A 56,805-nucleotide genomic window follows, 5' to 3' on the forward strand; every position below is an offset into this window, starting at 1 on the left:
TGGCGCTGCTCACAGAATACCCATACGCCGGAGAAATCGGCGAGGTTGGTGTTATTAAAATCAGCCATTGTTCTGTTCTCCTTTCAATCAGATAATATGCTTCTTCAGCAGTTCAGCCGCCAGAGTCTCACAGGTAGCCTTGTCAGCGCCCTCGAGCATCTTGCCCTGACCCTTCTGCGGGGGAGTGAAAGACTTGAAGATATTGGTGGGAGAACCCTTCAGACCAATGGTGGTCGGATCGATCAGCGGATCGTCCTTCAGGGTGTTGTAATCATATACGGAAACCGGAGCGGAGTAGCAGTCCATGATGCCGCCGAGGGACATGTAACGGGGCTCGTTCAGCTCCTTGATGCAGGTCAGCAGGCACGGGGTCTGGGTCTCGATGGTCATGTGGCCGTCCTCGAGCATACGCTTAACAACAACCTTGTCGCCATCCTTCTCGATGCCGGCAACATAGGAAACCTGCGGGATGTCCAGCTTCTCAGCGATCTGAGAACCAACCTGAGCGGTATCACCGTCGATAGCCTGACGGCCGCAGAATACGATGTCGTCCTTCTCCAGGCCAACCTTCTTAACAGCAGCAGCCAGGATCTGGGAAGTGGCAAAGGTATCGGAACCGCCGAACTCACGAGCGGAAACCAGAACGCCTTCATCAGCACCGCGAGCGATCAGCTCACGCAGCATGCCCTCTGCCGGGGGAGGACCCATGGTGATAACAACGACCTTGCAGCCGGTAGCGTCCTTCAGCTTCAGAGCAGCCTCTACAGCGTTCAGGTCGTCCGGGTTGGTGATGGTCTGCATGGATGCACGATTCAGGGTGCCATCGGGATTAACAGCAACCTTGCCGGAGGTATCCGGAACCTGCTTTACACAAACAATTGCCTTCATAGTTCAGTTTTCCTCCTTTTCTTAGCGCAGAACCTGACCAGCGATGACCATTCTCTGAACCTGAGAAGTGCCCTCGTAGATCTCGGTGATCTTAGCGTCACGCATCATGCGCTCCATCGGGTACTCACGGATGTAACCGTAGCCGCCGTAAATCTGTACGCACTTGGTGGTAACGTCCATTGCAACCTCAGAAGCGTACAGCTTAGCCATAGCAGCTTCCTTGGTGAACGGCAGACCAACATCGTGGTTGAATGCAGCACGGCGAACCAGCAGACGAGCAGCGTCGATCTGAGTTGCCATGTCGGCTACCATCCACTGCAGGCCCTGGAACTTATCAAGGGTCTTGCCGAACTGTACGCGCTCCTTCATGTACTGGATAGCCTTATCCAGAGCGCCCTGCGCGATACCCAGTGCCTGAGAAGCGATACCGATACGGCCGCCGTCCAGGGTCATCATAGCGATCTTGAAGCCGCCGTTCTCCTTGCCCAGCAGACGGTCTGCCGGCAGATGAACGTCCTCAAAGATCAGCTCAGCGGTCTGAGAACCACGGATGCCCATCTTGTGCTCGATCTTGCCGATAGAGAAGCCCGGGTCGTCCTTGTCAACGATGAACGCAGAAATGCCCTTGTTGCCCTTGGTCTTGTCGGTCATAGCAAATACAACGTAGGTATCTGCACGGCCGCCGCCGGTGATGAACACCTTGGAGCCGTTCATGATATAGGAGCCGTCCTCCTGCTTAACAGCAATGGTCTGCTGTGCAGCGGAGTCGGTACCTGCGTTCGGCTCGGTCAGGCCGAATGCACCGATCTTGGCGCCTTCCTTCGGCTCGATCAGCGGGCGCAGCCACTTTTCCTTCTGCTCCGGGGTGCCGAAAGCGTAAATCGGCCAAGCACCCAGGGTGCCGTGAGCGGACATAATGCCGCCGGTGGTACCGCATACGCGGCTCATCTCTTCGATAGCGATAGAATAGCAGATATAGTTACCGCCGGAGCCGCCGACTTCCTTCGGGAACTGAATGCCCATCAGGCCGTACTTCATCAGCTTCTGAACGGTTTCCTCCGGATAGCGCTCTTCCGCATCGATCTCAGCTGCGATCGGCTCTACTTCGTTCAGAGCGAACTCGCGGCACATCTTCTGGAACAGTGCTTCTTCTTTTGTAAGCCTAAAATCCATGCCATAAACCTCCCAAAAATAAATAATAGCGGACACGCACAAAAACACAGCGCACACGGTCATTGGCCGCAGCGCCGCGCCCAGCGAGGTCCTTGTTTGGAGCATGTCTATCTCTATTATATCGTTCGGAAACCATTTGTCAAGGATTTAACATTCTTTTTACTGATAAAATCCGCACTCCATTTTTTGTGCGTTTCTGCCAAATGTCGGCAGGAACGAACGCACATTGCACGCAATCCTCATCCTGTTCTGTCACCGCTTATATTTTTTAGAAAAATTACGATTTTACTTCATATTTTTCACATTTAATACATATAACAGAAGGAAACCATCAATCAGAGGAGGAATCGCCTATGTGTGGTATCGGCGGTTTTGTCGATTATGAACGCGACGCACGCCGCGGCGGACCGATCCTTCACGGAATGAAGCGAACGCTTACGCCGCGCGGGCCGGATGCCGAAGGCACGTATTTTGACGAGGACACAGCGCTTATCCATCGGAGGCTGATCGTCATTGATCCGGAGGGCGGCAAGCAGCCAATGTGCTCTCCTGACGGGAATATTATCCTTATATATAACGGAGAGTTATATAACACGCCGGAATTGCGTACAGAACTTATGTCACGTGGGCACGAGTTTGTCGGACATTCGGACACCGAAGTGCTGCTGCACGCCTATCTCGAGTGGAAAACCGACGCATTTGCGCGGCTGAACGGCATTTTCGCCTTTGCCATCTGGGAGAAACGCGAACGCCGACTGACGCTCTGCCGCGACCGGCTGGGCGTGAAACCGCTGTTTTTCGCTCCCATTCGCAACGGTCTGACCTTCGGTTCGACCATCGACACCGTGCTGTGCCATCCGGAGATCGAGCCTGCGCTCGACGAGGATGGTCTGCGCACGCTGCTGCTGCTCGGGCCGGCGCGCCCGCCAGAATCCGGTGTTTTTCGGCAGATAAAGTCGCTGCTTCCCGGACATTTTGCCGTTTTGACTCCGGAAAACTTCACCGATCACGTTTACTGGCAGCTCGAGGCGCACGAGCATGAGGACGACCTGCAAACCACCATCGAGCGCACGCACACGCTCATCTGCGATGCCGCCCGCCGTCAGCTGGTCAGCGATGTGCCGCTGGCGTGTTTCCTGTCCGGCGGACTGGATTCGTCCATCCTGTCCATGCTGGCGGCGAAAGATTACGCGGCCCGCGGCGAAACGCTGCATACCTGGTCGGTGGATTATCGGGACAACGATAAATATTTTACAAAGAGTATATTTCAGCCTAATAGTGACGATTCGTATATTGACCAAATGGTGGATTTTCTCGGTACGCACCATCATCGCGTTGTGCTCGAACCGGAGGCACTGTGCGCGGCCCTGCTCCCCGCGACGGATGCGCGTGCGCTGCCCGGCATGGCCGATGTGGACTCCTCCCTGCTGCTGTTCTGTGCAGCCGTCAAGCGCGGCGGAACCACCGTTTGCCTGTCCGGCGAGTGCGCCGACGAGTTATTCGGCGGCTATCCGTGGTACCACCGTGAGGAAATTCTGTTTGAAGATACGTTTCCGTGGTCACGGTCGGTCGGTCTGCGTCTGGGTCTGCTCACACCGGATGCCGTTAGAAACGGCGAGGAATTTGTGCACCAGTACTACCGCGACACCTGCGCCCGCGCACCCAGGCTGCCGTCCGATGACAAAAAAGCAGCCCGGATGCGTGAAATGTTCGTGCTCAATCTCGACTGGTTCATGGCGACCCTGCTCGACCGCAAGGACCGCATGAGCATGTACTCCGGTCTTGAGGTTCGCGTGCCCTTCTGCGACCACCGCATTGTCGAGTATGCCTATAACATGCCGTGGGACTTCAAATCGCTCGAGGGACGCGAAAAGGGCATCGTGCGCCGCGCGTTCGTCGATGAACTGCCCAAAGAGATCGTTTACCGCAAGAAAAGTCCGTATCCGAAAACCTTTCATCCGGTTTATACCCGCTTGTGCGCGGACTATGTCCGCCGTATTTTCGAGGATAACACCTCGGTCACCGCTTCCCTGTTCGACCGGAATGCCGTGCAAAAACTCATGCAGCGGCCGGAAAGCCTTACCGAACCGTGGTTCGGACAGCTGATGCGTACCCCGCAGATTTTCGCGTATATCATCCAGCTTGACCGGTGGTTTCGGCATTATCATGTCAAAATAGTATAAAAATAATGGAGAATGAAAAACGATACGTTCATCTTCCATTCTCCATTTAAAATGCTCAATTATGCGAAATACTCCGCCAAGGTGTTAATGATAAGCTGATGATCATCCACATGATCCGGATAGCCGGAAACGCAGATGGAACCGATCACGCCGGTGCCGCGCAGCCGGATCGGGAAACCGCCGCCTGCGGCGTACTCGTTCGGGTCGAGCTTACGGTCCGCGAAGGTCTCGCCTGCGTCCTCCAGCTCTGCGAAAAACCGCAGCGAGGACGTTTCCATCAGGTCAACCGCGTTGCGCTTGCGTGCGAGCCACAGCTCGCTGTCCGGCTTTGCGCCTTCTGCGAAGTAACGGAACACGACCAGACCGTTCACCGTAATTTCAACCGCAACCGGCTGCTCCTTTGCGTTTTCATGCAGCTTGAGGCCGATTTTCAGCGCATCCTCGCGCGAAAAATGCTCAAACTGAAACTTCTCCTCCTGCTCTGCACACATGGAGATCATTGTTTTGTAATCCTGCATACTGTCCCCGCCTTTCGAGATTTTGCCGCCTTTGCGGCTGTTACCTTTAGTATATCTTTTTTTCCACCTGCTGACAAGGAGGTTTTTTCATGGCTGAACTGACCGACGGCACCGCCGAACTGCGTGTACTCGTCACGACCGCGTTAGGCGCGCTGCCGCTCGAGAATGCCATCGTTTCGGTCTCCACCGCGCTGGATGAGACCGGCATGCGCACGCTGCTTTACTCGGTCACGACCGACTCCGGCGGCATGACGCCGTCCATGATACTGACAACGCCGCCGCGCAGCAACTCGCTGAGCCCGGGCAGCGGTCCGCCGTTTGCGGTCTACACGGTCGAAATCTCCGCCGAGGGCTACACGCCGCTGACCGCGCTGCACATCGCCATGTTCTCCGGCGTGCCGACCATGCTGCCCGTGGCGCTTACACCGCTCGCGGAAAACCAAAGCTTCGCGCAGACCGACCTGACCGCCACCGGTGCGCCGCAGGCACTCGATCCCGAGTTGCCGGAGAATCCGTAAAAGGAGGGATTGCTTTGCCCGAACCCTATGTTTCCATACCGGAAACCATCACGGTGCACCTCGGTGCGCCGTCCTCGAATGCGCAGAATATCACCGTACCGTTTGCCGATTACATCAAAAATGTTGCCTCGTCCGAGATTTATCCGACCTGGCCCGAGCAGGCCATCCGCGCCAACGTGTACGCACAAATGTCCTATGTGCTCAACCGTGTGTTCACCGAATGGTACCGCGCGCAAGGCTACGATTTTGATATCACCAATTCCACGCGGTATGACCAGTCCTTTGTGCCCGGACGGGATATTTTCGAGAATATTTCCACCATTGTAGATGATATGATCGGCACTTACCTCACCCGCGGCGACTCGGTCGAGCCGCTGTTCGCGCAGTACTGCAACGGCACGACCGTCACCTGTCCGGGCGGGCTTAGCCAGTGGGGAACCGTGCCGCTGGCCGAGCAGGGACTTTCCGCCGAGCAGATCTTGCAGTCGTTTTACGGCAGCGACATCAATTTCGTCACCGGTGCACCGCTCTCGCCCAACCTCGGCGGGTCGTTCCCCGGCGTGACACTGCGGCTGGGCGACTTTTCCGAGGATGTCCGCACGATTCAAACGCGCCTTAACCGCATTTCGACCAATTTCCCGAACATTCCGAAAATCTATCCCACAGACGGCGTGTTCAACGCAGATACCGAACGCGCCGTGCGGGCGTTCCAGCGGCAATTCAACCTCACCGAGGACGGCCTTGTCGGCCCGGCAACATGGTACCGCATCGCGTTCATTTATAATAATGTCAAGCGCCTGAGCGAGCTCAACAGCGAGGGACTGACCCTCAGTGAGATCTCCCGCCAGTATCCCGAACGGCTGACCGAGGGCATGAGCGGCCCGGGCGTACAGCTTTTGCAGTATTTTCTTGCCATTGTCGGCGAATTTTACGATGCGCTGCCGCGCTGGCAGGCGGGACAGATCGACGGTATTTTCGGTCCGCAGACCCGCGAAGCCGTGGCTGCGTATCAGCGGCTTGTCGGCCTGCCCATCACCGGTGTGGTGGATCGAGAGACGTGGTATGCCCTGCTTTCCACCTACCGGTCCGTGCTGCTCGCCCAGCCTGAGCAGGAGTGGCTCGAGGAATTTATCGGCCTGCCGGAGACCTTTCTTGTCAAGGGGATGCGCGGCGAAGCCGTGCGGAAGGCGCAGCAGCTCATCAACATCATCGCGCGCGGCTATGCCGAGGTGCCCGCTGTCACGGTAGACGGCATTTTCGGAGACGCGACCGAGTCCTCGGTGTCAGTCATCCAGTCGCTGCTCGGTCTGCCCGCCACGGGCGCTATCGGTCCGCTGACATGGGAAGGCATGGCCGATCTCGCCGAAAACGTGCTGGTCGGCAGCCAGAGTGCCAGAGGACAGTACCCCGGCTATCCCGTTGGAGAGGAGGCAACGTGATTGTACACCGATGCACAAAAACGCAGCCATATTTTCGATTTGCAGACCTTTCTGCGACGCATCCAGCAGTCTGAGGGCAGTGCTGCACCGCTCGTGCCGGACGGCATCTGGGATGCAAAGACTGCCGCTGCCGTGCGCGAATACCAGCAGCAGAACTGCCTTCCGGTGACGAGCATCGCCGACCAGCGCACATGGAACGCCATCTACGCTACATATGCCGCGCTTATCGCCGCCGATGCACTTCCCATGCAGACGGCATTCTTCCCGCCGGAGAGCGATGCCGTGCTGAAGCCGGGCGCGAAAAGTCCCACGGTGTATGTGCTCCAGCTCATGCTGGGCGCAACTGCGCCGCATTATAACCGGATTGCCGCCGTGCCGCTCACCGGCGAGTACGATGCGGATACACAGTCCGCTGTCAGACATGCACAGAAAATTTTTCAGCTGCCCGAGACCGGCATTACCGATCGAGCCACATGGCAGGCACTGACAGGGCTGCACAATGCTTTGTTCCAGCGGACACCGCTCGGTTGGCAAATCAATGGAGAATTGAGATTGGAAAATGAAAAATGAACATAAAAAGACCCCGAAACCATGTTTCGGGGTCTTTCTATTCGCCTTATTCGCTGAGCAGCATACGGTCGCTCTCGATATTGAACTTCTCGAGCAGATCGCGGACGGTAAGGTTCTTCTTCTCCTCACCGCGGATATCAACGACAACGCGACCGGCATCCATCATAATCAGACGGTTGCCGTACTGGATGGCGTTCTTCATGTTATGCGTTACCATCAATGTGGTGAGGTTGTCGCGTGCAACGATCTCCTCGGTGATCTGCAGCACCTTATCTGCGGTTTTCGGATCGAGCGCTGCGGTATGCTCGTCGAGCAGCAGCAGATCCGGCTTGCGCAGGGTGGCCATCAGCAGGGTCAGCGCCTGACGCTGACCGCCGGACAGCAGACCGACCTTACTGGTCATGCGGTTCTCCAATCCCAGACCGAGCGTTGCCAGCTTTTCGCGGTACAGCTCGCGTTCCTCGTTCGTAATGCCGGAGCCGAGGCCGCGCTTCTGACCGCGGCGGTATGCCAGCGCCAGATTCTCCTCAATGCCCATGGTAGCGGCAGTACCCATCATCGGATCCTGAAATACGCGGCCGAGGAAACGCGCGCGCTTATGCTCGGGCAGATTGGTCAGGTCGTAGCCGTTCAGATGAATCATGCCCGCATCCACCGGATACACGCCTGCGATCAGGTTCAGCGTGGTGGACTTGCCGGCGCCGTTGCCGCCGATGATGGTGACGAAATCACCGTCCTCAAGGGTCAGGTTCAGGTTGTCAATGGCACGCTTTTCGTTTACCGTGCCCGCGTTGAAGGTCTTGTAAATCCCTTTGAGCTGCAGCATGTTACTTGACCTCCTTTGCGTCAGTCTTTGCGGCACTCTTGGCTGCACCGCGGAAATACTTGCCCTTCCAGTACGGAACAGCAAGGAAGATTGCAACAACAAAAGCCGAGATCAGCTTCAGGTCGTTGGTGTTCAGGCCGAGGTTGAGGACCACCTGAATAACCAGATAGTACACAACCGCACCAAGCGATACGCCGAGCAGACGCAACGCAAAGTTGCGGAAAATACGGCTGAACAGCACCTCGCCGATGATGACAGCGGCAAGGCCGATAACGATAGCGCCACGGCCGGCGTTGACATCCGCGAAGCCCTGATACTGGCAGTACAGCGCACTTGCCAGCGCAACCAGACCGTTGGACAGCATCAGGCCGAGCACCTTGACAAAATCCACGTTGATGCCCTGCGCGCGGCTCATATTCGGGTTTGCGCCGGTCGCACGGATGGAGCAGCCGAGCGCCGTACCGAAGAACCAGTACAGCAGTGCGATAACCACAATCGTAAAGACAGCCGCAACGAAAATCGGATTTTCGATAGTCAGCTTCTTGACGTTGCGCAGCGATACAAGCAGCTTGTAGTTGTCCGGATTGATCGCTACATTTGCTTTTTTGTCCATAATGCGCAGGTTAATGGAGAACAGCGCCAGCTGTGTCAAAATACCGGCCAGAATCGCCGGAATACCCATACAGGTATGCAGAATACCGGTAATAAGTCCGGCCAGCATGCCGGCAAGGAAAGCGCACAGCATTGCCACCCATACATTCGCGCCGTGCGTCATCATAACGATGCACACCGCACCGCCGGTCGCCATCGTACCATCGACGGTCAGGTCGGCCAGATCGAGCACCTTAAAGGTGATGAATACGCCGATCGCCATCAGTCCCCAGATCAAACCCTGCGCCACTGCACCGGGAAGTGCGGAAAGCAGGCCCGAGAAAAAGCTCACTTAAATTCCCCCAAACAATAATGTTATCTGATAAAGCGTAAAAACGCTATCTTCATTATAGCAAATTTTCGGGTTATTGCAATGATAACTTGCCGTTTTCGCGGATTATTTTGTTCCCTACCGTTTTGCTATGCTATTTTTGGCAGAAAAAGGAGATGCGAAAGCACCTCCTTTTTCTGCTTATTATTTTCTTATCACATCTGATGATCGAGCGTTACAACCGGATTATAGCGCGAGTCAATCGCTTTCAGGCTGTCATAGATCTTCATCAGCAGGTCGCGTTTGGCATCCTCATCATAGGAAAACGGCACAACAACGTCGAAAATCAGGTTGATCTGGCGTTTGCCGTCCACTACGCGGAAGTCGTGCATGGTAAGCTGTCCGTCGATCTCACGGAGCACGCCGTCGGTCTGCTCACGCAGCGCGTTGACATACGCATTATTGATATCGATCGGATCCATGTGAATGACTAGATACACACCGGTCTGCTGCCAGACACGCTTTTCGGCCTCGTCGATTTCCTCGTGCACAGCCACAAAGTCCGAGTCACTCGGCACCTCAGCATGCAGCGACGCAATCGAGCGTCCTGCGCCGTAGTTGTGGATGATCATATCGTGTACGCCGACAATATGGTCGGATTCCATTACAATCCGCCGGATATTGCGGGCAACCACCGGATCGGCGGCTTCGCCGAGCAGCGGCGCAACCGTATCCTTCGCAATGCCGATGCCCGACCAGAGAATGAACGCGGCAACGGCAACGCCCACATAGCCGTCCACCGGCAGCGTGGTAAACCGGCCGGCTACCATGCCGAGTACGACAACAGCCGTGGTAATAACATCATTACGGCTGTCCTGACCGGCAGCCATCAGCACCGGAGAATCGATTCTGCGGCCGATATTGACGTTGAATGCGCCCATCCACAGCTTAACCAGCATGGATACGGCAAGAATTCCCATCAGCACCGCCGAGAACGCTACGGCAGCCGGATGCAGAATGCGGTCGAGCGAGGTTTTGAAAAACTCGAAGCCGACCAGAATGATGATGAACGAGACGATCAGTCCCGCGATGTACTCGGTACGTCCGTAGCCGAACGGGTGCTTCGCATCCGGCTCCTTGCCGGAAACCTTGAAGCCGACAATGGAAATCAGGCAGGACAGACCGTCCGACAGGTTGTTGAATGCGTCCGCCGCGATGGAAATCGACCCTGTAAGCAGACCAATGATCAGCTTGAGTGCAAACAGGAACAGGTTGCATGCCAGTCCGACCGCGCCGGACAGCACGCCGAATTTTTCACGCACCTGCGAATCGCCGGTGTTTTCCGCATCGCGGATGAAAATATGGATAAGTGCGTTTGTCATAGCAGTCCCTTCATATACAGAATGTTATAAACACCAACAATAATTGCTCCCTGTAGAACCATAATTGCCGGTATGCCGAGCATGAAAATATGGTGCAGGGTCTTGTGACGGATGATGAGCATGGTGGCGTACACGCCCGGCCCGCCGCCAATCAGCGCCCAGAAAAACAGCGTGCGCTCGGGCACACGCCTCCAGCCGCGAGCCGCGGCGAGCTTATCGTAAATACAGACAATCGCGCCGATGACGCTGACTGCAATAAAATAGTACAGCACATACTGCACGGTCGCTGCACCTCCTTTCGGATTTCCTACAATTTTACCACAGGCATTGCCGTATTGCAAAGAAATCAGGTCAAAAATAGCCGTGACTAACACAAAAGTAGCGGTGTCTAACAGAAAAGACGCCTTTTCAGGCGTCTTTTGTCAGTTTGTCAAAAAAGTATTATTTTAATTTTTACGCTTCGTGCGGCAGCACGCATAAAATAGAATTTGCGAAGCAAATTCATAAAAAGTCGGGGCGTGTACCTGACTTTTTATACAAGGGAAGAAAAAATGTGCCCGTTAGGGCGCGGTTTTTCTTCAGTATTCGCTCGAAAGCGTGGTTTCGAACGAGAGGCTGCTCGGAAAACGATAGTTTTTCGACAGCCTCACAAAAGACGCCTTTTCAGGCGCCTTTTGTCTTTTACAGTCTTTTTCCCTTGCAATCGCAATGACAAATGAAAAATGCACTCACATTTTATTTTTCATTATCATTTTTTCGGGTTGCCGCTGTCGAACGGCTCATCAAAGTGATAGTGCATCAGCCAGCCTGCGTCAAACTGCGCGGCGTATTGTCCGGCGAGCGAGGCGGCACGAATACGCGCCAGACCGAACAGCTCCGGAACGGAATCCGTGCGGGTTTCGTCCGGTTTCCACAGGTTATGCCACGGCTGATGAGCCAGATTGAGCGCATCCCACGCCGGACGCTCGAGCTTCATGTGACCGGTGAGCAGGGCGCCTCGACCGAGCAAGGCTTCCGCCTTTTTCGCTCCGCGATAGACGGCGCGGCTCTCCGAATAGAGAAAACTCTCCCACGAGGTCATTTCCACGAATGAACGACGCAGATCATGCGTGGAAACATCGGCTCCGTACACGGTTTTGAGCACCGCGTGCAGCACAACCGACAGCACCGCCTGCTCGACCGGCGAAAGCCGGTAGCGTTCCTCCGGATCGAACTCGGTGATGGGGCGATGGCATGCGCGTTCATAGAGCAGATAGTCAATGTCACTTTCAATGCGGCTGTGCACCGCCGATGCGGACAGCTTTGAATTTTCAGCACAGAACCGCACCTGTTGGCAGTAAACATAGGGATGAATCTCGCTGTCGAGCGCATAATGGCAAACGAAGCCGTAGAAATACGCCGCTGCGATTTCCTGCGCGTCACCGCTCAGGTCGCGCACCGCACGCGAGAGCGCCGCAAACAGCTCATCCGTTTTCTCCGAGTGCATGCGGTTGCCCAGCTTGTGCAGCGGACTGCCAAACAGGATTTTCCGGTAAAACAGCGGGTCCGGTCCCTGACACCCCCAGAAAAAGCACGCCGGACGGCATGCCGCTGCCCGCTGCGCCGGTGCGGGAAACACCGTCAGTGCCTGCCTGCCGAATAGATGATGCGATACAAAATCCGCCATACTGTTTTCCTCCTCGCTGTGCTTTTCTTTAGATGATTACAGTATACCATGAAATCCGACTTTCTGCAAAGCATGGGAAACGCGCCTGCCGATAACCGACAGGCGCGTTTCTCAACGGATTTGCTTACTTTTCTGCCATATGGTGACCGAACGAGGTCGAATTCATCGCCTTCTGCAGCGCCGGCAGAAGCGCCATTGCAACAACTACCGCGATAATGATATTCGGAGGCGAGGTCATCAGCTTCGGAATATTGGCCACAAAAGCCGGAACCAGAGCACTGCCGCCGATCATCAGCTCAATAATGCCCTTGAGCATGTACAGCAGCGACGAGAACACCGCACCTGCAAGGCACGCCACAAGGTTGCGCGCAAATTTCTTTGCGGCAGCAGCACCGGCGTAAGCGATCACGCCGCACAGCCATGCCATCAGGAAGAAACGCAGGAAGGTGATCCACGCCTCCGGTGCGTACTCCGGCGTCATCAGGTCGAAGATCATCGAGCCGATACCGGCTGCAAGACCGCCGCGAACCGGTCCGAGCAGCAGGCCGCACAGCAGCACGAACGCGTTTGCGAGCTTGATCATGGTGGTGCCTGTCGGCGTCGGAATGCGGATGGACAGGAACATGGTAACAACGAATACCACTGCCGCCATCAGACCGATCATCACGATGTCGTACAGCGAAAACGCTTTTTTCTTGGATTCCATCATAAATCCCCCTGATCTGATATGTTTTATTTATCATACCGCGAATATGGTCTGTCGAAAATGGTCAGTTCGCATTTATTTTACAGGGTCAGATGGATAATCCCGGAACGGCTGGGCAAACTACGCGTACAGAAAGGGGAACCTTGCATGAAACTGGATAAACAAACCTATCAACAGCTGCTCGAACGCAAAAGCCCGAATTCGCCGCTGTGGCGCGACTGCCTGCTGGCGTTTCTCATCGGCGGTGCGATCTGCACGGCCGGCGAGGGTGTACGGCAGCTGTGGCTCTCCCGCGGACTGGATACCGAGGACACAGCCGCCGCGACCGCCATCACGATGGTGTTTCTCGGTGCCCTGCTCACCTGCCTGCATTTGTATGAAAAGCTTGCAAAATATGCGGGAGCAGGCACGATTGTGCCGATCACCGGCTTTGCAAATGCCATTGTTTCTCCGGCGATGGAGTTCAAAAGCGAGGGGCTTATCCTCGGTCTGGGTGCAAAGCTGTTTGTTATCGCGGGACCGGTGCTGGTATACGGCATTTCGGCAAGCGTCATTTACGGTCTCATTCTGTTTTTGGCGGGAGGCGGTTCGGTATGATAAAGCGCATCGGCAAGCGCACGCTTGCGCTCGAAAACCGGCCGTATCTGCTCGGACACGCGGCGGCAGTCGGCAAAAAAGAGGGCGAAGGCCCGCTCGGTGAGCGGTTTGACTATGTGGCGAAGAATGACCGGATGGGCCAGCGCTCGTGGGAGCTGGCAGAAAGCGAGCTGCAAAAAACCGCCATCCGGCTTGCGCTGCGCAAGGCCACCCTGCCCGAGCGTTCGCTCGACCTGATCCTTGCAGGCGACCTGCTCAACCAGTGCATCGGCTCGTTTTTAGCGTCCATGCACGCGAATGTGCCCTATCTCGGGCAGTACGGTGCATGCTCGACTATGGCACAGGGTCTTGCGCTCGGCGGCTGTCTGGTCGAGAGCGGCGCGGCAGACCACCTGCTTGCGGCAGCATCCTCGCATTTCTGCTCGGCAGAGCGGCAGTACCGTTTTCCGCTTGCCTACGGCGGTCAGCGCACACCGACGGCCCAGTGGACAGCCACTGCGGCAGGCGCGACAGTGCTCGGCAGTAAACCGGTGCCGAACGGCGCGGAGCCGTGCGATGTGCGCGTGACGCATGTCCTGTTCGGCAAAATGGTTGAAATGGGCGTCAAGGACGCGGCCAACATGGGTGCGGCGATGGCGCCCGAAGATGTGAATTTAGACCCATACATTTTTCGGTGCGCTGAGCGCTGTGTTTTGCATAAAATCTGCTGTTATCAGAACCATTCACTGGTATTCCCGTCCAAACGAACAAATACAGACAATCCCCCTGATACCGGGCCGGCATCAAGGGGGATTTTATCTGCGCAAATGCTTTTCTTATCCAAACACCGCAGAGGCGAGCGGATAGACCACAACAAGACAGGCCGCAAGGGACAGCACAAGGAACACGAGGTTCGCCTTGAGCACACCGCGAACCGTCACATGCCCCGGTCCGAAGATGAGCAGTGCCGGCGTGCACGCGGACGGCGTCAGAGATGCCATAGATGCTGCGACACCGATGACAGCGGCGAACGCTCCCAGATGCATGTTGGAACCGGAGAGCAGCGCCAAACCGATATTGAAGAACAGCACCATCGTCACCACATTAGAGCAAAAATTACTTGTTCTTATTCTTAATGTACTCGTCCATCGCAGCCGCGGCGCGCTTGCCTGCGCCCATTGCGAGGATAACGGTAGCTGCGCCGGTAACAGCGTCGCCGCCGGCGAATACGCCGTCCTTGGAGGTGATGCCGTGCTCGTCATCAGCCACGATGCAGCCCTTGCGGTTGGTATCCAGACCCGGAGTCGTGTGACGGATCAGCGGGTTCGGGCTGGTGCCGATTGCCGCGATAACGCAGTCCAGATCGAGCACAAACTCGCTGCCCTCGACCAGAATCGGACGGCGGCGGCCGGATGCGTCAGGCTCGCCCAGCTCCATCTGCTGGCACTTGAGGCCGGTGACGTTGAAGTTCTCGTCAGACAGCACCTCGAGCGGCGCGGTCAGGAACTTGAACACAACGCCCTCTTCCTTCGCGTGGTGAATCTCCTCGAGACGAGCCGGAAGCTCCTTCTCGGAACGGCGGTACACGATGTAAACTTCCTCGGCACCCATGCGCTTTGCACAGCGGGCGGCGTCCATTGCTACGTTGCCGCCGCCGACTACTGCGACCTTCTTCGCGTGGTAGATCGGGGTGTCGGCGTTTTCCTTGTACGCCTTCATCAGATTGATGCGGGTCAGGTATTCGTTCGCGGAGTAAACGCCGTTTGCGTTCTCGCCCGGAACACCGATAAAGGTCGGCAGACCGGCACCGGAGCCAACGAAAATTGCTTCAAAACCGTCACCGAACAGCTCGTCGATGGTCTCAGAACGGCCTACAACGAAGTTCAGAACAAACTCAACACCGAGGTCCTTCAGCGTGTCGATTTCCTTCTGCACGATAGCCTTCGGCAGACGGAACTCCGGAATGCCGTACATGAGTACGCCGCCTGCGGTGTGCAGCGCCTCGAAAACGGTAACCTCGTAACCCATACGAGCCAGATCGCCTGCACAGGTCAGACCGGCCGGGCCTGCACCAACGATGGCAACCTTGTGACCATTGGACTCCGGCTTGACTGCCTTTTCGGTGCTGTTTTCGCGCGCATAGTCGGCTACAAAGCGCTCCAGACGGCCGATTGCTACAGCCTCACCCTTGATGCCGCGGACGCAGTGGCACTCGCACTGGCTCTCCTGCGGGCAGACACGACCGCAGACAGCGGGCAGTGCGGAGGTCTCCTTGATCTTGGCAGCCGCTTCGAGGAACTTACCCTCTGCAACCAGAGCGATGAACTCCGGAATCTTGACCTGTACCGGACAGCCGGTCATGCAGGGCTTGTTCTTGCAGTTCAGGCAGCGCTGTGCTTCCTCGATCGCCATTTCAGCGGTATAGCCGAGCGTTACCTCTTCAAAGTTCTTATTGCGGACGTCCGGCGCCTGCTCGGGCATCGGGCACTTCTTCGGATTCATATTCGGCATGATTACTTGACCTCCTTCTTGAACAGATTGCAATGCTCCTCGCGGCGCTCTACCGCTGCGCGCTCCTGTGCCTTGTACATGGCACCGCGGCGCATTGCACTGTCAAAATCAACGAGGTGACCGTCGAAATCCGGGCCGTCAACGCAGGCGAACTTGGTCTCGCCGCCAACGGTCAGACGGCAGCCGCCGCACATACCGGTACCGTCTACCATGATGGTGTTCATGGAAACGATGGTCTTGATGCCGTACGGGCGGGTGGTTTCGCAGACAAACTTCATCATAATCATCGGGCCGATGGCGATAACGGCATCGTACTGGTTGCCCGCGTCGATCAGCTCCTTGAGCACCTGCGTAACCAGTGCCTTGCGGCCGTTCGAGCCGTCATCGGTCACGATGTGCAGGTTGGTGCAGGCGTTCTTCATCTCGTCCTCGAGGATGATGATGTCCTTGCTGCGGAAACCGGCGATCAGGTCAACCTCAGCGCCCATTTCGTGCAGCTTCTTTGCCTGCGGATATGCGATCGCGCAGCCCAGACCGCCGCCGACAACAGCGACCTTCTTGAGACCCTCAAGCTCGCTCGCCTTGCCGAGCGGACCGACGAAATCATGCAGGCAGTCGCCCTCGTTCAGCGCGCCGAGCGCCATCGTCGTTGCGCCGACCTCCTGGAAAATGATCGTGACGGAACCCTTTTCGCGGTCAAAATCTGCGATCGTGAGCGGAATACGCTCGCCTTCTGCGCTGACACGCAGGATGATGAACTGACCCGGCTCTGCCTTGCGGGCAACGTGCGGTGCCTCGATCACCATCAGCTTGGTGTTTGCGTTCAGCGTTTGCTTTTTCAAAATCTGATACATTGGTCAAATATCCTTTCGCCAAACCGAATCGGGGTATAGGAAAAGCCGCATAAGCGGCTTTTCCAGCAATATGAGAAGAAAACTTATGGGTTAGTTAAAAGAGAGAGAATAAAAATATTAGAGAGTATGTCTTAATGACATGAAGAATGGGAGGAACATTGGAGCGTTTTCCCAAGCGCGAGAGTGAGAGTAAGGGATCAGAAAATGATGCTTATACCAGGCTCTTCAGCTTGTCCAGATACTCCTGTGCATTGTCCGGAGTAATGACCTTACAGCCGGTATCGATGAAGTCATCCAGCTTTTCGCCTTCTACAACGTCGAGCAGACTCTTAACACACTGGTAGCCCATGTTGTACGGGTCCTGTGCAACGGTGCAGGAGATTTCGCCGTCAACAACTGCCTGTACGCCGGAGGAGATGCCGTCGAAGCCGCATACAATGATGCCGTCGCCGTCACGGCCTGCCTGCTTGATGGCACGGGATGCGCCGAGCGCAACATCGTCTGCGCAGCATACGATCGCATCGATGTCCGCGAAGGACTGGAGAACACCATCGGTTACGGTAACAGCCTTGTCGCCTACGCCGTCGGTGTACTGCGTGGAGATAATCTCGCAGCCGCCTTCTTCCAGTGCCTTCTTGTAACCGGCTACACGAGCCTCAGAGGTGGACTCGCCCTGGATATTCGCCAGAATAACAACCTTGCCGCCCTTACCGATCTTCTCGGCTACATACTTGCCGCCCTGATATGCAGCGTCCTCGTGCGCCGTGCCGATAAAGGTTTCCGCCTGATCAAAATTGGTGTCGATCGCCAGCACCGGGATCTTGACGCCGGTCAGTGCATTTGCGATCTGGTCTGCCTGCAGCGGTGCGATTGCAATCGCCTCGCACATATCTGCGTTTACAATGGTCTCTACCATGTTCAGCTGACCGTCGAAGTCGGTATCGCTGTTTGCACCGCGTACGTCAACTTCTACGTTGCCGAGATCCTTTTCCGCCTGCTCGATGCCTGCGATAACGTAGCTCCAGTATTCGGAAGAGGTGGTCTTGAGCACTACGCTCAGCTTATGGGTGTCGCCGCTGCTGCTTGCCTGGGAATCGCCGGAGTCATTGCCGGATGCGCTGCTGCCGCCGCATGCACTCATGGAAACTGCCATCAGTCCTGCCAACAGCATCGCTGCGGAACGCTTAAAAAGGTTGCTTCTCTTCATCTTTCTTTCCTCCTGTTAGACAAGTTGTCTATTGGAATCATATTACCGGGTAATATGACCTTCTTTATATCAACAGGAGCGGTTTCACACCTATTCCCGCCCCTGCTGTATACCATTCGCGGGGGGATTATGCCTCTACCTTTTCCCACTGACCGGTGGTCTGTGCCTTGATCAGTGCGTCGGAGATCTTGCATGCCTCGTAGCCGTCCTCAGCACCCGGGCCCGGAACGTCGGTCTTGCCCTGCAGGTAATCTACCCAGTGCTGCAGTTCTTCCTGATAAGCAACTACGAAACGGTTGGTCCAGTCCTCCGGGATGGCCTGACCGCACTGCAGGTAAGAACGGACGATCGGCTCTGCCGCTACCGGCAGGCGGATGGTGCCCTTCTCGCAAACCAGCTCGCACAGGATCTCATAGCCGTAGTAGCTGTTGCCGGAAACCTCAACGTCGATCAGTACGCCGGAGTCAGACTGCATAAGTACCAGCTGCGGGTCCTGGCAGGTGCCTTCTGCGAAGCAAGTAGCGCGGGGGAAGCGAACAGCAACTTCGTTCAGGTTCTCACCCAGCAGCCAGCGGCAGATGTCGATCTCGTGGATGGCAATGTTGGTAATGTGCTGCTCGGTGGTGTGGTTCTTCGGATGGCTGCGGGTACGGCTGATGCAGTGCGCCATCAGCGGAGCACCCAGCTCACCGGAGTCGAGGATCTTCTTCATCTTGATGTAGTCCGGGTCAAAGCGGCGCATGAAGCCGATCTGCAGCAGACGCTTGCCGGAAGCCTTCTCCGCCTCTACGACCTTCTTCGCGTCCTCAAGGGTGGTAGCCAGCGGCTTCTCGCAGAATACCGGCTTGCCGGCCTGGATGCACTTTACCGCCAGATCAGCGTGGGTGCCGTCCCAGGATGCGATAACAACAGCGTCGATTTCGGGAGAAGCGATCAGCTCCTCTGCGCTTGCCATTACCTTTGCGCCGTAGGTCTTAGCGACCTCCTCGGCACGCTCGGTGTTCAGATCGTAAACAGCAGCCAAACGAGCGCCGTCTACATAGGTTGCAATGTTCTGAGAATGGGTGTGGCCAATGTTGCCGCCTGCGCCCAGTACGCCAATAGCGAGTTCCTTCTTGCTCATGATGTGAATCTCCTTTTTTCCTTTATCTAAAAAGCGGTTGTAGTTATTTTTTCTTGCCGTCCAGATATGCCTGATGCAGCTGCAGGCAGAACTTCAGACTCATCGTACCATCGTGTGCGGTGGTCTCCGGCTTGCGGCCGGTGCGTACACAGTCAACGAAGTCGTCGATCTCCGCCTGGAACGCTTCGCCCCAGCGGGCAAGGAAGCTCTCCTGGCACTCTTCCACAAAGCCGTTCTCGGTGAACTGCGAGAGGTAATTCTTGCGCGGTACCGAGTTGACACGCAGTGTGCCCTTGGTGCCGACGATTTCGCTCTCAACATGGCTGCAGGTTGCGGTGCGGCCTACCTGAATGTAAGCGGTGGTGTTGTTATCGAACTTGGTCAACGAGAAACCGTTGTCGTAGTCGTTGTAGTCTGCCAGACCGGTGCAGACATAAGCATCGCCGGTTGCAAAGGAATCGACCGGATCACCCTCGAGGAACCAACGGGCAAGGTCGGTGTCGTGGCTTCCCATCTCGATGAACCACGGAACGTAAATGCCCTTCTTAACGCCCTCCAGATGTGCCTCAAGCACGCTGGACGGGTCGAGCGATACGCCTTTGAACAGGATCGGCTTGCCGATCGCACCGGCGCGGATCTTCTCCTTGGCCTCTGCGTAGGACGGGTCAAAGCGGCGCATGAAGCCAACTGTGAAGCACTTGCTGCCGTTCTCGGCAACTGCCTTCTCGATCTCCTCGCAGTCCTCGATGGTCTTAGCCAGCGGCTTCTCACAGAAGATGTGCTTCTTTGCCTTGCAGGCCGCCAGACACGGCGCCTTGTGGGCATCCGCGCCGGTTGCAACAACGATTGCGTCAACCTCAGGATTGTTTACCAGCTCGTCTACATTGGTGTAGCCGTACGGTACGCCGAACTCCTCTTGGAATGCCTTAACCTTGCTCTCGGTGCGGGCGCAAACCGCTACAACCTCTGCGTGAGGATTACGCTGCAGGCTGGTGGCGTGCATTCTGCCCATCATACCGATGCCAACGATACCGAAACGAATCTTCTCCATTTGTAATCCTCCTTATCAGATACCTGCGGTTTTCTTGATATACTCGCGTGCCATCTTGGCATACTCGAGCGGATTTGCCTTTGCCGGGTCCTGCTCGGCCTCTACGATGAACCAGCCCTCGTAGTGTGCATCGTGCAGAGCCTTGAATACGCCCGGATAGTCTACGCAGCCGTCACCCGGAATGGTGAAGCAGCCTTCCAGAACCGCCTTGCGGAACTTGAAGCCCTCGGCGTAAGCCTTTTCCATCATGTCGGGACGGATGTCCTTGAGGTGAACGTGACCGATGCGAGGACCGAATTCCTTCGCCGCCTTTACGGCATCCTCCTTGGAGAAGGTGAAGTGACCGGTATCAAAGCAGAGGTAAACGTAACGCGGATCGGTGTTGTCCATCAGGCGCTTGGTTTCCTCGAAGGTCTGAACCACGGTCGCCATATGGTGATGAAAGCACAGCTTGAAGCCGCGGTCAGCAGCAATCTTGCCCAGCTTGTTCAGACCGTCGCACAGCTTATCCCACTCTTCGTCGGTGGCGATCGGCTTGTTGTCACCGAACATCGAGCACTCCTCTGCGAACAGGCAGCGGGTCAGCTCGCATACGTTGATGCGGCTTGCACCGACAGCCTCGAGGAAGTCCAGCTGCTCGATAAATGCCTTTTCGTTCTCCTCGTAGGGGGTCGAGCACAGGAAGCTCGAGAACCACTGGGATGCAATCTTGATGCCGCGCAGGTCGAGTGCCTTGTTGAGCACTGCCGGGTCGGTCGGGAACTTGCCGCCGACCTCAGTACCCTGAAAGCCTGCCAGAGCCGCTTCGGAAACCATCTGCTCGAAGGTCAGCTCGCCGCCGAGCTGCGGCATATCGTCATTGGTCCAGCCGATCGGCGCGATGCCGAGTTTTACATTGTTAAACATGATTTGCTACCTCCCTCAGCACTTTTCCCATGTGCCGGACTTAACGGACTTGAGCACTGCGTTGATAATGCCGTCAACCTTAGCGCCCATCTCGAAGTCGCAGATGTACTCACCGCCGTGCATTGCCTGCATGAGTGCGTGAGCCTGCAGTGTTTTCATATCGTCGAATGCGATTGCGATGCCGCCTGCCGGCTGGAAGTACTTGAAGCCCTTGTGCTGCGGGTTGAGCAGTACGGTGCGGAAGCCGCAGTCACGGCCGTTGTCCTTGTCTGCATCAGCCTTGAAGTAGACCTGAACCTCGCACATACGCTCCAGATCGTAAACCACAGAGCCTTCCGTGCCCTGAATCTCGTAATAGAAGTAGTTCTTGCGGCCGGTTGCAACACGAGAGGACGAGAAGTCGCCGATGGCGCCGTTTTCGTACTTGACGAGGAAGGTGATGAGGTCGTCATTCTCAACCTTGCCCATCTCAGTGCTGCCTGCCTTGACCGGACGCTCCGGAATAACGATGGACTGTACGCCCAGAACCTCGCTCATGTCGCCCATGATCATCTGGGAAACGCTCAGCAGGTGGCTGCACAGGTCGCCGAGTGCGCCCGAGCCTGCCAGCTTGTTGATGTGACGCCATGCAATCGGAATGGACGGATCGAGCAGCATGTCCTGATCGTAGGTAGCGTGTACGCGCATGATCTTGCCCAGCTTGCCGGACTTGACGAGTTCCGCAACATACTGGTTTGCCGGGTTCATGATGTTGGAGAAACCGCAGTAGTTGACTACGCCCTTTTCCTTGGCCAGATCAGCCAGCTCGCGGGACTGCTCAGCAGACAGAGACAGCGGCTTCTCGCAGAAAACATGCTTGCCGTGCTCGAGAGCAGCCTTTGCCATCTCGTAGTGCATGCAGTTCGGGGTTGCAACGTCAACCAGGTCGATTTCGGGATCGGTAACAACGTCCATCCAGTTGGTGGTGTAGCGGTTGTAGCCCATGTTCTTCGCGAACTTTGCTACTGCGTCCTCGCTGACGTCGCTTACCAGCTCAAATACCGGCATATCATCGCCGAAGATCATGCGTGCATTGTGGAATGCAGTGGTGTGGGCCTTGCCCATCCAGCCGGCGCCGATCAGACCGATTTTAATTTCCTTGCTCATAAGTTTTTCCTCCTCAAAAAATCTCAATACCTTTGTTGGATTTTATCGAAAACGCCTTGTGCGTTTCTTACAATGTGAATAGATGAATGGTTTCCGGGGTCCGGCTCATCATCGAGCCAGACCGATCGGAGAGAACAGCGCGTAGACGCAAAGCATCAGGATGAAGCAGGTCAGCGCGGCGGGTTTTACATACTTCCACGGGGTCAGGTCAACAGCCTTGGAATCCTCGAGGATGAAGTCGGTAGCACGGGGCTTGAACTTGCCGATGAGCAGCATCAGTGCCAGGTCTACCGGGAACAGTACCGAAAGAACATACAGGTAATGCACATTCAGCGGCAGGAACTTGGAGATCGAGTACAGGATAACGTGTACGACCAGCGTGATCTTCGGTGCGCAGGCCGGAACGCGCTTGGTGTAGAAGCCTACCAGCACGATCGCGAGGATCGGCATGGAGTAGAAGCCGAAGCACTCCTGCAGGAAGTCATACAGACCGGACGGTGCATTGCTGACGAACGGCGCTACGCAGATGGATACGATCGCAAGACCGGTACCAACGCGCTTGCCTACTCTTACCAGATGCGAGTCGCTTGCGGTCTGGTTGAACAGCGGACGGTGGAAGTCCAGCGTGTAAAGCGTTACACAGCTGTTCAGTGCCGAGTTAAAGGACGACAGGATCGCACCGAACAGAACCGCTGCGATGATGCCGAGCAGCCAGTTCGGAACAACTGTGGTGATCAGAGACGGATATGCCAGGTCGCTGTTTGCCAGGCCGTCTCCGAAGAAGCGGTAAGCCAGCAGACCGCAGATGGTGATGAAGAACGGATCCAGCAGCTTGAGGAAGGCGGTGAACACTGCGCCGCGCTGTGCCTGCGCCAGATTCTTTGCTGCCAGCGTGCGCTGGATGATGGACTGGTTGGTGCACCAGTAGAACAGGTTGTTGAACAGCATGCCGAGGAACAGGACCGGCCACGGAATCATCGGAGGCAGGGCGTTCGCCGGATTGACCGCGTTGAACTTTTCTGCCGGAACATTGGTGATGAAGTCCTGAATACCAGCAAAGAAGCTGCCGTTGCCGAGGATGCAGATGGACAGGATCGGAATCAGCAGACCGCCGATCAGCAGGCCCACGCCGTTTACGGTATCAGATACCGCAACTGCCTTCAGGCCGCCGAAGATTGCGTAGATGGAACCGATAACGCCGATTGCAACACACAGGATCGCAATACTCTGATAAGTGGTGATGCCGAACAGCTGATCCAGATGGAAAATCTGGTTGAAGGCCAGCGCACCGGAGTACAGTACGGTCGGCAGGTAAGTAAGCATGTAGCCGAGCAGGAACAGGAACGAGATGATCTGCTTGGTGGTGCGGTCAAATCGAACCTCCAGAAATTCCGGAATGGTGGTGATGCCGGCTTTCAGATACTTCGGCAGGAAGATCAGTGCCAGCGCCAGCAGCGCGATACTTGCGTTTACCGACCAGCTCATGGCGCCCATGTTGGTCGAATAGCTTTGTCCGGCCTGTCCGACCAGCTGTTCGGTGGACAGGTTGGTCATTTCCAGTGAACCGGCGATGACCAGACCGGACAGTCCGCGTCCTGCAAGGAAGTAGCCTTCCTTGGTGGACAGGTTCTCCTCCTTGGTCTTGTACCATGAGATCAAGGCCACCAGACCGGTGAAGGCGATGAATGTTAAAATGATAATCAAATGTTTCAACCCCTCTTCTGAACAAGAAAATCCTATTATATTGTAGAATTTCCTATTCTTGTTTTTCTTTTCCCTTCGTCTTTTCAACTCAAAAGAAACTATTTTTTGTGTTTTTGTTCGTTTCCCTTTCGTTGTACCTATCATATATCAAATTCTCACATTCATCACTACACAGGATAATAATAAAATATCAAAATTTTATACTTTTTATCTGTATCATTTTTTGATATAATTGTATAAGAAAAGCGAATGACAGCATTTCCATACCATGATATGGTACAAAAAAGGAGTTGACACCAATTATGCTTAACGATATGGGTATTCTGGCAGATTCTGTCCGCTATTACCACGATGCAGATGCCTTCACCGCGACTAACCTATACCATGTTCCGCACGCAGGCAGCTACCATTGCGACGAAACATACGGTATGCAGCGTAATTATCTGGATATCTGCCAGATGCTTATTGTAGATGAAGGCGAACTGTCGGTCACCTACCGCGGTGAAACACGCACCGCCGGTCCCGGCAGCCTGATCCTGCTTGACTGCAGAGAACCGCACAGCTATCACGCCCTCACACCGATCCGCATGCGCTGGTTCCACTTTGCAGGCAACGGCAGCACGGCCTATACACATCTTATCCTCAATACGCACGGGTTCATCCTGCCCACCGGAAGCAATGCCGAGATTGAGGAATGTGTCCGCCGCATCATGGTCTCGGTGCACCAGAACCAGCCCAATCCTCATATTATTTCCCTGACGATCAACAAGCTGCTCGTTCTGCTCGTGCTCGTGCTCGGGGAAAAGAAAAAAAGCGATCTCGAGATCGCCATTCAGGACTCAGCCGACTATATGACGTACAATTTTGCGGACAAATCGCTCTCCATCGAACACCTGTCCCAGCGTGCTGCGCTCAGCACCTGCTACTATATGCGTAAGTTTAAGGAATACCAGTCGGCAACACCGCATCAGTTTTTGCAGACTGTGCGTCTGAGCGCCGCAAAGCAGCAGCTGCTCACCACCTCGCAGAGTATTGAGACCATCGCAGATAACTGCGGTTTCTCCAGTGCTTCGCACTTTATTATGGCCTTCCGTAAGAGCACCGGCATTACCCCGCATCAGTACCGCACCCAGTGGAAATAAAAAGCACACTCTCCGTACTGCGTCCACCGGATTGAACGGTCGCGTGTACAGACAGGCAAGCGCAGCTGTGCTATCCGAACGGTGATATTCATCAGATTGCTGCACGAAATGTCGTTTTTATGACACGAATTGTATAGCAGACCAATCGCGTGCTTATACAGATTATGGTATAATAATCGAAAATCAGGTACATATACGGTGCCTGAGAGATAGGCAAACCCACCAAAAGATGGGGGACGCAAAGCCGGAAGGGTCTAAGGCGGCGAACGCCGCAATGACAGCCGGTTGTAAGCATCAACGAAGACGCTGTTAACCTCTTCTGCGCTTTATTAGGCAGAAGGAGGTGTACGCCATGGAAAAGAATCTGGCAAGCCGATTCGCGGTGCAATACACTGCTCGCAGAGCAGGTAAAACCCTGCCCTTTTGTGCTGTTCCAACAAAGATATAAAAACGCTTTCAAGTCATGAGTAGCCATGTCTTGAAAGCGTTTTTTTATTTAAATTTGAAGCCGTTAAGACAGATAAAATACGGAGGGAAAGTTATGAAAAACGATTGTTATCGGCAATAGTATCATTGTGTTTGTTGCGACAATGTTGAAATTCACTTGGGGCAATCCATCTCGCATCCCTGCTGGCTGATACTGATTGTCAACCCGTCTTCTCCGCTCGCCAGTACCTATGAACCGACCGCATTATTTCAGGCTGACAAAGAGTCTGTTCAGCAGATAAAGCACCGTCTGCGAAATATCCTTGATAAAATCGGCATTGACCGGCGGCTCAAGGAGTTTAAGCTGTCGAGGTGTGATTTGACCTACAATCTGTATTACGACCGCAAGGCGGATGTTCAAGATCGTTTGGATATTTTCAAGAAATCCTTTCCCATCCTCCACTACAGTGCGGTTAAGTTCGGCCAATATTCAAATTCCAATGAAAGATTCAAAGGCGCCAATAAGCATTCATCGAGTTAACGTACTGGAAATGGTTCGGATAAAGGCTTGTTTCAGGGTGTTTGAGTCTGCTTAGACAGCATGATTTGACGTTTGATCGCCAACATTAGAATAAGCATACATGAATTAAAGTGAAATGCGTTTTTCACCTATGTTAATGGAGGTTTTGCTATGCCGAACGATGAAATCCTGACCGTCAAAGAGACGGCTGCCCTGCTCAAGACAACGCGCCAACAGGTGCGCAAGATGATCCTGAACGAAGAACTCCCTGCCGTAAAGGTTGGCAGGGAGTGGAGGGTGCTGAAGGCGGGGATTATGGAGTTTTTTTTGAGGTGAATTTGTAAACATACCTATTGGGTCATGTAGCCGTATATTTTCCGCATCAACACATCCAGATAAGGTTTTCTTTCGTGCTGCAGAATATAATTTGATCCTGTGGAAGATGAAGAGTTTGGCTGATATATTTTCGCTGATGTTCCAGATTGGCAATCTGAGCTGCCGTCAGAGATGTGCTATGTCGCGAGATTGGCACTGCTTTATCGGCGCAGTTAATCGCAATAATCAAACGGGAACATGATACAAGGACAGCATTGACTGAAACAATGCTAGATCGTTAGCATAATCTCTTTGATCCGAGCGCAGCACATATACGATACAGATGCAATGATACAATATATCTTTCAAGCATCAAATTCCACACACAGGATCAAAAATGATCAATCAATGCGAAATGGCAGGAGCACTTCATTCATGCGTTCAATATTCTGTACGACGCTGTCCTTGCGGCGGATAGCGAGGCTGACATAAAGCGTGTCGATGAGGGAGAACTGCGCCACGCGCGGCGACACGAAAAGCTGCTCGGGCGAATACAGCTCAAGGCAGATGTCGCTGACCTCTTTGAGCGGCGTATCCGGGTATCCGGTGATGCCGATGGTCGGCGCGCCGCACTCCTTCGCGGTACGCACGGCCGACACGATTTCGCGCGTCTTGCCGGTATGCGAGATGGCGATGACCGCCGTATCCGGGCCGCATTGGCTCGCCTGAATCTGCATCAGGTGCGAATCGGTCAGCGAAACCGCGCGAATGCCGATGCGCATGAGGCGGATGTAGAAGTCCTCCGCGATGGTGCCGGACGCGCCGACGCCGAGGATGAGGATATTCTCCGCCCGGTTGAGCACCCCCACCGCCTGCTCGATTTTCTCGAAATCAAGCAGCTGGAGCGCCCGCTCGAGCGTGTCGATATTCCGGCTGAACACATTCTCCGAAATGGTCGAAATGCTATCGGTTTCGGACAGATCTTCAAAAATCGTGCGCACCGACTTAGGAGAATATTTCGCCAGCAGCAGCTTTACCTCGCTGAAGCCCGCGCAGCCGACGATTTTGCAGAATCGAATAATACTCGACTCCGCGATGTCAAGCTCGGCCGCCATCTGCTGAATGCTGATCGAGGTAATATGTACCGGATCGGCTAAGATATAGTCCGCAATCCGCTTTCCAACCTTGGATAAAGTCGAATACTGCGACTGAATTGCGGCATAAACGTTCTTGTCCATGCAATCACCCTGCACTTCCGCATCATATAGTAATTTCATTGTATCACAAAACATCGACCTTGTGAAGAATGCACAAAATTGAATATTATTCTTTTTGCAATATGATTTATTGAATTTTATTCCGCTCAGTGCTATACTTGTAGATGTTCGGTGGAACGGACTTCCACTGAAAGGGTATAGCGAGAGACGAGTCCGGACAACGTCTCAAAGGCAGACCCACTCCCGATGCGTCCGGCGCACCGGACGGTCTGTATCGCTGCAACTGAAAAGAAAAGAAAAACAAAAAAGGACTGAGCAAAACCATGGGCAAATCCAGCAACCCGACCTTCGCGGGTGATAAGGAATTTGAGAAGATCCATCTCAAGGAAAAGTTCTCCTACGGCCTCGGCGACGTTGCCTGCAACGTTGTCTACGCCCTGACAACCTCGCTGCTGATTTACTTCTACACTAACGTAGTCGGTATCTCGGCGGCTATGATCGGTACCATCATGCTGTTCTCCCGTTTCTTCGATGGTATTTCCGACGTACTTATCGGTCATCTGGTTGACCGCACGCATTCCAAGCACGGCAAATCCCGTGCATGGATTCTCTGGATGATGATTCCGTACGGCATCGCAGCCATCCTGCTGTTCACCGTTCCGCCCGCAACCCCGATCGTCAAGGGCATCTACGTTTTCATCACCTATAACTTCTGCACCACCGTTGTCTACACCGCACTCAACCTTCCGTATGCAACGCTGGCTACCCTGATGACCCGCGACACCGACCAGCGCGCCGTTGTCAACCTGTTCCGTACCGGTATGTCCGCCCTCGGCAACATGGTCATCACCGCCATTACCTTCCCGCTCGTCACCCGTCTGGGTGACACCCAGCAGGCATGGATCGAGGTTTCCATCCTCTACGCCATCGTTTCCATCATCATGCTGTTCATCTGCTTCAAGAACTGTCACGAGCGCGTCAAGGAAGAGACCAAGACCAAGGACGGCAAGAACGTTCCGCTCTGGATGGGCATCAAGCTCTGCGTCACCAACAAGTACTTCATCATGTTCTTCATGCTCGCTGTGTTCCTGTCCTTCTATGAGGCAGTTACCGGCACCTGCAACGCATACTACGCACAGTACATTCTCGGCAACCGCGACCTGCTCGGCGCACTCGCGTCCTTCGAATCCATTCCGCAGATCGTCACCGTTCTTGTCCTCTCCCCGTTCATCGCCAAGTTCGGCAAGCGCAATGTCGCTCTCATCGGCGCAATCGTCGCCGTTATCGGCACGGTTTCCCTGTTCATCAACCCGAGCGCCCTCAATCTTGCACTGTTTGCCTGCGTCATGCGCGGCATCGGCAAGGGCTGCTTCCGCGGCGTCAAGTACTCCATGCTCGCTGACGTTATCGAGTACGGCGCATGGAAGAGCGGCATCCGTGTACAGGGCCTGATGGTATCTGCTACCACTGCCGGCCAGAAGTTCGGCTCCGGCATGACCAGCGCGATCTTCGGCGCCCTGATGAGCCTTGTAGGCTTCGCCGGCACCGCAACCATCAATGCCGCACAGTCTCAGATGCTCATCGCCATCTACATCATCGGCAACATCATCGCCTGGGGCGGCATCGGCGTACTGCTGATCTTCTACAAGCTCGATAAGATCTATCCGCGCATTATCACCGAGATGAAGCAGCGCGAAGCTGCCGAGGCAGCAAAGGCGACCGCAAACGCCTGATTTTCCCCCGCACTCCCTCATTTTTACGCATCATCTTTTTCTTCCCTTATATGGATCAGCCGGCGGAGTCAAGCATTCCTGCCGGCTGCCCCCATATTCTACCGCAAATAAAATTCTGTAAATATCCACCATTTATATGAAAGGCGTGTAACAAATGGAAACCCTGTCCTACGAAAAACGCATCGAACTCGGTAATCTCGTCCCGGCGCTCGGCCAGTTCAAGGTCATGGAAAAAATCCCGCAGTATCAGCAGTGCGAGGTGCACAACCTCGTGGATGCGCCCGCCGAGGTGCCCGAAACGCTGCGTCACGTTGTATTCAACATCGAGCGCGGCCAGACGCTTCACGAAACCATCGACTTTCTCAATATGTGTCCCGACCTCAAAAACATGGACATCATCTACGCCAACGAGCTGGATGACGGCGCGGTCCGCTCGGGCAACTGCAACGTTGCCTACGAAATCGCGAAATCCATCGGCATGAATTACGCCTACGGTCTGGAGTTTATCGAGCTGGTAAATCCCGAGGACAACAAGGGCTTCCACGGCAACGCCCTGTTCTCCCGCTGGCCCATCCGCTGGGCGAAGGTCGTCCATATGCCCGAGCAGTACAACTGGTACTATGACCGTCAGAAGCGTATCGGCGCACGTGTCGCCATCCTCTGCTCGCTCGACATCGGCGGACGTGAGGTCGGCGCGGTCAGCGTTCATCTGGAGAACCGTGCGGACAGCGAGGGCCGCGAAGCCCAGATGGCAGTCGTATATGATGAGATCAAGCGTTCGTTCGCGCTGGACACACCGGTCATGATCGGCGGCGATCTGAACACCAATACGTTCGACGGCAACGACATTCCGGGATTTACCAAGCTGTTCAACGACCCGGAGCGTCTCTCCAAGCACATGGAGCACGTTGAGCAGTACGAGCGCGTTCTGCCGCAGGCAGAGGAAAACGGCTTCTCCTACCGCGAGTTCAGCAGCATCGAGGGCACGCGCCGCAAGCCGATGCCGGGCGGCAAGAGCATGCTGCTCAAGCTGGACTGGCTGATGGCGCGCGGCATGGAATGCGTCGATCACGGCACGATTTCGACTGAAACGAAGGACTGCACCTGGGCCGAGCCGGGCAGCGCGCTGGCGAAGTTCACAGGTCCTGAGCTGTCCGACCACAATGCCTGCTGGGCTGACTGTCGATTCGCAAAGTAAATACTGAAATCTATTGTAGAAAGCTGCACACGCTGCATACATATTGGCAGCGTGTGCACTTTTTATCGAGTGAGGAGAACCTACATCAAATGAGTGGAATGATACAATACCTGCGCGAACTTCATTTCGCCTCGGTCGTAGTGCGGCTCGCCCTTGCGATGCTGCTCGGCGGCTGCATCGGTCTGGAGCGCGGACGCAAGCGCCGTCCGGCCGGTTTCCGCACCTATATGCTCGTCTGTCTTGGCGCGGCGCTGACCGTGCTGCTCAGCCTGTACGAATTTACCATGGTGACAGGGCCGTGGTCGGATATTTGCGCAGAGATCGGCATAAAAACCGACGTTTCGCGTTTCGGCGCACAGGTCATCAATGGCATCGGCTTTCTCGGCGCAGGCACGATTCTGGTCACCGGCCGTCAGCAGGTCAAGGGACTGACTACCGCCGCCGGCTTGTGGGCTTCGGCGTGTACCGGCCTCGCGGTCGGAGCGGGATTTTACGAATGCGTACTGATCGCGTTTGCTATGATCTTTCTGAGCATCCGCCTGTTCCCAATTGTGGATGCGTACATACAGGAGAACGCGCGTGACATCAATCTGTACATGGAGTTCCATTCGCTCGGGGACATCAGTACCATCATCAATCAGCTGAAAGCGCAGAACGTGCAGATCTACGACATCGATATCGAGCGGAACAAAAGTGGCGAGGCGCTGCACCCAAGTGCGATCTTCTCGATCCGCCTCAATGAAAAAATACCGCACACGCAGCTTCTCTCCGATCTGGCGGAGCTGGACTGCCTTTGCGTGATCGAAGAGCTGTAAGGAGTGGACTGCTATGTTATCTGTTTTTGACGGCCTGCGCGACGTGACGACGCTTTCCGTGTTCGTGCGTCTGGCCTGCGCGCTCATCTGCGGCGGCATTATCGGTATCGAGCGCTCGTACAAGCGCCGCCCGGCCGGCTTCCGCACGCACATCCTCATCTGCATCGGCGCGGCCATCACCACGCTGACGAGTCAGTATCTGTATCTGAATATGCACTATTTTACAGATATGGCGCGCCTCGGTGCACAAGTTGTTGCGGGTATTGGCTTCATCGGTGCGGGCACCATCATCGTTACCAAGCGGCAGCGCGTCAAGGGTCTGACCACGGCGGCTGGTCTCTGGACCTCGGCCATCATCGGCCTCACCTTTGGCGGCGGCTTCTACGAGGGCGGCATTCTCGCGACCGTGTTCATCATGCTCGCCGAGCTTGTGTTCTCGCGGCTGGAGTACCGTGTGTTGGAGCACGTTCCCGAGATCAATGTGTATATGGAATATGAGGATAAAACGTGTCTGGACGATGTGCTGCAGCTGTACCGCAGATGTGATGTCAAGGTGCTGAATATCCAGATCACCCGTGCGGCGGAAAACGGTGAGCACAATGCCTGTGCGATCTTCACACTGCGCCTGCCGCGCAGCTGCACGGTAAACCGTCTGATGACACTGGTCGGCGAGCGTAAAGGCATCGTGTCGGTCGAGGAACTGTAAAACGGCAGAACGCAGAAAGATGCTGACAAATCTGCGCTTTCAATCGAATGGAATTCGCGTCTTATGTCACAATTTTTCGTCTCTTTTGTAAAAAACGAAGTGTACATCCCCACTTTTACGAAAATTACACAAAAATGAATTTCTCTATTGAATACGCGTTGCAGTGCGAGAACTTTTTTCTGTTTTTCCTTCATTTTTAACTATATATTATAGATGTAGAAGCTCCTGAGATATTCTCAGGAGCTTACTTTTTGTCAAAAAGGAGGAAGCAAAGATGTTCGACGATCAAAAATTTCTGACGTGCGGCGTGGAGAATGAAATCCCATCGTGGCTGACCAACCTCATGTGGCACATGGTTTTGACGATGGAGGTTGAGTCTAAGGATTACCTACAGGTGTTCAGGCTGACAAAAACGCCGGTCGGTCAGCACATCGTCCACGAGCAGGAACAGCCGCCGTACCGTTACGAGCTCGATGTATCGTGTGACGATGCTGTAGATACGAAGGTGTTCGTCATCGACAATTTGACGCATTCTACTATGCTGCTCGCCGAAGAATATTGATATTTACCAGACGAAATGGAGGAATTACCAATGAGTGAAATCAGAATTTGTGCGAACTGCGGTGCAGAACATCCAATTGACCAGATGTTTGAAGTGGAAGGCGATTGGCTCTGCGAGGACTGCGCCGACCGTTTAACCGTCATCTGTGACCACTGCGACGAACGGATTTATGCGGAAAACGCCATCGAAGACGAGCATTATTCGCTGTGCCACGACTGCGACTGCATCATCCGCACCTATAGCGCCTACTACGATGACGACGGTCGCACCTACTGCGAAAGCTGTTAGGACGATCACGAGGGCGCGATTCACGAGTATAACTATATGCCCGACCTCGTTTTCCACGGCAAGGGTCTGCGGCATTTCGGCGTAGAACTGAAAATCGACAACGGCGGCACCGACCGTTACAATGCCGAAAAGTTATTGAACATCGCCAATGCAGACGCGGAGAATTTATTCATTAAGACGGACGGCAGTCTGGACGATGGCTTGGAACTCGTAACACATCCCATGACACTGGAATACCATCTGAACGAAATGCCGTGGGCGGAAGTCCTCCACAAGGCACAGGAAATGGACTACCTCAGCCATGCCGCCGGGACTTGCGGTCTGCACGTGCATATCTCCCGCTTAGCATTCGGCTGCACCTATGAACAGCAGGAGTCCTCGATTGCGCGACTGCTCTATTTCGTCGAAAAGTTCTGGGCAGAACTTCTGAGGTTCAGCCGCCGTACACAATCCCAGATGAACCGTTGGGCGGCACGGTACGGCATTCGCCTTACGCCGTCCGAACAAATGAACCACGCAAAGAATTCCTGCGCCGGGCGCTACACGGCGGTCAATCTCACGAACGCAGATACCGTTGAAATCCGCATGTTCCGCGGTACGCTCAAACTGAATACCCTCAAAGCCACCTTGGAGATGGTCAACCATCTGGTCGAGGTGGCCGTTTCTTTGTCTGACAGCGAGGTGCAGGATATGAGCTGGTTTGACTTCTTAGACACGGTGCACGAGCCGGAGCTGATTCAGTATCTTAAAGAGCGCCGTCTGTACGTTAATGAACCTGTATCTGAAAGCGAGGAGGAATAATATGTGCAGTTTATTTGGCTTGATCGACTTTAAAGAGTGTCTCAGCACCCATACGAAAAACAAAATCTTGAATACGCTGGCTCGCGAGTGTCAAGTCCGCGGTACGGATGCAACCGGCATTGCGTATAATTTCAACGGTCGTATGAGGATTTATAAGCGCTCGCTGCCCGCTCGAAAAATGAAAATCCACATTCCGCACGGTGTAAACGTGGTCATGGGGCATACCCACATGACAACACAAGGCAATGCGCAGTTTAACCAGAATAATCACCCGTTCCTTGGTCACGTTGACGGCAACAGCTTTGCTCTCGCGCATAACGGCGTGCTCTGGAATGACAAAGACCTGCGGATGGACGAAAACCTTCCTCAGACGAGCGTCGAATCTGGACAAGGACAACTCCATCTGGTTTGTCGTCGGAAATAACCCGTTGTGCGTGATGTTCTATGATGGCTTTCTGATTTACGCCTCCACACAAGAAATTCTCTGCAAGGCCATCAAAAAGCTACATCTGAAAGCGCCCACCGACATTCCGGAACCAAAGGAGGGCGAGATCATGAAAATTGCTCACACCGGCCGTATCACTACAGGCACCTTCACACCGCACACGACGTTCGAGCACTGGTGGCGCAAATATCCCTTCTATCGCAGCTATTATGAGGACACGCCGACAGGCTATGATGACCTGTTTAGCGTGGCGAAGGTATTCGGCGTAACCGCCGATGAGGTGCAATCACTTCTCGATTACGGCTGCTCGGAGGAGGAAATCGAGGAAATGCTCTACAATCCTACTCTGTTGCATGAGATGACCGGTGAACTGCTTTATGCGTACTAACAGAAAGAAGATGTTGCTTATGATTCCATTAGGCCCAATTTTCCAGGCTGTAGGCGCGGTGGTCGATTTGATGATCGAGGCCGTCGAAAATTTCTCTGACAGCTGAAATGGGATAAAAAGATGAACGCAGGAAAAGTCATTCTCAGTACGCTGACTATTATGGGTCTGCTTGCCGATCTTATCGACGATGACTAAACACAAAAATACCGACTCATCAAGAGCCGGTATTTTTTGAGCGTTTCGATAGGGTGTACCCTATCGAAACAAGGAAAATCTTTGTCAATAAGATTGGTTTTGCTCTTTTGCAATATGGCAGAACAAAGGGCGACCCTATTGCAATCAACCACGTTTCAACTGCTCAATAAGATTATCAAACAGAGATACAAACTCGCTCTCAATCTGCGAGTAAATTTCCTGCGCGGTTGCATCATCATAAAGGTGCGAGGTCTGGTTGCGAGCATTCAGCAGTGCAATCCACGCCTGTTCATCGTCAATCAGGCCATACGAGAACGCCTTACGCATCGTTGCTTTCGGACTGTTCAGTTCAGTAAATCCTTGGTCGAGCAAAAACTCGCGTGTGGTTTTCCACGCCAGCTCGCAGGTGAACTCAAAGCGCTGGATTACACCGTCGCGAATGATTTTAGCCGGATTCTCTTGATACGCTTGCACACCCTCGCGTAAGCGTTCAACAGCATTGGTGAGATTTTCGAATTTCGTATTGTAACGGTCCAGCAAGCAAATCCCGTCCTTCTCTATATTTTGAAGCAATGCGGCATCGGTGTGTTCGCTGACAAACACCAAATCAACCGAATACAGCGAGTCCAGATCATTTTCCACTGCATCGCTGAATAGTGTACGCTGCTGCGGCGTGCAGCCCCATACCGCGAAATCATAATCACTGCGGGCGTGATGATCGCCGCGGGCACGCGAACCGAATAATATCAGTTTCGGCACTCCATAACGGTGCGCTAACTGTTTTACCTGTTCGATTGTCTTATCCATCAGCGTCACCGTCCTTATATTTCTCATTATACCATACTTAAAGGAGAGATACACCATGAAAATCGGCTATATCCGCGTCAGCACCGGGGACCAGAATACTGCACGTCAGGAAGTCCTGCCGCACGACCTCGGCGTTGATGAACTGTTTATCGACAAGGCCAGCGGCAAAAACGCTGACCGTCCAGAGCTGAACCGCATGATGGAATACATCCGGCACGGCGATACGGTTATTGTCGAGTCCATCAGCCGCTTTGCCCGCAACACACGCGACCTGCTTGATCTTGTGGAACGACTGACTGAGCAAGAAGTCGAGTTTGTCAGCCGCAAAGAGGCTATCGACACCACCACACCTACCGGCAAGTTTATGCTGACGGTGTTTGCGGCAGTCGCAGAACTAGAGCGCGAGTACATCCTCCAGCGTCAGCGCGAGGGAATTGCTATCGCGAAAGAACAGGGCAAATACACCGGCCGCAAGCCACTGTCGTTTCCGGACAATTTCGAGCGGGTGGTCGCACGCTGGCGTACCGGCGAAATCACCGCGACCGAGGCCATGCGGCAGACCGGATTGATCATGGGCGCGAATATCAGGACTCGATTGCAAAAGTCATTGCCGCACGGGTCGGCGCTCTGCTGCACATCGAAATCGTCCCGTACACGCTGTGCCGTATCCGTCTGGACGATGGAAAGTCTATTCTTGGCACGATTTCACCGAATTTCTGCTGAGAGAACGAAACTTACCTGTCCTTCGAAACCATCGTGGAAAGTATGGATGAGCCTGTACAATGGGCTGCATCCGCAAAAGAAAATTATGAGCTGGTGCTTCACCTGTATGCAAAGCTGATCGGTCTTACGCTCGGCGCTATCTGGATACCATGCTGCTGTTCGACTATCTACTCTGCAACGAGGACCGCCACTTGAACAACTTCGGCATTCTGCGAGGCGATGAAACCGGCGCATTCCGCTTTCCGCCGCTGTCTGCGCAGATGTGCGACTATTGCAGCACGATTCTCAATCCTTCCCATCTGTCGGTGCTTCTGTTCGGCATGAACGGCAAGGCGACGTCGACAGCCACGCGACTCGACAAGTTCTTCGCCAATCGGTGTTTCCCATCAACGCGGCAGAATGCCAAAAAGTTGCTCGCTATTGCCGGATTGTCGCTCTATCAGCCCAAGCTGATCTGCCGCAAAACGCACGGCATTGTGGCACACGACCATTTCTGGCTGAAGTATGCAGACGACCCGCCGGAGCGCTGCTATGCCGACCTGCTCCATGAAATGAGCAAGGCGATTCGAATCACGCCGGGCGACAAGCCGACGTCGAACGAGTAAAATTAAAGACCAAAACGCAACCCGCTGAACCTCTAGAAGTACGAGGCTCGGCGGGTTTGTCGTTTTTTCCTGGGTTCAGTCTGCGTTTACGTCAACAATGCGGCAAAGCCCTGTCATGCCAGAATCGCTCTTCTCTGTTGCTCCACAATTTCAGACAGCCGGTTCAGCCGTTCCTCCGGCAGTTCGATGTCCGAATGCGGCATGAAGCGGAAGCCGTCCAGATTTTTCAGCTCCTGCCGAATTTCATCTGTCAGCACACCGTGTGCTGTCTTGATAAAATCCACGCCGATACGCGGACGGCACTTGCCGATGTACCAGTCCGGATTGGCCAGCTGATCTTCGTCCAGATCGAACAGTAGACTGCGGTTGTGGTCAAAGACCGGCGCAGGCTTTTGAATTTCCATCGTCTGATTGTCGAACAGGAAGCCGAAATTGCCGAGATGACGGTCGGTGTTGAGAATAAGCGCGTCAAGTACGAACATACGGCGGAGCGCGTCCTCCGCGCCAAACCCGGCATACAGCCGCAGCAGCTCAGAAACCGTTGTCGGACGATCGGGAAAGTCGCTGATTTTGATGAGTCCGGCCTGCTCATCGGTAAACAGACGGCACTTGGATATTAGTCGATGATGGTAGAAATCCAGGTCGTAATCCACAGCCTGTGGACAAATCTGTGCCGCAATCTGGCACGCAAGGAATTCGGACAGCGGCTCGATTTCATAGGTGTCGCTGCCGCCCTTGTAGAGATAAATTCCGTCCGGTTCGCGCACCCAGCATTTTGCGTAATAGCCGTCCGTACCGAACTCCGGCGAGGTGGAGGACAGGGACTCTACGCTGATCACGCCGCTGAAAGCCGCCTGCGCGATGAGGGCATCAAACTCGTTTCGATATAGGGAAACCTTGTCCCAGCCAAGCGTTTCCGACTCTTCTTTCACCCAAAACGTATCGTTGAGCGACAGCGCATGCGTCACACGAAGAAAGCCCTCCAGATCGATGCAGCCGTACTGCTCCAGAAGCTGCTCGATATGCTTGCGGTGCTTGGGTGCTTTACGCTTCTCAAGCCACGCCGTCAGCGATTGCAGACCGAGCGGGCGCAATTCGGTGTACCACTCCTGCAGAACCGCGCTTTCCTCTCCAAATTCGTCCTGTATACAGGAGAACAATGCCCACGGCTCGTCTTTATTCATTAAGATGTATCGCATAAGGCGCCCTCCTTTCGCACTTTGGTGAGGTAATTATAGCATATTGAACACAGAATGGCAAAAGTAGCATAGCATCCGCCAGAACTACAATGTAATTGATAAATTGTGCCATTCCGCAAAAACCTGTTTTCCTCATCAACCTATGCACAGCGCAAAGGGTATTGCTTCCCCTCTGAAACCTTTCAAGCGTGGTATATTTGCTCAGATACATGTTAATCTGCTGCAGTAAATCTGATTCATCGTTGGGTTTTCGATTAAGATCAGCAGGCAGATAATCTATAGCACTCCGAGGCGTAAAAGAACGCAGAATATCGTTTTTTAGGCATGGACGCATTTCCTTAACAGTTTCCCATTTGATATCCTCGAACATTTCTTCTCTATCTTCGTCTTCATCTTTTCGGCAATTATTTGTAAACTTATGAACCAGCTTTTTGTAATGTTCAGGCAGCACCCGTTCCTTCCCATACAGTGGGTGATACGGTGCTGAACGAAAGAGTAACAATCTTTTCGAGTGGGAAATACAGTTCTTTTATACAGAACCAGATGTTTTACCAGTACATCCTCTACTCTCTCCAGCAAGTGCTCTGACGCTTCACTTATGACAAAAGTTTCATACACATTATCTATTAAAGAGCAGGAGGTATTGTACTTCAGCAGTTCCGCTTTATCGTGCTTATTCCCGTCTCCCTTAACTTTATATATGGCATTTAATACGAACAGCAATGGCAGTACAGGGTAAATATATGGTGTCTAAAAAACTGCGTTACACCTTGTCTTACTGCAAACTGTTCTCTTCTTTACAGGCACACCTTTATACAGTAGTTCGTTATCAAATCGCCGATAGCAATTATTGATATCCTCCGTAATTTTCTTTATTAGTTTTTTCCCATTATCCTCATAATCATGCTATTTATCGCTCGTCTCTGAACGGCTCAGCAGATGCACCATATTACTGATCGCCTGAAACAAGTAATCATTTTCATCACGAATTTTAAACAGCAGTTTGTAAGACTTCATGTCAGCTTCATCATCACAGCTACGCATGTTAATTTTTGTAATATCTTCTTCAGTCCCAAAAACAAGTCTCGTATAGAGAAACGGAAGCTCATCCGAGCTCAAGTCTTCTCTTTTTCCGGACTCAGTCAGAAAATCTGTAAGAATACGGAAATTCCTATCTTTGTACCCAAGAATATTGCTGTTTTCAACGAATTCCGCAAATTCAGTCATCTGCTGTTCAATCTTATGCCGAAGTTTTTTCTTTGACAAATTAGCATTTTCAAAATCAAATGCGCTATTACAGAACTTCTCAAACACTATAACCACTGGGCCACTCCACCGCCCGACGACAAGAAGGCCGCACGCCGCCGCACTATTGGCAACGTCAACCTGTTCCTTGTCTCTTCCCTGCGTCCGAAGTTGACCAACTTTCCGATGTTGGACATCCCGGCGAGTGTCAGCGCGGTCTCTACCAAGAAGGGTAAAACCGGCAAGACCGATCATCGCGACTGCACCGCCGGAATTACCTTCCAGCAATGAGCATGCTCTCTACGAAAAGTTTTGGGAGGCCATTCACTGCTCTGTCCGCAAGCAGGTGGAGGAATTCGCCAAAATTCAGTCGCAGTTCAAGGAGGGAAATATTGCTTTCCTCCTTTGCGAGGCAATCGACCACGACGAGTTTGAACTGTGCCGCAAAAAGTCGAACCGCTTCAAACGGAACGGGATCATCCGGAAGGAGGATAAGCACCGAAGACCTGTCGAAGTTGGCATCAAACCGACCGCATTTGTTCAGTTTATCCGTAATCAAAACGACTATCAGGACTTCTCCAGCCGAAAAAATCACCGACTATCTAAAGGATATCGGGGTGTTAACGCTGCAGGAGGAAAAGAGCAACACCTGTCACCTGGGAACAGATAAAAAGGGCCGCATTCTGCCGCGAGTATTGCGGATCGACGTACAAACGCTGCGTGACAACGCCGAGAAGTATGACCTTTTCGAGCAGTAGGCATACGAATAAGCCTATTTTTAGTATAGCCCCTGCGGCATCGAGCCGCAATACAGGCGCGGTTCCGCAGGTGTCTGATACGGCGAAATCCGGTTATCCCGAACTGTCGTATATGTATATATAGTATAACAATGGAAAGAATATACAATGCACCCACCATCTACACAAACCAAAGGAGGTCAACCCTTATGTTCAAGCCCACACCCACCTGTCCCCTGCCCGACATCCGCGAGGCGCGCATTGACCCGACCCTGCCGGTGAACGAGCGGCTGCGCCTGTTCGCCGCCGCCATCGGCGATCCGCACCGCTTCCGCGTCGGCGACACTGAGGTCGAGGTGCTGTTCGACGACAGCGCGCCCAGCCTGCAAGCCTGCCTGACCGGCATGTGCAGACAGCTGCAATAGTGTCAAAAACCGGATAATATATCTTGAAACTTGCGGTACGCCGTGTGCTGTGATACACTATACGTGCAAAACACAGCCTGCGGCGTGCCGTCCGTTTTTTAGGAGGCACTCAATGGCACGAAAAAGTAAATACGAACCCCAAAAGTTATCCACAGTCCTGTGGAAACCCGCGCTTTATATCCGTCTTTCCCGCGAGGACGGCGACAGCGAGGAGAGCAACAGCATCATCAGTCAGCGCGAACTGCTGACCGAGTTTGCAGATACGCAAACCGACATGACCGCGTCCCGGCTGTACGTTGATGACGGCTATACCGGCACCGACTTCGACCGGCCGGATTTCCGACGCATGATGCACGACCTGCGCGCCGGCATCGTCAACTGCGTGATCGTCAAGGATCTGTCCCGACTGGGACGCAACTACGTCAAGGTCGGCGAGTACCTTGAGCACACGTTTCCGCTGCTGAACGTGCGGTTCATCGCGCTGAGCGAGCGCATCGACAGCGTTGCCGACCCGCGCTCGGCGGACAGCCTGATCGTGCCGTTCCGCAACATCCTCAATGACGAGTACGCGCACGATATCTCCAATAAAGTCCGCGCTTCGCTCGATCTCAAGCGCCGACAGGGCAAATTTATCGGCTCATTTGCGTCCTACGGCTACCGCAAAGACCCGAACGACCACAGCCGGCTGCTGATTGACGAGCCGGCTGCCGCCGTTGTCCGCGATATTTTCAACTGGTTTCTCGCCGGAACAAGCGTACTCGGTATTGCCAAAAAGCTGAATGCTAAGAGCATTCCGAATCCATCTGCCTACAAACGGCAGCAGGGCATGAACTACCGCCATCCGGCCTCGGGCAAGCTGGACGATCTGTGGCCGGACAGTTCGGTTCGCCGTATCCTGCGCAATCCTCTCTATACCGGCACTATGGTGCAGGGCAAAAACCGCATGAAAAGCTACAAGCTGCATGTCAGCGAGGCCGTGCCCGAGGAGGACTGGATCACTGTCGAGCAGACACACGAGGCTATCATCTCAAGCGAGCTGTTCGCCAAAGCGCAATCCCTGTTCGCCCGTGATACGCGCACCTCACCAACACAGCCCAAAGTCTACCTGTTCTCCGGTTTTCTTCGCTGCGCGGACTGCGGCAAGGCAATGAACCGAAAGCTGATTTCCCAGCCGCATCGCGACTATTACTACTATATCTGCTCGACGTTTAAGAAGCAGCACAGCGGCGCCTGCACGAAGCATACCATCCGCAGCGACCGGCTGGAGCAGGCTGTATTGGAAACGCTCCGTCACCAGATTGCTCTGGCGGTCGAGATGGATGAGCTGATTGCCGAGATAAACCGCAGCGGCACGCGAAACCGTTCCGTTAAGCCTCTGCTTGACGAGCGGGCACAGCTTGAAACCGAGCGCGAACGCATCGAGCAGATGAAGCTGTCCCTGTATCCGGACTGGAAAGCCGGAGATATTTCGCGTGAGGAATACCATCGGCTGAAAGAGCAGTTTGAGCAGCAGCAGGCCAAACTGGACACACGTCTTGCGTCCCTGCAAGCGCGCATTGACGAGGTGCAGAGCGGCGTGGACGAAACCAATTCGTTTGTATCACAATTCGTAAAATATCGCAATCTGCCCAGTCTGACGCGCGAAGTCGTAGTCGAACTGATTGACATGATTTATGTGCATGAGGGCGGAAAAATCACGATAAAGTTTAAGTTTTCGGACGCCTATGCAGTCGCGCAGGAGTATATCCGCAAGCATGGTCAGACCGCATAAGGCACATAGTCCTAAAATAACATCTTCCCCCGCTGCTGCCGACACCCTTTCCGTGCTGCTGGAGGATTTGGGTGCCGAGCCGCGGGACTTTGACTGCATCGTTACCGGCGACCTCGGTCACATCGGTGCGGACCTGCTGCTGACGCTGCTGCGCGGTGACAGCATCGACCTGTCCCCGGTCTACTCGGACTGCGGCAGCCTGATTTTCGGCGACGAGCAGGACGCGCATGCAGGTGGCTCGGGCTGCGGCTGCTCAGCGGCAGTTCTCTGCGGACCGCTGCTGCGCGATATGCATCGCGGCAAAATCCACCGGCTGGTGTTTGCGGGCACAGGTGCGATGATGAGTCCGACCTCGGTGCAGCAGGGACAGCCGATTGCAGGTATCTGCCACGCCGTTGTACTGGAAAGGAGCGAAGCATGAACTACCTGAACGCTTTCTGGGTCGGCGGACTGATCTGTGCGCTGTGTCAGGTGATGATTGACAAAACCAAGCTGACACCGGCGCGTGTTCTCGTTTCGCTGGTGGTGCTCGGCGTTATCCTGCAGGGGCTCGGCTGGTATCAGGCAGTCGTGGACTACGCAGGTGCAGGCGCGACTGTACCGCTGCTCGGCTTCGGATACTCGCTGGCGAAAGGCGTTGCCAAAGCAGTTGCGGAAAGCGGCCTGCTCGGCGTGTTCACCGGCGGCGTGACCGGTGCGGCAGGCGGCATTGCCGCCGCGATCGTGTTCGGCTGTCTGTTCGCGCTGCTGTCCAGACCGCAATCAAAGTCGTAAAAAATAACACTCCCGCTCGGAATCCACCTTCCAAGCGGGAGCATTTTTGCAGCCAATTCTTTCTTTATCCGATTACGCAGATCACGGTCATTATCATGGCGCATACCACCGCAGCCGCGCTGACAGTGCGTACCTTGCTTACCGCGCCATCGGCCTGCTGCCGGTCTTCACCCAACAGCCATGCCGGTCGGAAATAGAACAAGATACCGAGAACGAACAATACGCCTATGCTGACCCAGTCATAGATTTGCATTTTCAATGCCCCATTTCTTCATTTCCGTAACCCAATACTCTCTCTTCATTTCTCTCTCCTGCTTCCGTCTGCCGAAAGCTGCGGCACTAACCGACCGGCTGCAATCCGTCGGTATCTGCCGCTCGCGCACCTGCGTCTGTATACGCGGTGCAAACCTGCTCATCGCCTGTCTCTGCAGGTGATTCTTTTTTATCAGGTTGATATTATTTTATCACACCCTGCTGTAAATCTCAATGTTTCTGCGGCTTTACAAAACACTTTCTCCGATTTAACCAATTTCTTTTTTGTGTTTTTGGCAGGAACCCTTTATTTTTTGTGCACTTTATCTGTATCTATCTCCTTGCTTTATTGCATATTTTCGAGTATACTAAGAAAGACGAACTTTATCCCGCAATTGGGAAGGAGGAACTTTTTCAAATGCTGCACTCCAAAAACAAAAAACGCGGCTTCACGCTCGTGGAGCTGATCGTTGTGCTGGTCATTCTGGCGATCCTCGCGGCGCTGCTCATTCCGGCACTGACAGGATATATTGATAAGGCGAAAAAAGATCAGGTCATCGCGGAAACGCGAATGCTGCATGAGGCGGTGCAGACGGAGATGTCCGAACTATATGGTTCTTCAAATTGGAAACTTAATTCCTACACCACACTTGCAAACAGTACAGGTACAGTAATTGGTAACAATTCTAATGGTAATCCTAATAGTTATGATTTGAAAGCCAACTACGATAAAATTGCAAAACTTTCCGAAGTACCTTGTCTGCAGGAAGGCGGTTCTGGACAATTTCTCGTTCTTATCAATAGTAAGGCACAAATCCACGCGATTATTTATCACTCCGACCGTGGCTATCTCGGTCTTTACTTTAGTGATACCAACCAATATAGTGCCTATAAAATTGGCGAAACCGCTGAAGGCGGTAAAATAAGTGATAACATGTTCCGTTCTTATTATAGTTCGGTTTATTATAATGCCGCCGTTGATGCAGTGCCCGACTCCAACGGCAATTACAACGACAAGAACTATTATTGGTGGTCTTGCACCGGCATCCGCGGTATGCTGAACATCAGCGAACTTGTTTTCCCATCATAACAAAATCCCCGCCACTCGGCGGGGATTTCCTTTACCATATGATATTATGCCTCAAACCCATCAGGAAACACAACGGTCAGCATCCACTTGAACGCCTCTTCGCCGTAAACGGCGTGCGGCACCTTTGCGGGCATGACGAGCGTTTCACCTGCCTTGACGATATGCGGCACACCGCCGACCGTAAAGCGTCCGGTGCCCTCGAGCACGGTCACCATTGCGTCGCCGGTGGAGTCGTGCGTGCCGATCTCCTCGCCTTTGTCAAACGCGAACAGCGTAATGCTGACCGCCTTGTTCTGCGCCAGTGTCTTGCTGACCACCTGTCCCGACTGAACGGAAACCAGCTCAGCGAGCCTTACAACGCTCTCGTGGTCGATATTGCGGATGAACTTGTCCATAGCTTCTCCTCTTTCCTGTCGTTTGCTTTATGCGAACAGTATACCACGCCAAGCCGCCGATTTCTGTTGTCCGCACAACATTTACAGGAAAATCGAATTTTCCTTGCGCGCTTCGGTGCGGAATTGCTCGAGCATAGCGGTGTGCGACAGGAAATCCGGATCATCAAATTTCTTTGCACCGCTCGGGCAGTAAGTCGTGCAGGCACAGCATTTAATACAGGTGCCCGGAATATTAGACGGGTCGTTCGGGTCAATCGCACCCATCGGGCAGATTTTCGCGCACAGACCGCAGTGCTCACACAGCATCATCATCGTGCTCGGCTTGGCCTTGAGGAACTTTGCGGGCGTTTTGTCGGTCTTGAGCGGCGTGTAGTAGGCTGCCTGCGCGTCACCCGGCACCTTCGGCGGCTTGATCTCTCCCTCGCTTCTCAGCTTGAGCGCCGCACCCTGAGCCAGCATACGCAGCTCACTGAGGTCAGCCGCGTCCGGACGGTCTGCCGCCAGTTTGTCCGAGAATACATGCCGGCACAAAAAAGCGCCGCCTGCCGCCGGTTTGAAGTTGTTTTTTGTCAGCAGCTCGCACATTTCGGCAAGCGCGTTGTCATACGCTCTGCCGCCGTAGGTGACAAGTGCCACCGCCGGTGTACCCTCACCGTGCAGGCAGCGAGCAAAGTCCGGCGAAATCTTGTTCGGCAGCCGACCGGCATACACCGGACAGCCGAATACGACCAGCTCATCCGGGGCAAACTGATACTCCTGCGCACGGTCAGACGGCGTGTTGAGCGATATGTACCGGCACTCAGCCTTGAACAGACGCGCCAGTTCATCCGCCGTTGTTTCAACAACAGTCTTTGTGCTTCCTGCCGGACTGAAATACACACCCGTAACTTTCTTGATATCCATATCCTTTTCGTCCTCCGCTTTACGCTTATTCTACAATTTCAATACGGAATACGTTGATCGTGTCCACATCGGGGCAGCAAAACACCGCCGTGCCGTCCTCCTGCCCGGGAAGATGGCCGCCGTAGCGCAGAATGTCGATGTATGGGAACGCAACGTGCATCGCCATCGGGCAAAGCTGCCCGCGCTCAGTGTCAAAGTCGAAGCTGTCGCCGATTTTGTGCCCGCGGTGACAGCCGTGCTTGCCTTTTCGGTCGATCAGCGTAATTTTGATCTTGGGTCTGCTCATTTGCGCCACGGCTCCTCACCCTGATGCAGAATTTCCATCTGGCACAGACGCATCGCATTCAGCGCAGTATCGTGTGACTCCGGCGTGACGCACGCGCACAGTGCCGCGTCAATCACGATGTTTGCCTCCGGAAATGCCGCCTTGCACAGCATGGCGTTGGAAATCACGCAAATGCCGGTGCATACGCCGACAAATTCAATTTCCGTCGGCGGTTCCGGCAGCGCGCGGAGCATGTCCGGCAGGGCCACCGAGCCGAACGTCGGCTTGCGGATGATGCGGGACGCCGGAATGCCGTCCACAGCGGCAGCAATGGCATTGTCCAGTGCATGACCTTCCGTTCCTTCGATGCAGTGCGGCACCGGCAGATGACGCCCTTCGTTTGTCTCCATGTAGTTCGGCTGATGGGTGTCCAGCGTGACAAACAGATTCTCACGCGGTGTATTTTTTGCCTTCTCTGCCACATAGGGCACGATAGCGCGCGCTTCCGCCGTACCGAGAGGGCCGCTGATAAAATCCTTCTGCATATCCACTACGATAAGAATTTTCATAAATTACGGTTCTCCTTTGTGTAGTGGTTATAGTATAGCATTGTTTGATGGGTTTTCCAATGAAGTTTGTGTGGCTTGTGCGTTAGCGAGTGCTAATAGTTGATTATTCGCTTGAGAAGCGAGCGGAACTGCGCTAACGCCGTGCGGGCGCATAAGAGGGTAGACAACCTGCGGTTTTCCACCCTCTTATGAATCTCCCCTTTTCCCTTGGATAGTCTGGCGCAGACCGGAGACCGGCGACCGCTGCGAAACATGGGAACGGCAGAGGATTTTTTCTTCCGCAGAGACGCACTGCGTGCGCTCATGTATCTGCGTATTCGCAGTGTCAGATACCGTTCTGCTACACAGGCGGTTTATTCTACGCAGAGCGCGGCACAAGGTGAATTGCCCGAAGGGCAAGAGAAGGTCCCCTGGGGGATAGCAGTGCCGCGCAACTTGTTTGCGCGTTGTGCCGGAAGGCACCTGCGAATCTATCTGATTTATACCATTTATCCTCACAGGTGCTGTCTGTAATCTCCAGACTTACGAATCGTGCGGCACTGTCATGCCGCACCTGCTTAGATGAAATCACATGTGTAGCAGAACACTATCTGACACTGCGAATCGGTTGCGAAAGACACTGTAGTAAAAATCCTCTGCCGTTCACCTTTTTCGAAGCGGTCACATGTCGGCGATCTGCGCCAGACTAACTAATAAGGGAAAGGTAGGAGTTCAAAGAGGAAGGGAAACCGCAGGTGTCCCTTCCTCTTTGTCCCCGCCGCGGACGCGGCAGTCTCCCGCGCTCCGCGGAGCGCAATTTCTCTCTGAATGTCAGCGAAAACCTCCCCGCCCGTCAGGGTGAACCGCCTGCGCGGTTCAAATACCCCGCTCAGCCGGTGCAGCAAAAGGTGCTGCCCAGAAAAGGCGAACACGCTTACGCAGTTCGTGTACCCTGCAAAACCTGTGCAGAAAACAGCCGTTACCCGATGAAATCCTCCACCCGGTCTGCCGCCCTGTGCATCGCATGCTCCGCCTTATGCGCCGCGTGCTTGGCATTCCGCCGCATCGACGGATTGAGCATCGCGCCGGCCGCTACCATCGAAACCACCGCGCCTGCCATCGCTCCGGTTGCAATGCCGGAAACAAAAGGTGAAATTCGCATAAAAGATCTACCGCCTTTCATAAAGTTTATAGAATCAGTATGCCCGCTCGTCCCTCAAATTTTACACAGCAAAAAAATGCTTGTTTGGCACAATCGACTATTTACAATCGCATGTTCATATTATATAATATATCTAACAATCCGCCTTTAAGGTGCGGCCCGTGAGCCGCGCAAGGCAGAAAACAGTGCATACGCCGTCAGCCGTAAGACAAGGGGACAGGTGTAGTGTTTCGTGCGGCTTTCTGCTAATTGTTGTGGCGGAGAGTCATTTTTTTGCATTTTTGAAGGGAGGCGGCAGATTGACCGAACCGAAGATCATACTCGATCAGGATGGCATTCGCCGTGCACTGACCCGCATCGCGTTCGAAATCGTGGAAAAAAACAAGGGCGCGGAGCACCTGCTGCTCGCCGGTGTGAAAACACGCGGTATCTATCTGGCACAGCGCATTGCTGCCAAGCTGGGCGAGGTTGAAGGCACGGCACCTCCTGTGCTCGAGCTGGACGTTACGCCGTGGCGCGATGACGTGCCGCGCATGGACGCTCCTCTGCCCGATCTCGATCCGCGCATTGCAGGCGCGACCGTCATCATCGTGGACGATGTGCTGTACACCGGACGCACCGTGCGTGCCGCCATCGAAGCCATCTCTCACCGAGGACGCGCCGAGCGCATACAGCTGGCTGTGCTGGTCGACCGCGGTCACCGCGAACTGCCGCTGCGGCCGGATTATATCGGCAAAAACCTGCCTACCGCGCGTGATGAACGCGTTTTTGTCCGCCTGACCGAAGTGGACGGCGAAGACAGTGTAAACATACAAGCTCGCAATCCGTAAAACAACATCGCACCTGAGAAAGGAAGAACCGAATGTCTATCCAAACCTTAGTAGAAAAGATCAAGGAAAAAGGCAACCCGACCGTAGCCGGCCTGGACGCTCGACTGGAGTACATCCCCCAGCATATTTCGGGACGCAACATGATGCTGCACGGCGAAACGCTGCGTGCTGCCGCTGAGAGCGTCGTAGCCTTCAACTGCGGCCTGATCGACGCACTGTGCGACATTGTTCCGGCCGTAAAGCCGCAGGCTGCGTATTACGAGCTGCTCGGCTCCTACGGTGCGATGGCGCTCAAGGAGACCATCGACTACGCACACGCCAAGGGCATGTACGTTATCGGCGATATCAAGCGCAACGACATCGGCGCTACCGCAACCGCTTACGCAGAGGCTTACCTCGGCAAGACCCGCGTCGGCGATACCGAGATCGCACCGTACGGCTGCGATTCGGTTACCGTAAACGGCTACCTCGGCACCGACGGCGTAGAGCCGTTCCTCAAGGAGTGCCGCAGCCGCGAGAAGAGCCTGTTTATGCTGGTCAAGACCTCCAACCCGTCCTCCGGCGAACTGCAGAACCGCGACATGGAGGGCAAGCCGCTCTACGCCCGCATGGCCGAGATGGTAGCAAAGTGGGGCGAGGGTCTGGATACGCCGTGCGGCTACAACCAGATCGGTGCCGTAGTCGGCGCAACCTACCCGGAGGAACAGAAGATCATCCGTGAGCTGCTGCCGAAGTCCTACTTCCTCGTACCGGGCTACGGCGCGCAGGGCGCAACCGCAAAGGACATCGCCAATGCATTCAACGACGACGGTCTCGGTGCTATCGTAAACTCCTCTCGCGGCATCATGTGCGCATGGAAGAAAACCGGTAACAACGGCGAGGACTATAAGGAAGCCGCCCGCGCAGAAGCCATCCGTATGCGCGACGACATCGTAGCGGCGATTAAATAATATAAACCGCGCCATCGGCGCGCATTAAAATAGAATTTGCCTTGCAAATTCATAAAAACCTGGAGCACGTATCAGCGCAGCGCGAATGAAATCGCGCAAGGCGAGCGCCGGTTTTTATACAAGTACGGAGCAAAGTTTCGCTCGTCGGAACTTTGTGCAGTTCTGGACATATCCGCGCTTTCAGCGCGGTATATCCCCTCGATTGAAACCGTGGTTTCAATCGAAGAATTAAGGAGCGTGTGGATATAGTGAAAAAAGCATACTTACTGCTGGCGGACGGCACTCTGTTCGAGGGTACCGCAGTCGGCTACGAAGGACAGAGCATCGGTGAGGTCGTATTCAACACCGGCATGGCAGGCTATCAGGAGGTTCTGACCGACCCGTCCTACTACGGTCAGGTCGTTACCATGACCTACCCGCTCGTCGGCAACTACGGCATCAACTTTGAGGATTATGAGTCCCGCAAAAGCTGGGTTTCCGGCTTTATTATGCGCGAGATGTGCGAATACCCGTCCAACTGGCGCTGCAAGGTAACGCTCGACGAGTACCTCAAGGCACAGAAGGTCGTTGGCCTTGCTGGCATCGATACCCGCCGACTGACCCGCAAGCTGCGCGGCGAAGGCGTTATGAACGGTGTTATTTACACCGAGGGCTTCGAGCCGGATGAGCAGACCATTGCGGAAATGAAGGCTTACGTTGTAAAGGATGCGGTTAAGACCGTAACCTGCGACGAAAATATCGTTTATCCCGCTGACGGTGAGACCAAATACCGCATTGCCCTGTTCGATTACGGCGTAAAGTACAACATTGAGCGCGAGCTGTGCAAGCGCGGCTGCGAAGTCACCGTTGTTCCGGCATACACCAAGCCGGAGGACGTAGTCGGCAAGTACGACGGCGTGATGCTGTCCAACGGCCCCGGCGACCCGGCGGAGAATGTCGAGATCGTGGCAAACCTCAAGGAGCTGCTGAAGTCCGACATGCCGATCTTCGGCATCTGCCTCGGCCACCAGCTGCTGGCACTGGCTATCGACGCAAAGACCACCAAGCTGAAGTACGGCCACCGCGGTGTCAACCATCCGGTAAAGGACATCGACGCGGACCGCACCTACATCACCTCGCAGAACCACGGCTATGCCGTTGTAGGCGAGTCGGTTGACCCGCAGATTGCCCGCGTGCGCTATGTCAACCTGAACGACGGCACCGTTGAGGGCCTCGAGCACATCGGCCGTCCGGTATTCACCGTTCAGTACCACCCGGAGGTATGCCCGGGCCCGATGGATACCTCGTATCTGTTTGATAAGTTCATCGAAAATATTGAAAAGTCGAAAGGAGGCGCTCAGTAATGCCGCTGCGCAAAGATATTCATAAGGTAATGGTACTGGGCTCCGGCCCGATCGTTATCGGTCAGGCTGCCGAGTTCGACTATGCAGGCACGCAGGCCTGCCGCGCACTGCGCGAGGAGGGTCTGGAGGTTGTTCTGGTAAACTCCAACCCGGCAACCATCATGACTGACAAGGCTATGGCGGACAAGGTTTACATCGAGCCGATGACCGTCGAAGCCGTTCAGGAGATCATCAAAAAGGAGCGTCCGGACTCTCTGCTGCCCAACCTCGGCGGTCAGACCGGTCTGAACCTCGCCATGGAGCTGTGTGAGAACGGTTTCCTTGATAAAATGGGCGTAAAGCTGCTCGGCGCTAATCCGACCACCATCGCAAAGGCAGAGGACCGCCAGATGTTCAAGGACACCATGGAGAAGATCGGTGAGCCGATCATTGCCTCCAAGGTTGTTCACTCGGTCGAGGATGCGGTTGATTTCACCCGTGAGATCGGTCTGCCGGTCATCATCCGTCCGGCGTACACGCTCGGCGGCACCGGCGGCGGCATTGCCTACACCTGGGAGCAGCTGCGCGAAATTGCGGCCTCCGGCATCATGTACTCCCGCGTGGACGAGATTCTGGTCGAGAAGTGCATCGCAGGCTGGAAGGAAATCGAGTACGAGGTAATGCGCGACCACAAGGGCAACGCCATCACCATCTGTAACATGGAGAACATCGACCCGGTCGGCGTACACACCGGCGACTCTGTTGTAGTTGCGCCGTCGCAGACCCTGTGCGACAAGGAGTATCAGATGCTCCGTACCTCCGCACTCAACATCATCACCGAGCTGGGCATCGAGGGCGGCTGCAACGTGCAGTACGCACTCAATCCGGAATCCTTCGAGTACGCCGTTATCGAGGTAAACCCGCGTGTTTCCCGTTCCTCTGCGCTGGCTTCCAAGGCAACCGGCTACCCGATTGCAAAGGTAACCGCAAAGATTGCAGTCGGCTATGGTCTGGATGAGATCTCCAACGCCGTTACCGGCAAGACCAAGGCATGCTTCGAGCCGACGCTCGACTACTGCGTTGTCAAGTTCCCGCGCTGGCCGTTTGACAAGTTCGTTTACGCGGACAACACCCTCGGCACCCAGATGAAGGCCACCGGCGAGGTTATGGCCATCGACAACAGCTTTGAGGGCGCACTGATGAAGGCCGTCCGCGGCTGTGAGATCAAGCTGGACAGCATGATCGCCCCGCATATCCAGAAGCAGTCTGACGCCGAGATTAAGAAGGGCGTGTCCCGCACGGACGACCAGCGTCTGTTCCACATCTGCGAGGCTCTGCGCCGCGGCATCATGACCATTGAGGAGATTCACGACATCACCACGATGGACGTGTTCTTCCTGCACAAGTTCCAGAACATCATCGACATGGAGAAGGAACTGGCTGCAGCTGACAAGATCGACTCCGATCTGTACATCCGCGCCAAGAAGATGGGCTTCCTCGACAAGACCATCGAGCAGCTGTCCGGCAAGGACATTTCGGATGTTAAGCGTCTGCCGGTATACAAGATGGTTGATACCTGCGCCGCCGAGTTCGAGGCAGAGACCCCGTATTACTACTCCACCTATGATGAGGAGACCGAGGTTGCACCTCCGTCCGGCAAGAAGAAGGTTCTGGTACTTGGTTCCGGCCCGATCCGAATCGGTCAGGGCATCGAGTTCGACTACTGCTCGGTTCACGCTGTCTGGGCACTGCAGAAGCTCGGCTGCGAGACCGTTATCATCAACAACAACCCGGAGACTGTTTCCACTGACTTTGATACCGCTGACCGTCTGTACTTCGAGCCGCTGACGCCCGAGGACGTTACCGGTGTTGTTGAAGCAGAGAAGCCGGATTACGCTATCGTACAGTTCGGCGGCCAGACCGCCATCAACCTTGCGGCGCACCTTGAGAAGCTGGGCGTTCCGATCCTCGGCACGCCGGCATGGTCGATTGACGCCGCTGAGGACCGTGAAAAGTTCGACGTTATCCTCGAAAAGTGCGGTATCCCGCGTCCGGCAGGCCACACGGTTATGACCGAGGAGGAGGCTGTCAAGGCGGCTGACGAGCTTGGCTATCCGGTTCTCGTTCGTCCGTCCTACGTTCTGGGCGGTCAGGGCATGGAGATTGCCTACAAGGAGGCCGATGTCCGTGAGTTCATGCAGGTTATCACCCGCAACAAGGTTGAAAACCCGGTTCTGGTCGATAAGTACATGATGGGCCGCGAGATCGAGGTCGATGCCATCTGTGACGGCGACGACATCCTCATCCCGGGTATCATGGAGCACTTCGAGCGCGCAGGCGTTCACTCCGGCGACTCTATCTCCATCTATCCGTCCATCAACATCGAGCAGAAGCACAAGGACACCCTCGTTAAGTACACCGAGGCTCTGGCAAAGAACCTCGCTGTTCTCGGTCTGGTCAACATCCAGTTCGTTCTGTACAACGATCAGATCTATGTTATCGAGGTAAACCCGCGTTCGTCCCGTACCGTGCCATACATCTCCAAGGTTACCGGCGTGCCGATGGTCGATCTGGCTACCCGCTGCATGTTCGGTGAAAAGCTGAAGGACATGGGCTGCGGCACCGGTCTGCATCCGGAAAGCGACCACTATGCGGTCAAGGTTCCGGTATTCTCGTTCCAGAAGCTGCGTGATCTGGATACCCAGCTTGGCCCTGAGATGAAGTCTACCGGCGAGGTGCTCGGCGTTGCCAAGACCTTCCGCGAGGCACTGCTCAAGGGTCTGACCGGCGCAGGCTTCCAGATGAAGAAAAAGGGCGCTGTCCTGATCTCGGTCCGTGATTCGGACAAGCAGGAGGCAATCCGCATCGGTGAGCGCTTCGAGGCTCTCGGCTTTGATATTTACGCTACCAGCGGCACCGCAAACGTGCTCAACCGCCACATGGTCGCCACTAACGCCATCCGCAATGTGGATGAGCCGTCCCCGAACATCATCGACCTGATCGAGTCCGGCAAGATTGACTACGTTGTTGCCACCTCGGTCAAGGGCCGTCATCCGGAGCTTGGCTCGGTACACATCCGCCGTACCGCGGTAGAGCGTGCAATCCCGTGCCTGACCTCGATGGATACGGTTTCCGCGCTGCTGCGCTGCCTGGAAGGCGATATTAAGATTGAAAACTGCGAAATGGTTGATATCAACACCATCTGATTGCAGTGAAATAAAACAGAAACCCGAAGGGAGGAACTTCGTAAAGAAGTTTCTCCCTTCGGGTTTTATAATCCGCCGGAATAGAGGCGCCGTATGAACAGCATCCTGAACCGTGACGGAGGAAATAGAAAAATCATTCCAGTCTCTTGTATAGCGTAAGAAAACAGAAACGGTGCAGTCAATAAGACTACACCGTTCCGAAAAATGTTAAATTGAGATGCAAAAGCTGTCTTGGGGCATCTTCTTTGTGGAGGGTGCCCAAAATCGACTGCTTTTTATTATGCTGTTGTACGAGAAAAATTAGTCCTCGTCGTCGATCTCCAGGTAATCCTCAAGATCCTTGAACAGTGCGGTCGGATCAACATCGTCCTCGAGAACGATCTGAAGCGGCTCGTTCAGGGACAGCAGGAACATACCGAGCAGGCTCTTTGCGTCTACCATACCGCTCTTGCCGTGAATCCAAATATCAAAACCGTAACGAGTTACGATCTTGTTGATCTTCTGAATGTCGTCCGTATTCTTTACACGGATACCTCTGGTCATAATAACTACCTCCTGAGATTGTACTTCGTGAAACCCTTTTATGTTAGTTTCATTATAGCATAAAACAGCAGAAAGAAAAGAGGTTTTTGTAGATTTTCTCATTTTTCAGCGTTTTTCGCTTAACATAAGCACAATTTCTCAATTAATTAGGCACTATTCACAGATTATAGGCTATATGTTTGTGCACAGTGTCGAGTCTCTCGGTCGGATGATTCGTGAGAAGCGACAAAAAGCTGTACAGAAAATCGTATATTCTGTCAGGCAGGATTTTACTTACCCAGTGAAACAGCGTGATCCCGCTGTGACAGGCGGCCTTTCCCTGCGGTATGCAGCAACAGCACGGCGGCGATTACTGCGGTCAGCACCTCCGCGATGGGGAACGCCAGCCACACGCCGGCCGGCAGCAGGTGCGCGAACAGCCATGCCGCCGGCAGTACAAAAATCAGCTGGCGCAGCAGCGACACGAGCAGCGACTGCACACCGCCCTCGGTGGCCTGGAACACGCCCTGTATGGCAATGTTTGCACCTGCGAATACAAAGCTGACCGCCAGCACGCGCAGACCGGTCACGCACAAGCCCATCGTGCCTGCGGACAGTGAGAAAATACCTGCCAGCGGCTGCGCCAGAATTTCTACAGCCGCAGTGCAAACCAGCATGAGAACGATGGTGTACATCAGACCGCAGCGCACGCCCTCACGGATGCGTTTCGCATTCTGCATGCCGTAGCTGAACGACACAATCGGCGTAATCGCGTCACGCAGACCGAACGCCGCGAACAAAACGAACTGCTGAATTTTGTACACAATGCCATAAGCGGTGACATACGAACTGTCCAGACTGCCGAAAATCAGATTGACACAATAATTCATCACGCTCATCGCGCCCTGTGCTATGATGGCCGGTACGCCGATGGAGTAAATCTCGCCGACGATACTGCGGCGCAGGCACAGAGCCTTGCGGCTGAACGGCAGTTCCCTGTTCAGCCGGAAATGGAACACGGCCGCCAGAGCCAGAGACGCAATCTGACCGAGCACGGTCGCCCATGCCGCACCTGCCACGCCCAGTTTCGGACAGCCGAGCAGACCGTAGATCATGATTGGGTCAAGCACGATGTTCGTCAGTGCGCCTGTCACCTGTGCGATTGTAGAATAAAGCGAACGGCCGGTCGCCTGCAGGGTTTTCTCAAACACCGAGAAGAACAGAATGCCGAACGATGCCATACAGCAGATGCGCAGGTACTGACTGCCCATCGCCAGAGCGGTCGGGTCGCTCGTCTGCGAGCCGATGTACGCACCCGCACCGAACGCGCCGAACAGCAGGCACACCGCATAAATAATCCCCATGAGCGTCAGCGCATTGCCTGCCGCTGCCCCCGCCTTCTCCCGGTCACCTTGACCAAGCGCGCGCGCAATAAGCGCATTTGCGCCGACACCGGTGCCGATGCCGACGGCGACCATCATCATCTGCACCGGAAACGCAAGTGTCAGCGCGTTGACCGCGATTTCACCGTTTTCCGCTATGTTTGCCACAAAATAGCTATCCACAATGTTGTAGACCGCCTGCAGCATCATGGATAGTATCATCGGTGTGCCCATCTGCAGCATGAGCCGTCCTACCGGCGCGGTCGCCATTCGTTTTTCTGCCTTGTTCCGATCCATATCGAAACCTCCTGATTGGATTTTCGGAGTCTTTGCGGAAAGCTGCCACAACCTGTCTTTTGCACAAAAGAAAAAAGTGCGTAAATCTATCTGGATTTACGCACTTCTGCTACTCGACTGCTTTATTTTATCAGCGTTTTTCGCACTTGTCAAGCGTTTAGACCGGATACTTCCGAAAGATTCCCGGTGCAACACCGACGTTCTTGCGGAAGCTGTGAATGAAATTCTCCTCGCTGTTGTAGCCGGTCGCGTAGGCGATTTCTTTGACCGACAATTCGGTGGACGCCAGCATATACTTCGCCTTGTCAATGCGGCGCAGCACGATATACTCATACGGTGAATAGCCGGTCCGCGCCTTGAACTGCCGTGAGAAATGCGATGGACTCAGGCTGACGGCTGCTGCCGCGTCCTGCACGCCGATCGGCTCGAACAAATGCCGGTTCATATAGCGGATGGCCTGTGCAATACGGTCGCCGCCTGCGGTGCTCTCGGTGGTCTCGTCCAGCAGGAGCAGGCACAGCAGCCTGTGGATCAGCTGTGAGCACCGTGCCTCGCTCAGCCGCGCGTCCTCGGCGCAGGCGCTCCGCAGAGAATCCAGCATTTGCGCAATCTCCGCCGGTGCGACCGGCGAAAATGCCCTGCGGCCGCGTGCCTGCAGGATTTTCTGATAGAACGCGCGGGCATTCAGGCCGTTGAACAGCAGCCAGGTGAACTCCAGTCCGTCCGAGGCGGCATAGCTGTATGGCTCACGGCAGTCGAACAGCACGATCTGTCC

Annotated in this window: 60 protein-coding genes, 1 pseudogene and 1 riboswitch (1 of these 62 only partly in view); of the genes and pseudogenes, 29 read left to right on the forward strand and 32 right to left on the reverse strand. The window is 54.4% G+C overall.

The window, feature by feature from the left end; genetic code table 11:
* Positions 1-87: 87 nt before the first annotated feature.
* Both acrB and DW088_RS12925 read right to left on the reverse strand, forming a co-directional pair.
* Positions 88-888, reverse strand: coding sequence for an acryloyl-CoA reductase electron transfer subunit gamma (gene acrB / locus DW088_RS12920; RefSeq protein ID WP_118361149.1), 801 nt, complete (start codon positions 886-888; stop codon positions 88-90).
* A gap of 21 nt (positions 889-909) precedes the next feature.
* Positions 910-2,061, reverse strand: coding sequence for an acyl-CoA dehydrogenase (locus DW088_RS12925; protein ID WP_118361151.1), 1,152 nt, complete (start codon positions 2,059-2,061; stop codon positions 910-912).
* Between the two features lie 353 nt (positions 2,062-2,414).
* Between DW088_RS12925 and asnB the strand changes: the two genes are divergently transcribed.
* Complete coding sequence (gene asnB / locus DW088_RS12930) at positions 2,415-4,244, forward strand: asparagine synthase (glutamine-hydrolyzing) (RefSeq protein WP_118361153.1); 1,830 nt, start codon at positions 2,415-2,417, stop codon at positions 4,242-4,244.
* Positions 4,245-4,303: 59 nt separating this feature from the next.
* Here asnB and DW088_RS12935 read toward each other — a convergent pair whose 3' ends face one another.
* Positions 4,304-4,762: a heme-degrading domain-containing protein gene (locus DW088_RS12935; protein ID WP_117489127.1), complete on the reverse strand. Its 459-nt coding sequence runs from the start codon at positions 4,760-4,762 to the stop codon at positions 4,304-4,306.
* Between the two features lie 89 nt (positions 4,763-4,851).
* Between DW088_RS12935 and DW088_RS12940 the strand changes: the two genes are divergently transcribed.
* The 3 genes from DW088_RS12940 to DW088_RS12950 are packed head-to-tail and all read left to right on the forward strand — an operon-like array spanning position 4,852 to position 7,289.
* Positions 4,852-5,280, forward strand: coding sequence for a hypothetical protein (locus DW088_RS12940; protein WP_118361155.1), 429 nt, complete (start codon positions 4,852-4,854; stop codon positions 5,278-5,280).
* 14 nt (positions 5,281-5,294) lie between these two features.
* Positions 5,295-6,719 (forward strand): peptidoglycan-binding protein, encoded by a 1,425-nt coding sequence (locus DW088_RS12945; RefSeq protein ID WP_118361157.1) that lies wholly within the window; start codon positions 5,295-5,297, stop codon positions 6,717-6,719.
* Positions 6,720-7,289: a peptidoglycan-binding domain-containing protein gene (locus tag DW088_RS12950; protein ID WP_118361159.1), complete on the forward strand. Its 570-nt coding sequence runs from the start codon at positions 6,720-6,722 to the stop codon at positions 7,287-7,289.
* Between the two features lie 46 nt (positions 7,290-7,335).
* Here the strand turns inward: DW088_RS12950 and DW088_RS12955 are convergent, their stop codons facing one another.
* The 6 genes from DW088_RS12955 to DW088_RS12980 all read right to left on the reverse strand — a co-directional run bounded on the left by DW088_RS12955 (position 7,336) and on the right by DW088_RS12980 (position 12,791).
* Entirely contained in the window at positions 7,336-8,115 is a 780-nt protein-coding gene (locus tag DW088_RS12955) for an ABC transporter ATP-binding protein (protein ID WP_110435947.1), read from the reverse strand.
* A 1-nt stretch (position 8,116) separates the two neighbouring features.
* On the reverse strand, positions 8,117-9,058 hold the full coding sequence (locus DW088_RS12960; protein ID WP_118361161.1) for an ABC transporter permease: 942 nt from the start codon (positions 9,056-9,058) through the stop codon (positions 8,117-8,119).
* Positions 9,059-9,252: 194 nt separating this feature from the next.
* Complete coding sequence (locus tag DW088_RS12965) at positions 9,253-10,419, reverse strand: cation diffusion facilitator family transporter (protein ID WP_118361163.1); 1,167 nt, start codon at positions 10,417-10,419, stop codon at positions 9,253-9,255.
* Entirely contained in the window at positions 10,416-10,700 is a 285-nt protein-coding gene (locus DW088_RS12970; protein WP_118361165.1) for a DUF1294 domain-containing protein, read from the reverse strand. The genes DW088_RS12965 and DW088_RS12970 overlap by 4 nt, the downstream gene beginning before the upstream one ends.
* A gap of 467 nt (positions 10,701-11,167) precedes the next feature.
* On the reverse strand, positions 11,168-12,085 hold the full coding sequence (locus DW088_RS12975) for a zinc dependent phospholipase C family protein (protein WP_118361167.1): 918 nt from the start codon (positions 12,083-12,085) through the stop codon (positions 11,168-11,170).
* A 124-nt stretch (positions 12,086-12,209) separates the two neighbouring features.
* Entirely contained in the window at positions 12,210-12,791 is a 582-nt protein-coding gene (locus tag DW088_RS12980) for an ECF transporter S component (RefSeq protein ID WP_158574695.1), read from the reverse strand.
* 147 nt (positions 12,792-12,938) lie between these two features.
* Here DW088_RS12980 and spoVAC point away from each other — a divergent pair, with 147 nt between their 5' ends.
* Both spoVAC and DW088_RS12990 read left to right on the forward strand, forming a co-directional pair.
* Complete coding sequence (spoVAC, locus tag DW088_RS12985) at positions 12,939-13,388, forward strand: stage V sporulation protein AC (protein ID WP_118361171.1); 450 nt, start codon at positions 12,939-12,941, stop codon at positions 13,386-13,388.
* On the forward strand, positions 13,385-14,503 hold the full coding sequence (locus tag DW088_RS12990; RefSeq protein WP_118361173.1) for a hypothetical protein: 1,119 nt from the start codon (positions 13,385-13,387) through the stop codon (positions 14,501-14,503). Before spoVAC ends, DW088_RS12990 begins: the two co-directional genes overlap by 4 nt.
* Here the strand turns inward: DW088_RS12990 and gltA are convergent.
* From gltA to DW088_RS13030, 8 genes are all read right to left on the reverse strand, one after another.
* Positions 14,484-15,878 (reverse strand): NADPH-dependent glutamate synthase, encoded by a 1,395-nt coding sequence (gltA, locus tag DW088_RS12995; RefSeq protein ID WP_118361175.1) that lies wholly within the window; start codon positions 15,876-15,878, stop codon positions 14,484-14,486. The genes DW088_RS12990 and gltA overlap by 20 nt on opposite strands.
* 2 nt (positions 15,879-15,880) lie before the next feature.
* The gene (locus DW088_RS13000) at positions 15,881-16,732 is read right to left on the reverse strand and encodes a sulfide/dihydroorotate dehydrogenase-like FAD/NAD-binding protein (protein ID WP_118286024.1); all 852 of its coding nucleotides are present in this window, start codon (positions 16,730-16,732) and stop codon (positions 15,881-15,883) included.
* A 211-nt stretch (positions 16,733-16,943) separates the two neighbouring features.
* The gene (locus tag DW088_RS13005) at positions 16,944-17,939 is read right to left on the reverse strand and encodes a sugar ABC transporter substrate-binding protein (protein WP_118286023.1); all 996 of its coding nucleotides are present in this window, start codon (positions 17,937-17,939) and stop codon (positions 16,944-16,946) included.
* 127 nt (positions 17,940-18,066) lie between these two features.
* The gene (locus tag DW088_RS13010) at positions 18,067-19,062 is read right to left on the reverse strand and encodes a Gfo/Idh/MocA family oxidoreductase (RefSeq protein ID WP_118286022.1); all 996 of its coding nucleotides are present in this window, start codon (positions 19,060-19,062) and stop codon (positions 18,067-18,069) included.
* A gap of 43 nt (positions 19,063-19,105) precedes the next feature.
* On the reverse strand, positions 19,106-20,113 hold the full coding sequence (locus DW088_RS13015) for a Gfo/Idh/MocA family oxidoreductase (RefSeq protein WP_118286021.1): 1,008 nt from the start codon (positions 20,111-20,113) through the stop codon (positions 19,106-19,108).
* Between the two features lie 15 nt (positions 20,114-20,128).
* Entirely contained in the window at positions 20,129-21,019 is an 891-nt protein-coding gene (gene iolE / locus DW088_RS13020) for a myo-inosose-2 dehydratase (protein WP_117489169.1), read from the reverse strand.
* A gap of 15 nt (positions 21,020-21,034) precedes the next feature.
* Complete coding sequence (locus DW088_RS13025) at positions 21,035-22,165, reverse strand: Gfo/Idh/MocA family protein (protein ID WP_118361177.1); 1,131 nt, start codon at positions 22,163-22,165, stop codon at positions 21,035-21,037.
* 108 nt (positions 22,166-22,273) lie between these two features.
* A complete protein-coding gene (locus tag DW088_RS13030) occupies positions 22,274-23,869 on the reverse strand; it encodes a solute:sodium symporter family transporter (protein ID WP_243029927.1) in 1,596 nt (531 codons plus the stop codon).
* 302 nt (positions 23,870-24,171) lie between these two features.
* On the opposite strand from DW088_RS13030, the gene DW088_RS13035 reads away from it, so the two are divergent.
* A complete protein-coding gene (locus DW088_RS13035) occupies positions 24,172-25,011 on the forward strand; it encodes a helix-turn-helix domain-containing protein (RefSeq protein WP_118361181.1) in 840 nt (279 codons plus the stop codon).
* 202 nt (positions 25,012-25,213) lie between these two features.
* Positions 25,214-25,304, forward strand: a riboswitch (cyclic di-GMP riboswitch).
* Positions 25,305-25,702: 398 nt separating this feature from the next.
* Here DW088_RS13035 and DW088_RS13040 read toward each other — a convergent pair.
* Entirely contained in the window at positions 25,703-25,924 is a 222-nt protein-coding gene (locus DW088_RS13040) for a hypothetical protein (RefSeq protein ID WP_118361183.1), read from the reverse strand.
* A 204-nt stretch (positions 25,925-26,128) separates the two neighbouring features.
* Between DW088_RS13040 and DW088_RS13045 the strand changes: the two genes are divergently transcribed.
* Positions 26,129-26,293 carry a helix-turn-helix domain-containing protein gene (locus DW088_RS13045; protein WP_118361185.1) on the forward strand — a complete coding sequence of 55 codons (165 nt, stop codon included), beginning with the start codon at positions 26,129-26,131 and terminating at the stop codon, positions 26,291-26,293.
* 380 nt (positions 26,294-26,673) lie between these two features.
* Here the strand turns inward: DW088_RS13045 and DW088_RS13050 are convergent, their stop codons facing one another.
* On the reverse strand, positions 26,674-27,510 hold the full coding sequence (locus DW088_RS13050; protein WP_158574696.1) for a MurR/RpiR family transcriptional regulator: 837 nt from the start codon (positions 27,508-27,510) through the stop codon (positions 26,674-26,676).
* A 302-nt stretch (positions 27,511-27,812) separates the two neighbouring features.
* On the opposite strand from DW088_RS13050, the gene DW088_RS13055 reads away from it, so the two are divergent.
* From DW088_RS13055 to DW088_RS16420, 9 genes are all read left to right on the forward strand, one after another.
* A complete protein-coding gene (locus DW088_RS13055) occupies positions 27,813-29,222 on the forward strand; it encodes an MFS transporter (protein ID WP_118361188.1) in 1,410 nt (469 codons plus the stop codon).
* A 154-nt stretch (positions 29,223-29,376) separates the two neighbouring features.
* Positions 29,377-30,420: an endonuclease/exonuclease/phosphatase family protein gene (locus DW088_RS13060; RefSeq protein ID WP_118361190.1), complete on the forward strand. Its 1,044-nt coding sequence runs from the start codon at positions 29,377-29,379 to the stop codon at positions 30,418-30,420.
* An 89-nt stretch (positions 30,421-30,509) separates the two neighbouring features.
* On the forward strand, positions 30,510-31,235 hold the full coding sequence (locus DW088_RS13065) for an MgtC/SapB family protein (RefSeq protein WP_118361192.1): 726 nt from the start codon (positions 30,510-30,512) through the stop codon (positions 31,233-31,235).
* 13 nt (positions 31,236-31,248) lie between these two features.
* Positions 31,249-31,941 carry an MgtC/SapB family protein gene (locus DW088_RS13070; RefSeq protein ID WP_118361194.1) on the forward strand — a complete coding sequence of 231 codons (693 nt, stop codon included), beginning with the start codon at positions 31,249-31,251 and terminating at the stop codon, positions 31,939-31,941.
* A 274-nt stretch (positions 31,942-32,215) separates the two neighbouring features.
* Positions 32,216-32,503: a DUF960 family protein gene (locus tag DW088_RS13075; RefSeq protein ID WP_118361196.1), complete on the forward strand. Its 288-nt coding sequence runs from the start codon at positions 32,216-32,218 to the stop codon at positions 32,501-32,503.
* A 30-nt stretch (positions 32,504-32,533) separates the two neighbouring features.
* The gene (locus DW088_RS16410; protein ID WP_243029929.1) at positions 32,534-32,791 is read left to right on the forward strand and encodes a hypothetical protein; all 258 of its coding nucleotides are present in this window, start codon (positions 32,534-32,536) and stop codon (positions 32,789-32,791) included.
* Positions 32,792-32,827: 36 nt separating this feature from the next.
* Positions 32,828-33,592 carry an amidoligase family protein gene (locus DW088_RS13080; protein ID WP_243029931.1) on the forward strand — a complete coding sequence of 255 codons (765 nt, stop codon included), beginning with the start codon at positions 32,828-32,830 and terminating at the stop codon, positions 33,590-33,592.
* Position 33,593: 1 nt separating this feature from the next.
* A complete protein-coding gene (locus DW088_RS16415) occupies positions 33,594-34,016 on the forward strand; it encodes a class II glutamine amidotransferase (protein WP_243029933.1) in 423 nt (140 codons plus the stop codon).
* A complete protein-coding gene (locus DW088_RS16420) occupies positions 33,925-34,425 on the forward strand; it encodes a hypothetical protein (RefSeq protein ID WP_243029935.1) in 501 nt (166 codons plus the stop codon). The genes DW088_RS16415 and DW088_RS16420 overlap by 92 nt, the downstream gene beginning before the upstream one ends.
* Before the next feature lie 339 nt (positions 34,426-34,764).
* Here DW088_RS16420 and DW088_RS13090 read toward each other — a convergent pair whose 3' ends face one another.
* Positions 34,765-35,427, reverse strand: coding sequence for an HI0074 family nucleotidyltransferase substrate-binding subunit (locus tag DW088_RS13090; protein ID WP_158574697.1), 663 nt, complete (start codon positions 35,425-35,427; stop codon positions 34,765-34,767).
* A 55-nt stretch (positions 35,428-35,482) separates the two neighbouring features.
* Between DW088_RS13090 and DW088_RS16645 the strand changes: the two are divergent.
* A pseudogene (locus DW088_RS16645) lies at positions 35,483-35,995 on the forward strand (recombinase family protein); the annotation flags it as partial.
* Between the two features lie 346 nt (positions 35,996-36,341).
* A complete protein-coding gene (locus tag DW088_RS13100) occupies positions 36,342-36,755 on the forward strand; it encodes a hypothetical protein (protein ID WP_147356571.1) in 414 nt (137 codons plus the stop codon).
* A gap of 113 nt (positions 36,756-36,868) precedes the next feature.
* Here the strand turns inward: DW088_RS13100 and DW088_RS13105 are convergent, their stop codons facing one another.
* From DW088_RS13105 to DW088_RS13115, 3 genes are all read right to left on the reverse strand, one after another.
* Positions 36,869-37,954: a HipA protein gene (locus DW088_RS13105; RefSeq protein WP_118361203.1), complete on the reverse strand. Its 1,086-nt coding sequence runs from the start codon at positions 37,952-37,954 to the stop codon at positions 36,869-36,871.
* Positions 37,932-38,405, reverse strand: coding sequence for a hypothetical protein (locus DW088_RS13110; protein WP_118361205.1), 474 nt, complete (start codon positions 38,403-38,405; stop codon positions 37,932-37,934). The genes DW088_RS13105 and DW088_RS13110 overlap by 23 nt, the downstream gene beginning before the upstream one ends.
* Before the next feature lie 455 nt (positions 38,406-38,860).
* Complete coding sequence (locus DW088_RS13115) at positions 38,861-39,487, reverse strand: hypothetical protein (protein ID WP_118361207.1); 627 nt, start codon at positions 39,485-39,487, stop codon at positions 38,861-38,863.
* A gap of 104 nt (positions 39,488-39,591) precedes the next feature.
* Here DW088_RS13115 and DW088_RS15685 point away from each other — a divergent pair, with 104 nt between their 5' ends.
* From DW088_RS15685 to spoVAE, 5 genes are all read left to right on the forward strand, one after another.
* Positions 39,592-39,957 carry a hypothetical protein gene (locus DW088_RS15685; protein WP_147356572.1) on the forward strand — a complete coding sequence of 122 codons (366 nt, stop codon included), beginning with the start codon at positions 39,592-39,594 and terminating at the stop codon, positions 39,955-39,957.
* 188 nt (positions 39,958-40,145) lie between these two features.
* On the forward strand, positions 40,146-40,361 hold the full coding sequence (locus tag DW088_RS13125) for a DUF6870 family protein (RefSeq protein ID WP_118361211.1): 216 nt from the start codon (positions 40,146-40,148) through the stop codon (positions 40,359-40,361).
* Between the two features lie 112 nt (positions 40,362-40,473).
* Entirely contained in the window at positions 40,474-42,132 is a 1,659-nt protein-coding gene (locus tag DW088_RS13130; protein ID WP_118361213.1) for a recombinase family protein, read from the forward strand.
* Positions 42,116-42,553 carry a hypothetical protein gene (locus tag DW088_RS13135; RefSeq protein ID WP_243029937.1) on the forward strand — a complete coding sequence of 146 codons (438 nt, stop codon included), beginning with the start codon at positions 42,116-42,118 and terminating at the stop codon, positions 42,551-42,553. The genes DW088_RS13130 and DW088_RS13135 overlap by 17 nt, the downstream gene beginning before the upstream one ends.
* A complete protein-coding gene (gene spoVAE, locus DW088_RS13140) occupies positions 42,550-42,906 on the forward strand; it encodes a stage V sporulation protein AE (RefSeq protein ID WP_118361217.1) in 357 nt (118 codons plus the stop codon). Before DW088_RS13135 ends, spoVAE begins: the two co-directional genes overlap by 4 nt.
* Positions 42,907-42,970: 64 nt before the next feature.
* Here spoVAE and DW088_RS13145 read toward each other — a convergent pair whose 3' ends face one another.
* Positions 42,971-43,159 (reverse strand): hypothetical protein, encoded by a 189-nt coding sequence (locus DW088_RS13145; RefSeq protein ID WP_118361219.1) that lies wholly within the window; start codon positions 43,157-43,159, stop codon positions 42,971-42,973.
* Between the two features lie 417 nt (positions 43,160-43,576).
* Between DW088_RS13145 and DW088_RS13150 the strand changes: the two genes are divergently transcribed.
* On the forward strand, positions 43,577-44,248 hold the full coding sequence (locus tag DW088_RS13150) for a prepilin-type N-terminal cleavage/methylation domain-containing protein (protein ID WP_118361221.1): 672 nt from the start codon (positions 43,577-43,579) through the stop codon (positions 44,246-44,248).
* Between the two features lie 44 nt (positions 44,249-44,292).
* On the opposite strand, the gene DW088_RS13155 is transcribed toward DW088_RS13150, so the two are convergent.
* The 5 genes from DW088_RS13155 to DW088_RS13175 all read right to left on the reverse strand — a co-directional run bounded on the left by DW088_RS13155 (position 44,293) and on the right by DW088_RS13175 (position 47,521).
* Positions 44,293-44,643, reverse strand: coding sequence for a cupin domain-containing protein (locus tag DW088_RS13155; protein WP_118286234.1), 351 nt, complete (start codon positions 44,641-44,643; stop codon positions 44,293-44,295).
* A gap of 81 nt (positions 44,644-44,724) precedes the next feature.
* Positions 44,725-45,546 carry a 4Fe-4S binding protein gene (locus DW088_RS13160; RefSeq protein ID WP_118361223.1) on the reverse strand — a complete coding sequence of 274 codons (822 nt, stop codon included), beginning with the start codon at positions 45,544-45,546 and terminating at the stop codon, positions 44,725-44,727.
* Between the two features lie 25 nt (positions 45,547-45,571).
* Positions 45,572-45,832 (reverse strand): TIGR04076 family protein, encoded by a 261-nt coding sequence (locus DW088_RS13165; protein WP_117489263.1) that lies wholly within the window; start codon positions 45,830-45,832, stop codon positions 45,572-45,574.
* Positions 45,829-46,380: a cysteine hydrolase family protein gene (locus tag DW088_RS13170; protein WP_110435911.1), complete on the reverse strand. Its 552-nt coding sequence runs from the start codon at positions 46,378-46,380 to the stop codon at positions 45,829-45,831. Before DW088_RS13170 ends, DW088_RS13165 begins: the two co-directional genes overlap by 4 nt.
* 958 nt (positions 46,381-47,338) lie before the next feature.
* Positions 47,339-47,521, reverse strand: coding sequence for a hypothetical protein (locus DW088_RS13175; RefSeq protein ID WP_110435910.1), 183 nt, complete (start codon positions 47,519-47,521; stop codon positions 47,339-47,341).
* Between the two features lie 299 nt (positions 47,522-47,820).
* On the opposite strand from DW088_RS13175, the gene pyrR reads away from it, so the two are divergent.
* The 4 genes from pyrR to carB all read left to right on the forward strand — a co-directional run bounded on the left by pyrR (position 47,821) and on the right by carB (position 53,829).
* On the forward strand, positions 47,821-48,351 hold the full coding sequence (gene pyrR, locus DW088_RS13180; protein WP_118361225.1) for a bifunctional pyr operon transcriptional regulator/uracil phosphoribosyltransferase PyrR: 531 nt from the start codon (positions 47,821-47,823) through the stop codon (positions 48,349-48,351).
* 32 nt (positions 48,352-48,383) lie between these two features.
* A complete protein-coding gene (pyrF, locus tag DW088_RS13185) occupies positions 48,384-49,301 on the forward strand; it encodes an orotidine-5'-phosphate decarboxylase (RefSeq protein WP_117489270.1) in 918 nt (305 codons plus the stop codon).
* Positions 49,302-49,549: 248 nt separating this feature from the next.
* The gene (locus DW088_RS13190) at positions 49,550-50,644 is read left to right on the forward strand and encodes a carbamoyl phosphate synthase small subunit (RefSeq protein ID WP_118361227.1); all 1,095 of its coding nucleotides are present in this window, start codon (positions 49,550-49,552) and stop codon (positions 50,642-50,644) included.
* Positions 50,644-53,829, forward strand: coding sequence for a carbamoyl-phosphate synthase large subunit (carB, locus tag DW088_RS13195; RefSeq protein WP_118361229.1), 3,186 nt, complete (start codon positions 50,644-50,646; stop codon positions 53,827-53,829). Before DW088_RS13190 ends, carB begins: the two co-directional genes overlap by 1 nt.
* Positions 53,830-54,129: 300 nt before the next feature.
* Here carB and DW088_RS13200 read toward each other — a convergent pair whose 3' ends face one another.
* The 3 genes from DW088_RS13200 to DW088_RS13210 form a co-directional block, all read right to left on the reverse strand.
* On the reverse strand, positions 54,130-54,372 hold the full coding sequence (locus DW088_RS13200; protein ID WP_118361231.1) for an HPr family phosphocarrier protein: 243 nt from the start codon (positions 54,370-54,372) through the stop codon (positions 54,130-54,132).
* Between the two features lie 269 nt (positions 54,373-54,641).
* On the reverse strand, positions 54,642-56,030 hold the full coding sequence (locus DW088_RS13205; RefSeq protein ID WP_118361233.1) for an MATE family efflux transporter: 1,389 nt from the start codon (positions 56,028-56,030) through the stop codon (positions 54,642-54,644).
* A 157-nt stretch (positions 56,031-56,187) separates the two neighbouring features.
* Positions 56,188-56,805, reverse strand: the 3' portion of a protein-coding gene (locus DW088_RS13210) for an AraC family transcriptional regulator (protein WP_118361235.1). The gene runs 249 nt beyond the window's last position; the window shows 618 of its 867 coding nt (coding positions 250-867); the start codon falls outside the window, past its right edge; its stop codon occupies positions 56,188-56,190.

Source organism: Butyricicoccus sp. AM05-1, from assembly GCF_003474415.1.
GTDB classification, from domain to species: Bacteria; Bacillota; Clostridia; order Oscillospirales; family Butyricicoccaceae; genus Agathobaculum; species Agathobaculum butyriciproducens.

What these genes read in the sequence shown, in the direction of transcription:
- DW088_RS13205 (WP_118361233.1), bottom strand. Translation starts at nt 56,030, where the DNA reads ATGGATCGGAACAAGGCAGAAAAACGAATGGCGACCGCGCCGGTAGGA.
- DW088_RS12955 (WP_110435947.1), bottom strand. Translation starts at nt 8,115, where the DNA reads ATGCTGCAGCTCAAAGGGATTTACAAGACCTTCAACGCGGGCACGGTA.
- DW088_RS13090 (WP_158574697.1), bottom strand. Translation starts at nt 35,427, where the DNA reads ATGGATAAGACAATCGAACAGGTAAAACAGTTAGCGCACCGTTATGGA.
- DW088_RS12925 (WP_118361151.1), bottom strand. Translation starts at nt 2,061, where the DNA reads ATGGATTTTAGGCTTACAAAAGAAGAAGCACTGTTCCAGAAGATGTGC.
- DW088_RS13065 (WP_118361192.1), top strand. Translation starts at nt 30,510, where the DNA reads ATGAGTGGAATGATACAATACCTGCGCGAACTTCATTTCGCCTCGGTC.
- DW088_RS13055 (WP_118361188.1), top strand. Translation starts at nt 27,813, where the DNA reads ATGGGCAAATCCAGCAACCCGACCTTCGCGGGTGATAAGGAATTTGAG.
- DW088_RS13050 (WP_158574696.1), bottom strand. Translation starts at nt 27,510, where the DNA reads ATGGACAAGAACGTTTATGCCGCAATTCAGTCGCAGTATTCGACTTTA.
- DW088_RS13070 (WP_118361194.1), top strand. Translation starts at nt 31,249, where the DNA reads ATGTTATCTGTTTTTGACGGCCTGCGCGACGTGACGACGCTTTCCGTG.
- asnB (WP_118361153.1), top strand. Translation starts at nt 2,415, where the DNA reads ATGTGTGGTATCGGCGGTTTTGTCGATTATGAACGCGACGCACGCCGC.
- DW088_RS13175 (WP_110435910.1), bottom strand. Translation starts at nt 47,521, where the DNA reads ATGCGAATTTCACCTTTTGTTTCCGGCATTGCAACCGGAGCGATGGCA.
- DW088_RS13045 (WP_118361185.1), top strand. Translation starts at nt 26,129, where the DNA reads ATGCCGAACGATGAAATCCTGACCGTCAAAGAGACGGCTGCCCTGCTC.
- DW088_RS13150 (WP_118361221.1), top strand. Translation starts at nt 43,577, where the DNA reads ATGCTGCACTCCAAAAACAAAAAACGCGGCTTCACGCTCGTGGAGCTG.
- DW088_RS13165 (WP_117489263.1), bottom strand. Translation starts at nt 45,832, where the DNA reads ATGAGCAGACCCAAGATCAAAATTACGCTGATCGACCGAAAAGGCAAG.
- DW088_RS13200 (WP_118361231.1), bottom strand. Translation starts at nt 54,372, where the DNA reads ATGACCAGAGGTATCCGTGTAAAGAATACGGACGACATTCAGAAGATC.
- DW088_RS16420 (WP_243029935.1), top strand. Translation starts at nt 33,925, where the DNA reads ATGACAAAGACCTGCGGATGGACGAAAACCTTCCTCAGACGAGCGTCG.
- DW088_RS12935 (WP_117489127.1), bottom strand. Translation starts at nt 4,762, where the DNA reads ATGCAGGATTACAAAACAATGATCTCCATGTGTGCAGAGCAGGAGGAG.
- DW088_RS13000 (WP_118286024.1), bottom strand. Translation starts at nt 16,732, where the DNA reads ATGTATCAGATTTTGAAAAAGCAAACGCTGAACGCAAACACCAAGCTG.
- spoVAE (WP_118361217.1), top strand. Translation starts at nt 42,550, where the DNA reads ATGAACTACCTGAACGCTTTCTGGGTCGGCGGACTGATCTGTGCGCTG.
- DW088_RS13155 (WP_118286234.1), bottom strand. Translation starts at nt 44,643, where the DNA reads ATGGACAAGTTCATCCGCAATATCGACCACGAGAGCGTTGTAAGGCTC.
- DW088_RS13060 (WP_118361190.1), top strand. Translation starts at nt 29,377, where the DNA reads ATGGAAACCCTGTCCTACGAAAAACGCATCGAACTCGGTAATCTCGTC.
- DW088_RS16410 (WP_243029929.1), top strand. Translation starts at nt 32,534, where the DNA reads ATGAGTGAAATCAGAATTTGTGCGAACTGCGGTGCAGAACATCCAATT.
- DW088_RS13035 (WP_118361181.1), top strand. Translation starts at nt 24,172, where the DNA reads ATGCTTAACGATATGGGTATTCTGGCAGATTCTGTCCGCTATTACCAC.
- DW088_RS13105 (WP_118361203.1), bottom strand. Translation starts at nt 37,954, where the DNA reads ATGCGATACATCTTAATGAATAAAGACGAGCCGTGGGCATTGTTCTCC.
- DW088_RS12940 (WP_118361155.1), top strand. Translation starts at nt 4,852, where the DNA reads ATGGCTGAACTGACCGACGGCACCGCCGAACTGCGTGTACTCGTCACG.
- DW088_RS13145 (WP_118361219.1), bottom strand. Translation starts at nt 43,159, where the DNA reads ATGCAAATCTATGACTGGGTCAGCATAGGCGTATTGTTCGTTCTCGGT.
- acrB (WP_118361149.1), bottom strand. Translation starts at nt 888, where the DNA reads ATGAAGGCAATTGTTTGTGTAAAGCAGGTTCCGGATACCTCCGGCAAG.
- iolE (WP_117489169.1), bottom strand. Translation starts at nt 21,019, where the DNA reads ATGTTTAACAATGTAAAACTCGGCATCGCGCCGATCGGCTGGACCAAT.
- DW088_RS12980 (WP_158574695.1), bottom strand. Translation starts at nt 12,791, where the DNA reads ATGGAATCCAAGAAAAAAGCGTTTTCGCTGTACGACATCGTGATGATC.
- DW088_RS12965 (WP_118361163.1), bottom strand. Translation starts at nt 10,419, where the DNA reads ATGACAAACGCACTTATCCATATTTTCATCCGCGATGCGGAAAACACC.
- DW088_RS13135 (WP_243029937.1), top strand. Translation starts at nt 42,116, where the DNA reads ATGGTCAGACCGCATAAGGCACATAGTCCTAAAATAACATCTTCCCCC.
- DW088_RS13010 (WP_118286022.1), bottom strand. Translation starts at nt 19,062, where the DNA reads ATGAGCAAGAAGGAACTCGCTATTGGCGTACTGGGCGCAGGCGGCAAC.
- DW088_RS13075 (WP_118361196.1), top strand. Translation starts at nt 32,216, where the DNA reads ATGTTCGACGATCAAAAATTTCTGACGTGCGGCGTGGAGAATGAAATC.
- DW088_RS13005 (WP_118286023.1), bottom strand. Translation starts at nt 17,939, where the DNA reads ATGAAGAGAAGCAACCTTTTTAAGCGTTCCGCAGCGATGCTGTTGGCA.
- DW088_RS12975 (WP_118361167.1), bottom strand. Translation starts at nt 12,085, where the DNA reads ATGGCGGATTTTGTATCGCATCATCTATTCGGCAGGCAGGCACTGACG.
- pyrF (WP_117489270.1), top strand. Translation starts at nt 48,384, where the DNA reads ATGTCTATCCAAACCTTAGTAGAAAAGATCAAGGAAAAAGGCAACCCG.
- DW088_RS13015 (WP_118286021.1), bottom strand. Translation starts at nt 20,113, where the DNA reads ATGGAGAAGATTCGTTTCGGTATCGTTGGCATCGGTATGATGGGCAGA.
- spoVAC (WP_118361171.1), top strand. Translation starts at nt 12,939, where the DNA reads ATGAAACTGGATAAACAAACCTATCAACAGCTGCTCGAACGCAAAAGC.
- DW088_RS13160 (WP_118361223.1), bottom strand. Translation starts at nt 45,546, where the DNA reads ATGGATATCAAGAAAGTTACGGGTGTGTATTTCAGTCCGGCAGGAAGC.
- DW088_RS13025 (WP_118361177.1), bottom strand. Translation starts at nt 22,165, where the DNA reads ATGAGCAAGGAAATTAAAATCGGTCTGATCGGCGCCGGCTGGATGGGC.
- DW088_RS13130 (WP_118361213.1), top strand. Translation starts at nt 40,474, where the DNA reads ATGGCACGAAAAAGTAAATACGAACCCCAAAAGTTATCCACAGTCCTG.
- DW088_RS13080 (WP_243029931.1), top strand. Translation starts at nt 32,828, where the DNA reads ATGCCCGACCTCGTTTTCCACGGCAAGGGTCTGCGGCATTTCGGCGTA.
- gltA (WP_118361175.1), bottom strand. Translation starts at nt 15,878, where the DNA reads ATGCCGAATATGAATCCGAAGAAGTGCCCGATGCCCGAGCAGGCGCCG.
- DW088_RS13170 (WP_110435911.1), bottom strand. Translation starts at nt 46,380, where the DNA reads ATGAAAATTCTTATCGTAGTGGATATGCAGAAGGATTTTATCAGCGGC.
- DW088_RS12990 (WP_118361173.1), top strand. Translation starts at nt 13,385, where the DNA reads ATGATAAAGCGCATCGGCAAGCGCACGCTTGCGCTCGAAAACCGGCCG.
- carB (WP_118361229.1), top strand. Translation starts at nt 50,644, where the DNA reads ATGCCGCTGCGCAAAGATATTCATAAGGTAATGGTACTGGGCTCCGGC.
- DW088_RS16415 (WP_243029933.1), top strand. Translation starts at nt 33,594, where the DNA reads ATGTGCAGTTTATTTGGCTTGATCGACTTTAAAGAGTGTCTCAGCACC.
- DW088_RS13125 (WP_118361211.1), top strand. Translation starts at nt 40,146, where the DNA reads ATGTTCAAGCCCACACCCACCTGTCCCCTGCCCGACATCCGCGAGGCG.